The organism is Kribbella sp. NPDC104740 (assembly GCF_055583505.1).
The window spans coordinates 1-56,031 of sequence record NZ_JBVJNV010000006.1 but is presented as its reverse complement, the minus strand read 5'-3'; the positions used below and the strand labels follow the sequence as shown (position 1 = coordinate 56,031).

Sequence of the window (56,031 nt, the reverse complement as noted above, 5' to 3'; positions counted from 1 at the left end):
TCCTGGTCGCCGCGCTGACCGCGGCCTCGCGAGCAGCTTGGGCACTCGGCCAGCCGGACCCGGATGAGCACCTGCGGCGGCTGCGGGAGCTGACCGACGTGGTCGACGAGGCGGCCGGTTAGCGCTGCGCGGCGCCGGCCGGAGTACTGGACGGTCAGCCCAGCCCCGGGCCGACCAGGGTCCCCACGAAGTACGTGAGCGCCGCCGCGGCGCCGCCGAGGAGGAGTTGGCGGAGGCCGGAGTACCACCAGGAGCGGGTGGTGACGCGGCTGACGATCGCGCCGCAGGCGAAGAGGGCGGTGAGAGACATGACCAGCGCGGGGATCACGTTGGAGGCGCCGAGCAGGTACGGCAGGAGCGGGATGAGGGCGCCGACCGCGAAGCAGACGAACGACGACGCGGCGGCGACCACCGGAGACGGGAGGTCGTTGGGGTCGAGGCCGAGCTCCTCGCGGACGTGCTCTTCGAGGGCCTGCTCGGGGTTGGCGTGGAACTGCTTGGCGACCTGGTCGGCGAGCTCGGGGTCGAGGCCCTTGGCGCGGTAGGTCTCGGCGAGCTCGACCTCCTCGTCGCCGGGGTGGCGCTGGATCTCCAGCCGCTCGACCTCGATCTCCGCGCGGGCCAGCTCACGCTGCGAGGCGACCGAGGTGTACTCCCCCGCGGCCATCGAGAACGCTCCGGCGGCCAGACCCGCGAGCCCGGCGAGCACGATGAAGTGCGAACCGGACTCGGTGCCGCCGTCCATGCCGGCGATCAGCGCGAAGTTGCTGACCAGCCCGTCCATCGCCCCGAAGACGGCCGGCCGCAACCACCCACCGGTCACGTCCCGGTGGGTGTGGTCCCCGGAGTGCTCCGCAGAAACAGCAGAGCCTTCGTCAGTCACGTGACCCGTCGGCGGGCGGGGTGGTGGCCTCGACCTTGGGCTGTTCCTCGGAAGAGTCCTTCTCGGCCGGTACTTCGGCAGAGTCCTCAGACGGCTTGTCCGAGGCCTCCGCCGGTTCGCCGTTCTCCGGGGCCGGCTCGACAGTCCGGATGTCCTCCTGGCCCGGGTGCCGGCGAGCGCTGATCACGAAGAAGATCACCGCGGCGGCGAAGACGATGATCGACGTCCACACGTTCAGGCGCAGGCCCAGCACGTGGTCGGCGGTGTCGATGCGCAGGGCTTCGATCCAGCCGCGGCCGAGCGTGTAGCCGGCGACGTACAGGGCGAAGGCGCGGCCGTGGCCGAGCTTGAAGCGGCGGTCGGCGACGATGACCAGCGCGACCACGCCGAGGTTCCACAGGGCTTCGTACAGGAACGTCGGGTGGAAGGTCGCGAACTGCTCGAAGCCGGCGACGCGGTGCTGCGGGTCGATCTCCAGGCCGAACCAGTGCGTGGTCGGCCGCCCGTACAGCTCCTGGTTCCAGTAGTTGCCGAAGCGGCCGAGCACCTGGGCCAGCGCGATGCCCGGCGCCATCGCGTCCGCGACGGCCAGGAACGGCACCTTGTGCCGGCGGCAGGCGATCCAGGCGCCGAGCGCGCCGAACGCGATCGCGCCCCAGATGCCGAGGCCGCCGTGCCAGATCTTCAGCGCCTCGACCGGGTCGCCGTCCTTGCCGAAGTACCGGTTCCAGTCGGTGACGACGTGGTAGATCCGCGCCCCGACCAGGCCGAACGGCACCGCCCACATGATGATGTCGGCGAGCACCTCGGCCGAGCCGCCGCGGGCGACCCAGCGCTTGCGGCCGAGCCAGTAGCCGACGAAGATGCCGGCCAGGATGCACAGCGCGTACGCGCGCAGCGGCAGTCCGAAGAGGTGCCAGACACCCTGGCTGGGACTGGGGATGAAAGCCGGCACGATCACGGCGGTGAGCTGACTAGACATGGCAAGCACGAACGCTACCCGCCCGGCCCCACCGCGACCACCAACCCGCGGTCACGATGGGGACTCGGAGTGCGACCGGGATCAGCCCTTCGCTTCGGTGACGGCGGCGGTGATGCCTTCCGGCGTCAGCGCGTCGGCCGGCAGGACCTTGTCGTTCACGAAGACCGTCGGCGTGCCCTCGACCTTGCGGCCGTCGGCGGCCTGGCCGACCGACTGCAGCCAGCCGGCGTAGGTGTTGCCCTTCACCGCGGCCTCGAACTTGGCGTCGTCGACCTTGAGCTGCTTGCCGAGCTCGATCAACTGCTCCTCGGTCCACGACTTCGCGAAGTCGGCGTACAGCTCGTTGGCGTAGCTGCGGGCCTTGCCCTCGGCGGCGGCGGCCGCGAAGGCGTTGGCCAGCCGCGGCGAGTTGTCCGGGTTGACGAACATCATCGGCCAGTAGGTCAGCGTCGCGGTGCCGTCGTCGACCAGCTTGTCGATCGCGTCACCGGACTCGTCCTCGAAGTCCTTGCAGTGCGGGCAGCGGAAGTCCAGGTAGACGTCGATGTTGACCTTGGCGCTCGCCTGGCCGACCTTCACGCCCTGGCCGTTGGTGCCGGGACCGGTGATCACGGCCGGCTCCGCCCCGCCGTCGCTGCTGACCGAGACGCCGGAGTTGCTGCGCCAGTACTGGACCCCGACGCCGGCGCCGAGCGCGAGGACCAGGATCACCACCACGACGACGCCGGGCCCGATCCGGCGCTTCTTGCTCTCCAGCAGCGGGTTCACCGGGGTTTTGCTCTTGCTCACGACGCCGTGGCTCCTGTCGGTACGTGGGGATCGGATTCGAGGGCGAACTTGCTGAGCGGCCGGACGAACAGCCAGACCGCGAGGATCAGCAGGCCGGTGTCGCGCAGGATCTCCTGCAGGTACTTCGTCTGACCGGCCGCGACCTGACCGCCGCCGCCGAAGCAGCCGCAGTCGATCGAGAGGCCGCGGGCCCAGGCGGAGGAGACCGCGGCGATGAACACCACCATGAACACCCCGGCGGCCACTCCGGCCGGCCGGGTCCCGAAGCCGACGATCAGCAGCAGGCCGATCGCCATCTCGAGGAACGGCAGACCCCACCCCACCGGGGTCACCAGTGCGTCCGGCAACAACTCGTAGGCCCGGACGGCCTGCGCGGCCATCGCCGGGTCGGCGACCTTGAGGGCACCGGCCACCAGCATCACGACGCCGAGCGCGAGCCGGGCCGCCGTCGACACCCAGGGCATCCAGGCCCGCGGGCTCACCGGTTGTCCTCCACCAGCTTGCCGAAGTCGTGCGCCATGTCACCGATCGCGGCGTTGTCCAGCCACAGCACGGTGGCCTTCTCGTCCTTGCCGAAACCGAGCACCTGGGCGCCGTGCCCGACCTCGTACCCGCCCGACGGCAGCTTCTTCATGCCCTCCACCGGTACGCCGACCGCCTTCGCGATCTCCTTGATCGAGGTCAGCGTCCCGGTCAGCCCGACGAACGACGGGTCGAACCGGTCCAGGTACTTGCGGATCACCGGCCCGGTGTCGCGGGCCGGGTCGGTGGTGACGAACAGCATCTGGACGTCGTTGCGGACCGGCTCGTCGAGCTTGGTCAGCGCCGAGGCGACGTCGGCCATCACCGTCGAGCAGACGTCCGGGCAGTTGGTGTAGCCGAAGAAGACCAGCGTGACCGGTTTGCGGGTCGACGTCCGCAGGTTGAACTCGTTGCCCGCGGTGTCGGTCAGCGACTTGGCCGGCAGCGCGTACGGCCGGTCCAGCACCGCCCCGCGCAACCCGTTCGGGTCGCCGGAAGCGGTGCGGATCACTGCCCCACCGGGGTTGTCGGCCTGCTGCTTGTTCCCGCTGCTGCACCCGGCGAGGGCGAGCAGAGTCACCGCGGCGAAGAAGACGGCCGCGTTCCTGGTTCGACTCACGGGCGTTCTAACGAGCGGCGGGAGCCGTGGGTTCCCGCCGGACGCCTTCGGACAGACTTTCGGTCAGCGCCCGGACGTCGGCCGCACTGTTGCCCGCGGCCTTGACCAGCGCGGACCCGACGATCACCGCGTCCGCGAAGGTGGCGACCTCGGCGGCCTGGTCGGCGTCGGAGACGCCGAGCCCGACCCCGACCGGGAGCTGCGTGGTGGCCTTGGTCCGGGCGACCAGCGGCGCGGCCAGGTCGGAGGCCTGGTCGCGGGTGCCGGTGACACCCATCACAGCGGTCGCGTAGACGAAGCCGCGGCAGTTCGCCGTGGTCATCGCGATCCGGGCGTCGCTCGACGACGGCGAGACCAGGAACACCTTGTCCAGGTCGTGCTTGTCGGCGGCGGCGATCCACTCCGCGCCCTCGTCGGGGACCAGGTCGGGCGTGATCAGCCCGGCCCCGCCGGCGGCGGCGAAGTCGGCGGCGAACCGGTCGACGCCGTACCGCTCGATCGGGTTCCAGTAGGTCATGATCAGCACCGGCACGTCGGAGTACGCCGCCACCTGCTCGATCGTGGTCAGCACGTCGCGGATCCGCAGGCCGCCGGCCAGCGCGATCTCGGCGGCGCGCTGGATGGTCGGGCCGTCCATCACCGGGTCGCTGTACGGCAGGCCGATCTCGAGCACGTCGGCGCCGCCGTCGACCATCGCCTTGATCGCGTCGACACCGCCTTGCAGCGTCGGGTAGCCGGCCGGGAGGTACCCGACCAGCGCGGCCCGCCCGGCGTCGTTCGCGGCCCGGACCGCCCGCCCGGCGTTGCCCAGGGCAACCAGTTCCTCGCTCATGCCTGGGCCTGGCCCTTCTCGATCAGGCCGAACCACTCGCCGGCCGTGTCCATGTCCTTGTCGCCGCGGCCGGACAGGTTCACCAGCAGCACGGCCTCCGGGCCGAGCTCCTTGGCGATCTCCAGCGCGCCGGCGATCGCGTGCGCCGACTCGATCGCCGGGATGATGCCCTCGGTCCGGGCCAGCAGCTTCAGCGCGTCCATCGCGGCCGCGTCGGTCACCGGCCGGTACGCCGCCCGCCCGGTCTCGGCCAGCCACGCGTGCTCCGGGCCGACGCCCGGGTAGTCCAGCCCCGCGGAGATCGAGTGCGACTCGATGGTCTGGCCGTCCTCGTCCTGCAGCAGGTACGACCGCGCACCGTGCAGGACGCCGACCTGACCCGCGGTGATGGTCGCGGCGTGCCGGCCGGTCTCGTACCCGTCGCCGCCGGCCTCGATCCCGTACAGCTTCACGTCGGTGTCCGGCACGAACGCGGCGAACAGGCCGATCGCGTTCGAACCGCCGCCGACACAGGCGATCGCCGCGTCGGGCAGCCGCCCGAGCAGCTCCAGCGACTGGGCCCGCGCCTCGTCGCCGATCCCGCGGACGAAGTCACGCACCATCGCCGGGAACGGGTGGCCGCCGGCCGCCGTACCGAGCAGGTAGTGGGTGTTGTCGACGCTGGCGACCCAGTCGCGCAGGGCCTCGTTGATCGCGTCCTTGAGCGTCCGGGAGCCCGTCGTCACCGGGATCACCTCGGCGCCGAGCAGCTTCATCCGGGCCACGTTCAGCGCCTGGCGCTCGGTGTCGACCTCGCCCATGTAGACCACGCACTCGAGGTCCAGGTACGCGCAGGCGGTCGCCGTCGCGACACCGTGCTGGCCGGCGCCGGTCTCGGCGATCACGCGGGTCTTGCCCATCCGCTTGGTCAGCAGCGCCTGGCCGAGCACGTTGCGGACCTTGTGGGCGCCGGTGTGGTTGAGGTCCTCGCGCTTGAGCAGCATCCGGGCGCCGGCCACGTCGGACAGCCGGGTCGCGTCGTACAGCAGGCTGGGGGTGCCGGCGTACTCGCGCAGCATCCGCTCGAACTCGTCGGTGAAGGCCTTGTCGGCCATCGCCTCCTGCCAGGCCACGGTCAGCTCGTCCAGCGGGCCGATCAGGGCCTCCGGCATGAACCGGCCGCCGAAGCGGCCGAAGTGCCCGAGCTGGTCGGGGAGCACAGCAGTCATTTCCTTCGCCTTCCGACCCCGGCGCGGCCCGGGTCCGGAAACGGTCGCGGGCCCGGCCGAAGCCGAGCCCGCGGACAGTTCAGGACCCCTGACCAGGCAGGAGTTCTCCGTCTCAGTGACGCTGCTGGATGGCGGGGTGCGATCCGGCAGCGACCAGATCGGCGACCGAGCTGCGGGGATCGCTGCCGGTCACCAGGGTTTCACCGACGAGGACGACATCGGCCCCGGCGCGCGCGAACTCGATTACATCACGCGGGCCGCGGACACCGGACTCCGCCACCCGGACCAGGTTGGCCGGAATGCCGGGCGCGACCCGGGCGAAGGTGTCGCGGTCGATCTCGAGGGTCTTCAGGTTGCGGTTGTTCACGCCGATCAGCTGGGCCCCGGCGTCGACGGCGCGCCGGGTCTCCTCCTCGTCGTGCACCTCGACCAGCGGGCACAGGCCGATCGACTGGGCCCGCTCGATCAGCGAGACCAGCGCCTCCTGCTCCAGCGCCGCCACGATCAGCAGCACCATGTCCGCACCGGCCGCGCGGGCCTCCCACAGCTGGTAGGAGGACACCACGAAGTCCTTGCGCAGCACCGGTACGTCGACCTGGCCGCGGACCGCGCGCAGGTCGTCGAGGCTGCCGTTGAAGCGCCGCTTCTCGGTCAGCACCGAGATCGCCGCCGCGCCGCCCTGCTCGTACTCCCCGGCCAGCGCGGCCGGGTCGGTGATCTCGGCCAGCTCGCCCTTGGACGGGCTGGAGCGCTTCACCTCGGCGATCACCGCGATCCCGTCGCCGCGGAAGATCGGCATCGGGTCCTTGGCGTCGGGCATCCGCTGCGCCTCGAGCTTGAGGTCGTCCAGGCTGACCAGCGCCTGGCGCTCCGCGAGGTCCTCCCGAACCCCGGCGAGGATGTCGTCAAGCACAGTCATGTCGTGGTCCGTCCGTCAGTGGTGGTCGCTGGACTTGGCACCGAAGCCGAGCAACTGCATCACCTTGCCGACCAGGCCGCCGGCCACGGCGATCGCGGCGGAGATCCAGAACAGCACCCAGTTCGGTCCCATCACCATCGCGATGGCGCCCAGCGTGAACCCGACCAGCACGATCACCACGGCGGTCCAGGCCGCCGGGGTGCTGCCGTGCAGGCCGCCCGCGTGGCCGTCCTCGCTCTCGTACGTCGCCGGTACTTCCGTGCTGGTTTTTTCCGTCACCTGCGCCCACTCCCTGTCGTCGTCCCGTCCTATTGTGGCGGTACCCCGCCGCGATCAGATCGTCGGGTCCTCACCCGCGTCGATCGCCTTCCACTGATCCGCTGGCGCGGCGGCCGGATCACGCTCGTATCGCCGGGTCGGACGGCGCCACCGGTGCGCGGTCAGGACCCCGGTCAGCCCCGCGACGATCAACGCCACTCCCCCGGCCAGCGCCAGCCAGGGCGCCGGGCCGGTGGTCAGCCCGACGTGGTCGGTGACCGCCTGGCTCAGCTCGGGCCGCAGCCGGCCCAGTTCGGTCGTGCTCGGCCGCACCCGCAGCGCGACCAGGACCGCGGCCACGCCCATCAGCAGCACCAGGGCCGACAGGATGCGGCGGACCGCCGTACCGGCGAGTTTGACGACGACCACGGCGACGACGGCCGCCAGGCCGAGCGTCAGCGGTGCGCGCGTCACGGCGTACCCGTTGAAGTCGACGGTCGGGCGGCCGCTGCCGGGGTCCGCCGTCGACCAGGTCAGGTACGCCGACAGCGCCAGCAGCGCCAGCCCGACGAGGGCGGACAGGTCGACGACTCGTTGCGGGTTGCGCATCAGACCTCGGTGAACGTTCCGGCGACCGTGATCGCGTTGAGAACGGCCGCGGCCTTGGTGCGGCACTCGGCATCCTCGGCGGCCGGGTCGGAGTCGGCGACGATACCGGCGCCGGCCTGGACGTAGGCCGTCGAGCCGCGCAGGACGGCGGTCCGGATCGCGATCGCGGTGTCGACGTCACCGGCGAAGTCCAGGTAGCCGACCACACCGCCGTACACCCCGCGGCGCGTCACCTCGAGCTTGTCGATGATCTGCATCGCCCGCGGTTTGGGGGCCCCGGACAACGTTCCGGCCGGGAACGCGGCGGTCAGCGCGTCGAACGCGGTCTTGCCGGCCGCGAGCCGCCCGGTCACCGTCGACTCCAGGTGCATCACGTGGCTGTACCGGCGAACGTCCATGAAGTCGACCACCTCGACCGTGCCCGGCGCGCAGACCCGGCCGACGTCGTTGCGGCCGAGGTCGACCAGCATCAGGTGCTCGGCGCGCTCCTTGGCGTCGGCGAGCAGCTCCTCCTCCAGCGCGTGGTCCTCCTCCGGCGTCGCGCCGCGGCGGCGGGTGCCGGCGATCGGGTGCAGGATCACCTTGTTGTCGGTGACCTTGACCAGCGCCTCCGGGCTGGAGCCGACGATGTCGAACCCGTCGAGCCGGACCAGGTACATGTACGGGCTCGGGTTGGACCGGCGGAGCACCCGGTAGATGTCGAGCGCGCTCGCGGTGGTGTCCAGCTCGAAGCGCTGCGAGACGACGATCTGGAACGCCTCGCCGGCCCGGATCTCCTCCTTGGCGTGCTCGACGGCCTCCCGGTACTCCGCGCTGGAGCGCTGCCGGCGCGGGTCGGCCTCGACTTTCCGGTCGGCCCGGACGACGTACGACGGCGTCGGCTGCGCCAGGTCGCGCTCCATCGCGTCGAGCCGGCGGACGGCGTCGGCGTACGACTCGTCGACGCGCTCGTCGGAGTCGTCCCAGTTCACCGCGTTGGCGATCAGCCAGATCTCGCCGGTCTCGTGGTCGAGCGCGGCCAGGTCGGTGGCGAACAGGAACGTCAGCTCGGGCAGGCCCAGGTCGTCGACCGTTGTGTCCGGCAACTTCTCCAGCCGGCGGACGGCGTCGTACCCGAGGAAGCCGACCATGCCGCCGGTCAGCGGAGGTAGGTCGGGCAGCCGCGGGGTGTGCAGGATCTCGAGCGTCTCCCGCAGCGCCTGCAGCGGGTCACCGGTCTGCGGCAGACCGACCGGCGGGTTGCCCGTCCAGATCGCCTCGCCGTTGCGCTCGGTCAGCGTCGCGGCGCTGCGAACGCCGATGAACGAGTACCGCGCCCAGACACCGCCGTTCTCCGCCGACTCCAGCAGGAACGTGCCCTCGCGCTCGGCCGCGAGCTTGCCGTAGACGCCGATCGGCGTCTCGGCATCGGCCAGCAACCGGCGGGTGACCGGGATGACCCGGCGGTCCTTGGCGTACTCGCGGAAGGTCTCGAGCTCCGGGCTGTTCGCCGTCATCGGGTCTCCCGGCCGTACGAGGAGTGAACGAAGGTCATGGGGCCTCCCGGTCTGGACTGAGGAGGGAGGGAGCGCAGCGACCGACCGACGAGGGAAGACCGGGAGACAAAGCCCCATGACCCGCCGAGCGAAGCGAGGCCAATCATGCCGTGACCTCGATCTCGCCGTGCTCGAAGCAGCTGCGGGTGCCGGTGTGGCAGGCCGGGCCTTCCTGGTCGACCAGGACCAGCAGGGTGTCGGCGTCGCAGTCGACGAGGATCTGCTTCACGTGCTGGCGATGACCGCTGGTCTCGCCCTTGACCCAGTACTCCTGACGGCTGCGCGACCAGAACGTGCTCCGCCCGGTCGCGGCGGTCCGGCGGACGGCTTCGGCGTTCATCCAGCCGACCATCAGCACCTCGCGGGTGTCGTACTGCTGCACCACCGCCGGGATCAGCCCGGCCGCGTCGAAGGTCAGCTCCTCGATACTCACCGGCCCATTGTCCCTCAGCCCCGGTCGCCTCCTGACCAGCAGGTCAGGACTGGACCCCGAGTCCGGCCTGACAGGCGCGCGCGAGGCTGACAGGATGGCGGGATGACGACGAGTGTGGCGCGGGTGCAGACGCTGTTGCAGGACCATCCGCTGATCGACGGGCACAACGACCTGCCGATCGCCTTCTACGAGTTGTGCGGCTACGACCTGGACGCCTACGACCTGAGCGTCTCGGTACCGAAGCTGAACACGGACCTCCCGCGGCTGCGGGTCGGCCAGGTCGGCGCCCAGTTCTGGTCGCTGTGGGTCCCGCAGGACGACGACGCCGTACGCCGGACGTTCGAGCAGATCGACTTCGTGCACCGTCTCGTCGAGCGGTTCCCCGAGTCGATGGCGCTCACCCCGACCGCGCACGAGGTCGAGGCCGCGTTCAAGGAGCGCCGGATCGCGTCGCTGATGGGCATGGAGGGCGGCCACTCGATCGGTGAGTCGCTCGGCGTACTGCGGGTGATGCGCGCGCTCGGCGTCCGGTACATGACGCTCACCCACAACAACAACGTCTCCTGGGCCGACTCCGCGACCGACGAGCCGGTGCTCGGCGGGCTGAGCGCGTTCGGCGAGGAGGTCGTCGCCGAGATGAACCGGATCGGCATGCTCGTCGACCTGTCGCACGTGTCCGCCGACACGATGCGGCACGCGCTGCGGGTCACGTCGGCGCCGGTGATCTTCAGCCACTCGTCGGCGCGCGCGATCTGCGACGTTCCGCGCAACGTGCCCGACGACGTCCTCACGACGCTGGCCGGCAACGAGGGTGTCTGCATGGTCACCTTCGTGCCGTACTTCGTCTCGCAGCCGTTCGTCGACTGGGCCGACCAGGCCCGCGAGATCGCGACCGAGCACGACCTCGACCCGCTTCGCCCCGCCGACCAGAAGAAGCTCCGCGACCTGTACGACGTACCGCGGCCGAAGGTGACGCTGGAGGACGTGGTCGCGCACGTCGAGCACGTCCGCGAGGTGGCCGGCATCGACCACATCGGGCTCGGCGGCGACTACGACGGCTGCCCGCAGTTCCCGGTGGAGCTGCCGGACGTGGCGTCGTACCCGACGCTGTTCTACGCACTCGCCGACCGCGGCTGGTCCGACAGCGACCTGGTGAAGCTTGCCGGGGGCAACATTCTGCGGGTGCTCCGGGCCGCCGACGAGGTGTCGGGCTAGCTCGGGCGGTACTGGTCTCGGCGTACTTCCAGAGGTGTGAATCCCGCGCTCACGTAAGTTGCCACAGCTCCTTCGTTGAAGCAGGGCGTGATGACCTGCGCTCTGGAAGCACCAAGCTCACGCAGCGCTGCTGCGGCCGCGAGCGTCATCGCGCGGCCGTAGCCGTGCCCGCGATGGAGCCGGTGCACACCGAGCGGCTCGATCAGCCCCGGGCGGCCCTTGCCCGCCGACCAGACGGTGACAGCCGCCACCGGCTCGCCGGCGCCGTCGCGCCCGATCAGGCACCGCGCCCGCGCGTACGGCGTACCGTCGGCCATCGCCTGCCACCGCTCGTCGCTGAACGTCGACCCGTCGAACGAGGCCCGCTGCACCGCAACCCTCACCGCGGCGGTCTCCGGGGTGACCAGCTCGACTTGCAGTCCACCGTCTTCGACTGGCTCGCTCAACTCCCGCTCCAGCGGCTGCCACGGGTCGTCCAGCTCCCACTCGGCGCTGAACAACAAATCCCGCACCCGGCTGTCGGTCGGCGTCTCCAGGTAGACCTTCCCCGCCACCAACACCCCGCGCGCCGGATCAGCCACGTCCTCCGCGATCCGCCGCGCCAGCTCGTCATCCTGCTGCGCTGCCGGTGCGATGGCCACCCGCAGCAGATCGGCCTCGTCGAGCATGCCGACGGCAAGGATCTCCCCGTCCCGCGCCCACGTCCGCACCGCCGCCGCGGTCTGCTCGGGGCCGTACCGCCAGAACCACCCGAGATCCCCCGGATGCAACTGCACCGCCCCACCGTCCACCTGCCACTCGGCCAACCGCGCCGCCACCATCTCCAGCCCACCCACCACCGGAGTCGCCAACTCGATACCCATCCCCTGATCCCACACCACCAGCGCCGAAAACGCACACCGGGCCACCCCACGCCAGCGGACCACCCTCATCACCTTGCACATCTTTCAAGTGCCGGCCACCGATCGAGGGCCGGCACTTGAAAGATGTGGAGGTGACGAACTGGAGATGTTTGTGGTTTTCCCGATCGGGCACGGGGCGGGCTCACCGTGTTGATCGACAACGAGGAGTAGTTGTGCTGACCTTGACGGAGAACGCGACTCTGGTCATCAAGTCCATCACCGGCGTCGACGGCGCGCCGGAGGGTGCCGGCGTGCGGATCTCCCAGGAGAACCCGACCGACCCCTCCCTGGCGGTGACGACGACCGAGGGCCCGCAGCAGGGCGACCAGGTGGTCGAGGAGAGCGGCGCGCGGGTGTTCCTGGAGGAGAACGCGGCCAGCACGCTGGACGACAAGATCCTGGACGCCGCGGTGGACGACAAGGGTGGGGTCGAGTTCCTGCTCGTCCCGCAGCCCGGCGCCGGGCAGCAGAACGGCGCGGCTCCGACGCCGTCGTAACAACTGAAGCCGGGCGTGCTGCCTCAACAGCACGCCCCGAGTGACCGACGTGGCGGGCCGGAGCCCTTTTCCTCCCTTCTCCGGCCCGCCTCGTCGTGCAAAGACGAGAGGAAGCGGCCCGCCAAGGTGAGTTTCAGCCTGCGGAGCGCTGGGCGATCCAGCTGCTGTGCAAGCGCGAGTACACGCCACCCTGGCCGACAAGCTCGGCATGCGGACCCCGCTCGACCACACGGCCCTGATCGAACACCAGTACTTCGTCCGCCGCCTCCGCCGTCGACAACCGGTGCGCGATCGTCACCGACGTCCGCCCGGCCATCAGCCGCTCCAGCGCCGCGTTGACCCGCACCTCCGTCCCCGGGTCCACCGCCGATGTCGCCTCGTCGAGGACCAGCAGATCCGGGTCGGCGATGTTCGCCCGCACGAGCGCCACCAGCTGCCGCTCCCCCGCCGACAGCGACTCGCCGCGCTGCCCGACCGGCGAAGCGAGCCCGTCGGGCAGCGACTCCAGCCAGTCCGTCAGCCCCAGCGACTCGAACGCCGCCAGCAGCTCGGCGTCCGTCACCTCCGGCCGCCCGAACCGCACGTTCTCCGCCAGCGACGAGTCGAACAGGTACCCGTCCTGCGGCACCATCACCACGCGCTCCCGCAGCGAGCTGAACGCGATCGTCCGCGCGTCCGCGCCGTCCAGCAGCACGGCACCCGACGTCGGATCCATCAACCGCGTCAGCAGCTTCGCGAACGTCGTCTTGCCCGACCCGGTCTCCCCCACGACCGCGACCCGCCGGTGCGGTTCGAGCCGTACGTCGACGTCGCGCAGGACCAACTCCCCTTCCGGGTAAGCGAAGTTCACGTCCGCGAACTCGACCGTGATCGGCCCCCGCCCCTGCGTCACGCCGTCCTCGCCCGGGTCCACGACGTCAGCCGGCGTCGCGATCACGCCGAGCACCCGCCGCCATCCCGCGAACGCACTCTGCGCGTCGGTCAGCACCTGCGTCGCGATCTGCACCGGGTCGGAGAACAGCGCGACCAGGAACATGAACGCCAGGATCTCGCCGAGCGTCGCCTGACCGTCGACACCGAGCAGCACCCCCGCGGTCAGCACACCGGCGTTGGCCAGACCGGCGGCCAGACCACCGATCGAGAACGTGATCCCGGTGATCGCCTGCGCCCGCGTCGCCGTCTTCCGGTAGTCCTCGATCGACGCATCGATCCGCTGTTGGGTCCGGCGCTCGATCGCGTACGCCCGGACGACCTGCGCGCCGACGACCGGCTCCGCGATCGCCGACAGCATCTCGCCGACCTTCGCCCGCACCACGCCGTACGCCGCCGACATCAACCGCTGCAGCGACTTCAGGCTCGCGAACAGCGGGATGAAGCAGATCAGCACCACCAGCGCGAGCTGCCACGAGTACACGAACATGACCACGGTCGCGAGCAGCATCTGCCCGATGCTGACCAGGAAGATGAACCCGCCGAACTGCAGGAACTGCGACACCGTGTCGACGTCGGAGGTCACGCGACTGACCAGCGCACCGCGCCGCTCGGTCGACTGGGTCAGCACCGGCAGGTCGTGCACGTGCCGGAAGGCCTTGATCCGCATCGTGGCCAGGCCGCTCTCGGAGTTGATCGCGAGCCGCACGGTGGTCAGGTACGACGCGAACGCCGTGACCAGGATCCCGCCCGCACAGGCGACGCACATCCAGGCCACGAACGACATGTCCGGCCCGCCCGGCCCGGACAGCCCCTTGTCGATGGTCTGCTGCACCGCGATCGGTACGACGATCCGCCCGGCCGTCATGGTCAGCGCGAGCAGCCCGGTGATCCACCATCCGCGGGCCAGCTCCGGCGAGACCCGGATGCCCTGTCGCAGGGTGTCGAGCCCTCCGGCGTTGTCCCCGGCATCGAGCCGGGTCGCCTCCGCGGCACTCACGCGCTTGCTCCTTCGCTGTCCAGATCGTCCAGTTCGGCGGCCAGCTCGGCCTCTTCCTCACGCCGCGCGGCGTCCTTCTCGTACGCGTCGACCAGATCCCGGTACTCCGGGGACTTCTCCTGCAGCTCCAGGTGCGTGCCCTGCGCCGCGATCCGCCCGTCGTCGAGGAACAGCACCTCGTCGGCCAGCGAGATCGTCGCCTTCCGGTACGCGATCACCAGCACGGTGGTGTCCGACCGCCCACCCTGTACGGCGCTGCGCAGGCCGGCCAGGATCCGGGCCTCGACCTGCGGGTCGACCGCGCTGGTCGCGTCGTCGAGGATCAGCAGCCGGGGCCGCCGGACCAGCGCCCGGGCGAGCGCGATCCGCTGCCGCTGACCGCCGGACAACGTCGTACCGCGCTCGCCGACCTTGGTGTCGAGCCCGTCGGGCAGCGACCGGATGAACCCGTCGCCCTGCGCGATCCGCAGCGCGTCCCAGATGTCGTCGTCGGTGAAGTCGCCGCCGAGCGTGATGTTGCCGCGGACCGAGTCGTCGAACAGGAACGCGGTCTGCGCGACCAGCGCGACCGACCCGGCCAACTCGTCGCGGGCCAGCGTCCGCAGGTCGACGCCGTCGATCCGGACCGCGCCCTGCTCGGGGTCGACCAGCCGGGTCAGCATCGTGGTCAGCGTGGACTTGCCGGCGCCGGTCGGACCGACCACGGCGACCGTCCGGCCGGGCTCGATGGTGAAGTCGACGCCGGACAGCACGTCACGCTCGGGCAGGTACCCGAAGTGGAGGTCCTGGACGTCGAGCCGGGCCGCGGCGATCGAGGTGAGCTTCTGGTCGCCGTACTCCATGCCGCCCTCGGCGGTGAGCACGCGCTGGACGCGGTCCCAGCCGACGACCGAGCGCGGCAGCTCGCCGAGCACCCAGCCGAGCGCCCGGATCGGGAAGCCGATCAGCGTGAACAAGAACGCAACCTGGACCACGTCACCGGCGTCCGCCGCACCGGACTTCACCCGGCCGACCCCGACCAGCAGGACGAGCAGGACGCCGATCCGCGGCAGCCCTTCGATCACCGGATCGAACGCCCCGCGGGCCCGGTTCACCGCGATGTTGGCGTCGCGCAGCTCGTTGGTCGGGCCGGTGAAGCGCTCGGTCTCGGCGGCCTCGCGGCCCAGCGTCTTGACCACCAGCGCACCGTCGAACGACTCGTGGGCGACCTCGGAGACATCAGCGCGCAGCTCCTGCGCGCGGGTCGCGAGCGGCTGCAGGACCCGCTGGAAGATCACGTTGGCGACGAAGACGAGCGGGAAGACCAGACAGCCGACCAGCGCCAGCCAGACGTCGGCGGCGAACATCGCGGCGGTCGCGAAGGCGAGCATCGCGATCACGCCGACCGCCATCGGCAGCGGGGCGATCGGGTACCAGGTCGACTCGACGTCGGCGTTCGCGTTCGACAGCAGCTGGCCGGTCGGGTGCTTGTGGTGCCACTCCAGCGGGAGCTTCAGGTACTGCCGGGTGACCCGGCGCCGGTACGTCGCCTGCAGGCGGAACTGCATCACGCCGGCGCCGACCCGGCGGCCGACCACACCGATCGCGCGCAGGACCGCGATCCCGAGGAACAGCGAGACCAGCGACGCCAGCGCGCCGAAGGTGGTGTCCCCGCGCTCGAGCGCCGGGCGGATCACGTGGTCGGTGGCCCAGCCGAGCGCCCAGCCGTCGGCGACCGTCATCGCGCCGTACAGCATGCTGGCCGCGACCGAGAGCGCGAAGACCCAGGGCTCCTCGGCGATCGCGACACGCAGGACCGCGAACCCGCGCCGGGTCACGCTCCCCTTGGTGGGGACTTTCGGCAACGGCACGGGGCATCCTTCACGACGGCACTGTCAGGTGTGTAGGCAGCCAGTGAGACTGACAACGAATGACATTCTGCCATTGGGCACCGACAACTACGATCGAGTTGTGACCGACTACAGCCAGGTGGAACGACTCGCTCTGTGTGACCTCTTCGACCAGGTGGGGCCGGACCAGCCGACCCTGTGCGAGGGGTGGTCGACCCATGACCTGGCGGCGCACCTGTGGGTGCGCGAGTCCGACCCGGTGGCCGGGCCGGGGATCATGATCCCGGCGCTGGCCGACACCACCGAGCGGCGGATGACCGGGGCGAAGACGCGCTGGACCTTCACCGAGCTGGTCGACCGGGTCCGCAACGGGCCTCCGACGGTGTCGATCTTCAACCTGCCGGTGCTCGGCCCCCAGCTGAACGTGACCGAGTACTTCGTGCACCACGAGGACGTCCGCCGCGCGGTCGCCGACTTCCAGGTCCGGGCGCTGCCGGACGACCAGCAGGCCGGGCTGTGGAAGATGGCCAGCCTGCGGGCCCGCTCGATGCTGCGCAAGGCGAGCAGCGGCGTGGTGCTGCGGACGCCGGACGGCCGTGAGGCGGTCGCGAAGAAGCCGACCGCCGCCGGGTCGGTGACGATCACCGGCGAGCCGGCCGAGCTGGTGCTGTTCTGCTTCGGCCGTCAGTCGGTCGCGCAGGTCGACCTCGACGGCGACCCGGAGCTCACCGCCCAGCTGCAGAACCAGTCATTCGGCGTCTGAGATCGTCGCCTTCTTCTTCCGGTACCGCTGCACCAGGCTGCTGACCACCGTGGTCAGCAGCACCAGCACGATCGCCGCCACGACGCCTTGCCAGGGCTTGTCGAACAGCGCGTACCCGAGCAGCCCGATGGCCATGTAGACCGCCGCCCACAGCGACGACGCGGCCAGGTCGACCACTGCGAACCGGTGCCACCGGTACCCGGCCAGCCCGGCCGCGAGCAGCACCGGCACCCGCCCGCCGGGGATCAGCCGCGAGGTCAGCAGCACGCTGATCTCGTGGTTGGCCAGCCGGTCGCGGAGCGCGTCGAGCGACGCGTTGTCGCGCAGCCAGCCGATCCGCTTCGCGAGCCGCTCGCCGCCGGCGCGGCACCCGGCGTACACGATGAGGTCGCCGAGATAGGCGCCACCGGCCCCGGCGATCAGTACGCCGACCAGGCCGATCGGGTTGTTGTGCGAGGCGAGCACCGCCCCGGCCGACACCGCCGCACCGGTCGGCAGCACCGGGAGCACCGCGCCGAGCAGCACGGCACCGGCCAGCACGATCAGGTACCAGAGGTCGAAATGCGCGTCACCGCTCACGGCCGCACCACCTCCGTCGACTCCCCCGGCACCAGAACCTCCACCTTCACTCCCGCGTCCACCGCCGCCATCTCCGCCTTGAACCGGTCGCCCGGCGGCAGGAACAGCTCCGGCTTCAGCCAGTCGCAGCCGATCGGCCAGAACGTCCCGAAATGTACCGGTACGGCGTACCGCGCACCGACCCGCCGAACCGCTTCCGCGGCCCGAACCGGATCGAGGTGCCCTTCGCCGAGCGACGGCCCCCAGCCACCGACCGGGATCAGCGCCAGGTCGACCGGGCCGACCTCGGCGGTCAGGTCGTCGTACAGGTCGGTGTCGCCGGCGAACCAGACGCTCGGCGAGCTCTCGACGCGGAAGCCGAGCGCCTGGGCCCGGTACTGCGACCAGGGCAGCCGGCGGCTGTCGTGGTCGGCGGTGACCGCGGTGATGTCCAGCCCGCCGATCCGCACCTGGTTGCCCGGGGCAACCTCGATGCAGCGGTCGGAGTACGCCTTGCCGGCCTCGGCGTGGATCAGCCGGGCGGCGCCGCGCGGGACGACCAGCGCGGCGTCCGGCGAGACCAGCGGCAGCGAGGTCAGGTGCAGGTGGTCGGCGTGCAGGTGCGAGATCAGCACCGCGTCGCAGTCCCCCGCGTCCGGCAGCGGCAGCGGGCCGCGCCGGCGGCGCAGGTGCGCGATCCGGGCGGTCAGGACGGGGTCGGTGAGCAGCTTGGTGCCGCGGTCCTCGATGGTGGTGGTGGCGTGCCCCCACCAGGTGATTCGCACGCCTCAGGCCTCCACACTCGCGTCGCTGTCCACCGTGACGCCCTGACCCACGCGCCCGTCGCCGGACTCCGTGCGCTCCAGCTCGTCGTCGTCGACCGTCTCCGTGCCCGGCCGCTTGCGCTGGCCGAGCTGCTCCAGCCAGCTGATCAGCAGCGCGTGCACCGCATCGGAGCCGACCGGTGGCTCGTCGACGACCCAGCGCCGCGGGTGCACGAGCACCGCCTCGGTCTGCCAGCCGCCGATCCCGCCGTGGCAGCCGACCAGCTCCTCGAACGCCGCCACCTCGTGGGTGTACTCGTCGAGCCGGCTGACCACCACGAGGTCGCCGTTGTGCGGCATCTCGGCCTGCCGCAGCAGCGACGACGCGGCCAACGGCCCGTACGCCGCCAGCGGGTCCTCGCCCTCGACCCGGCCGGTCCGCAGCACGTGCACCCCGGCCCGGCCGATCGCGACCGGCCCCTCGGCCAGCGAGTCGATCACCACGAACCCGATCCCGGGATGTGTCGCCAGCCCGGGCACGAGCCGCGGGTGCAGCAGCTCGATCTCCTCCAGCGGAACCCGACCCGGCGTCGTCGCCAGGTAGATCAGCGCCAGGTTGCCCGAGGCGGTGACCACCATCTGCTCGTCGGCCGCGACCGGCGGCTCGCAGTCGGCCGGCCCGAGCTCGACCTCGCCGCGCGGAGCCTTCCCGTGCAGCGCCTTGCGGGTCACCGACCCGGCGACGCTGCGGCGCAGGCTCAGCTCGGTCAGGAACGCGTTCACCGGTCCCCAGCCCTCGGACCGGCCGGTCGCCGCGACCGGCTCCTTGGTGGTGTCGACCAGGTCGTCGACCACCTGGGTCAGCGTCCGTCCGTACCGCTGCAGGAAGGTCGAGCCCTGGCTCTGGCCGTGGTCGGACAGCACCACGATCTCGTACGAGTGCGGCAGCGTGTCGATGATCCGCTGCAGCGCGCCGAGCACCCGGTCCAGGCCCTCGAGGGTCTGCAGCGACTCCGGGCGGGTCGGGCCGGCGTGGTGCGCGACCTCGTCGTAGTCGACGAAGTCGCAGTAGATCACCGGGGTGCCCTTGACCAGCTCGTCGGTGATCAGCGAAACGTTCAGGTCGCGCAGCAGCACGTTCGAGACCGCCCGCAGGAAGATGTACGAACCGCCGCGGTTGACCCGCGGGACCAGCTTGCGCATCCGCTGCCGGCGCGCCTGGTGCAGCTCCTTGATCATCTCGCCGACGCTGAGCACCAGGCCGCGGGTGACGCCCTGCGGGCTGCTGAAGAACCGGACGTAGCCGCGGGCGCGGGCGCTGGGCAGCGCGGCCCGGCTGAAGACGAGCACCGAGTTCGGGGCGTCGCCGGACCAGTTGTTGCTGATGCTGACGCCGCCGTCGGCGAGCAGGCCGCGGCCGGTCGACATCCGGGCCTCGATCTCGGCGGCGTCGCGGGACCGGTTGGTGACCATCACCCGGCCGGTCTCCTTCTCGTACCAGCGGAACGCCGGGATCTGCCCGGAACCGCCGTGCAGGATGCCGGCCTGGCTGGCCGGAGTGGTCGCCGGTACGCCGGTGTGCCAGCCGAGCATCGAGTGGCTGCCGTCGCGGATCCAGCCGCCCAGGTGCGGCAGGTTGCCCGACATCACCATCCAGTTCAGCAGCGGCGCGGCCAGGCCGTCGATCTGGACGATCAGCAGCCCGGTCTTCGGCGCGGGCTGCAGCCGGCGGGCCTTGCGGCGGACGCCGCGCATCACCTCCGACACGTACGCGTCGTCGCTGCCGGCGTACGCGACCCAGCCGACGAAGGCGCTGACCGACGACATCACGATCGAGACCAGCAGCGGCGCCTCGACGCCGCCGTGCAGATTGACGCCCGGGTCGAGCGTGACGCCGACGTACACGACGCCGAACTGGGACAGCAGGCCGCCGATCAGGACGCCGACCGAGCCGATCAGGATCGCCAGGCCGGCCAGCAGCCAGCGCATCAGCAGCCCGATCACGGCCAGCAGCACGACCAGGCGGAAGACCGGCAGCGGACCGTCGCTGCTGATCTGCGGCAGCGTCCAGAAGGTGATGACGAGCGACACCAGCGACGCCAGGCCGCCCAGCAGCATCGCCTGCAGGCCACGCGTGGTCCGGCGGACGTCGAGCCAGACCGGACGCCGGCGCCGGTCGCCGGAGACCTGCTCAGGTGGTTTGGCCAACCTTCCGACTCCCCGTTCGAGTAGTTCACTACTGGAACGAGACTACGAGGCCGCCCCGCACACCCGTCCACTGCGCCACGCAACGGACGGGTGCTTCCCGGGTCGACCCTGAGCCGGCGACGGGGTGAACCCTCACTGGAGCTCGAAGTAGTCCACCTCCGCGTACGAGTTGCCCTTGGTCAGCCGGATGGTGTTCCAGCCCGCGTTCAGCGTCACGCCGACCGAGCTCTGGCGCCAGTTGTCCCAGCCGGCGGCCGGGTAGCTGACCGAGCCCTGGCTGTTGCCGTTGACAACGACACCGTGGCTGGCGGTGCTGCCGGTGCCGTTCGCGTAGCCGACCCACAGCGTGTAGCTGCCGGCTCGCGGTGCGTAGAACGTGTTCTCCACCCAGGAGTCCGCGAAGTCGATGTACGCCGCGACGGCGCCCTGCGACGCGCCGGCGGCGCCGGTGCGGACCCGGCAGTTGTTCAGCGTGCCGCGCTCGGCCTCGGTGCGGACCCGGCTGCCGCGGACGACCGGGAAGTCGCCGGCCCAGCCGAGGTCGGCGACGTACAGGTGCCGGGCGCCGTTGACCCAGCCGTGCAGGAAGACCTTGTCGTTGACGAAGTCGGCGCCACCGGGGCCGCAGACGTGGTTGTCGAAGCTCGCGCTCGTCATCAGTGGCCGGTAAGCCGTGGTCCACGGGCCGTTGAGGGTGGGCGCGACGGCGTACGAGGTGAGGTACTCGCAGCCGGTGTAGCTGCCGCCGGAGTAGAAGAGGACAAACTGGCTGCCGCGCTGGACCAGGTCGGGGGCCTCGATGACACCGCCGGAGGAGATCAGCGCGGTGTTGCCGCCGGTGAGGGCGGTGCCGTTGTTCGTCGTACGGGTGAGCCAGAGGGTGGAGTTGACCCCGATGGCGTTGCCGTCGTTCTTCCAGAGCAGGTAGCGGGTGCCGTCGTTGGCGACGAACGTGTTGGCGTCGATGGCGCCGCCGAGGTTGAGCGGGCAGATCAGCGGCTGATTGCCTACCGGGGTGAACGGGCCGAGCGGTGAACTGGCCGTGGCGGCGCCGATGCACTGGCGGCCGGAGGACTTGTGCCAGGCGGTGTAGGTGAGGGTGAAGCTGCCGTCCGGGTTCGGGTGGACGTCGGGAGCCCAGGTGCGGCCGGACTGGGCCCAGGCCGCGGACGGGCCGCCGGGCATCGCGTCGCCGCGGATCGTCCAGGGGCCGTTCGCGCTCGGGGCGGAGGCGGCCGGGACGTGACCGCGGCCGTTGTTGGTGGAGTAGGCGTACCAGGTGCTGCCGACCTGGACGACGTCCGGGTCGGGGAAGTCCTCGTTGATCACGGGGGCCGGGAAGACGGCCGCGGTGGTTCTCTGCTCGGCGGCTGTGGCCGGGGTGGTGCTGACCGGGCTCAGCGCTGCTGCGAGCGCGGTCAAGCCGGCCAGCGCGGTCAGGAGACGTCTGCGCATCATGTGCTCCTCAGGTGGGGCGGTACCTGCGAGGGCTACTTTTCCATCGATTCACCTGGATGACGAGAGGTCACCTCTGGACCCGGCGGAGTTGGCGGTGTTGACTCCGCTTAGTTGGTTTCCGCCTGAGGGGTTGGAGTTCTCGTGAAGTTCTTACCAAAGGTGTCCCCGCGGGGTGCCGTCGCCGTCGCCGCGGCCGTCGCGGCGACCGCCGGACTGGTGGCACAGACGGCCGGTTCGGCCGGCCAGGGCGCCACGGCGTCCGGGACGCAGGTCGCCGCGACCGGGCTCACCCAGCAGCTCGACACGCTGCTCGCCGACGCGCGCTTCCAGGGGTCGCAGGTCGGGCTGGTGGTGCGCGACGCGACCACCGGCGAGACGCTGTACGACCGCAACGGCTCGACCCGGCTGCTGCCCGCGTCGAACACGAAGCTGTTCTCGTCCACGGCCGCGATGCACACGCTCGGGCCGTCGTACCGGTTCCACACCGACGTGCTCGCGACCGCGCCGGTGCGCGGCGGCAAGCTGCGCGGCGACCTGTACCTGAAGGGCTACGGCGACCCGACGGCGCTGGAGTCGGACTACGTCGCGCTGGCCAAGCAGGTCGCGAAGTCCGGCGTACGGCGGATCGACGGCGACCTGGTCGCCGACGACACGTACTTCGACCACGTCCGCCTCGGCGACAGCTGGGCCTGGGACGACGAGCCGTTCTACTACAACGCGCAGATCTCGGCGCTGACGCTCGCGCCGAACACCGACTACGACTCGGGGACGGCGATCGTCGAGAGCCGGCCGGGATCGAAGGTGGGCGCGCCGGTCGGGTTGAAGCTCGTGCCGGCGAACGGCGTGATCAAGCTGGTCAGCACAGCGAAGACCGGAGCCGCGGGGTCGGACAACACGCTCACCATCGAGCGCGATCACGGGACGAACGTCGTACGGGTCTCCGGGTCGGTGCCTGCCGACGAGTCGGTCGGGCAGGAGTGGGTGACTGTTTGGGAGCCGGAGGTCTATGCGGCTGATGTGTTCCGGCGGGCGCTCGCCTCGTACGGCGTGCGGGTGGACGGCCGGATCAAGGTCGGCGCTACTCCGGCCGCAGGCTCGCGCCGGCTGGCGCGGGACGAGTCGATGACGGTCGGCGAGCTGATGAATCCGTTCCTGAAGCTGTCGAACAACATGCACGCCGAGACGCTGGTGAAGGCGATGGGCGCTGTGGCCGAAGCGTCCGGGAGTTGGTCGGCCGGGCTCGGCGTCGTCACGGACTACGCGTCGAGCGTCGGGGTCGACACCTCGACGATCCGGCTCTCGGACGGCTCGGGGCTCTCGCGGAAGGTCAACGTCACGGCTGACAGCGTGACCGACTTGCTGATCGCCGCGCAGAAGGAGCCGTGGTACCAGCAGTGGTACGACGCGCTGCCGATCGCGGGCAACTCTGATCGATTTGTCGGTGGGACGCTGCGGTCGCGGATGGCCGGGACGCCGGCCGCCAACAACCTGCACGGGAAGACCGGGTCGCTGACGGGCGTGACCGCGTTGTCGGGCTACGTCACGGACGCCGACGGGCGGAAACTGGTGTTCTCGATGATCAGCAACAACTACCTGACGACGCCGCGACCGGTCGAGGACGCGGTGGGTGTGACGCTGGCGTCGTGGTCGGAGGCGAATCCCCCGGCGGCGGTCGCGCCGTCGACCCTCCGCACGGCGTCGGGTGACGACGCGTGTGGGGAGTGGACGAAGGCCTGCTGATCCACCTCTGCGCGACCGCCTCGGGGTGACCCGAGGCGGTCGCGCGGCGCGCGGCGCGCGGCGCGCGGCGCGCGGCGCGCGGCGCGCGGCGGGCGGCGCGCGGCGGGCGGCGGGCGATCAGATGCTCAACCGATCTGCCGCTCCCAGATGTCCGTGATCACCGTCGGCCGCATCCCGACGCCGAGGTACAGGCCGACCGCCGGCGTCGGGTTCGAGCTGTCCACGTGCAGCATCGTCCCGCTCAACCCGGCCGCCTGGTCCCGCGCGAACTGCTCCCGCAGCAGGTACTTCGCGATCCCCCGCCCGCGCCCCGACTCCAGCACACCGAGCCGCCCGATGTAGTTGCAGTCGTAGCTGCTCACGAACTCCCCGTTGCACTCCCGCATCCCGACCGCCACACCGTCCAGCTCGGCGATCGTCATCTGCGACCAGTCGAAGGTCGAGCGCGACTCGTGCGAGGCCAGCCACTCGTCGTACGGGCGTGGTCCCGAACTCGGCTGCGTCGCGAAGGCGTCGACGATCAACCCGTGCACGACCCGCCGCGTCGCGTCGTCGTACGCGCCGACCCGCAGCTTCACCCCGGTCGGCGGCTCGGGCATCACCACCGGCGCAGTGTGATCGATCCGCATCAGCTGCACCGAGGTCTCCCGCGCGAACCCGCGCTCGACCAGCAGCCCCTCGAACACCTCGTCCTCCCGAAGCTGCCCGACATGCAGCTCCGACACCGGCCACCCGGCTGCGCGCGCCAGCTCGATCCCCCGAGCCGACGCGGTGTCGAGCAACCACGCCGCCACCGCCACGTCCGCCGCGAACACGTCCAGACCGACGTACGGCCGCGCGCCGGTCAGCACAGCCGTCGCACTCCCCACCAGCTGATCACCGTCGAACACCAGCCAGCTCCCCGTCGCCAGCTCCATCGACGGATCCTGCAGGTAGTCCGCGACGTTCTCCAGACTGTGCTTCGGAAACCCGAGCAGCCCCGAGGTGTACGCCCCCATCTGCGCGGTGATCACCTCGGCGTCCCCGAGCTCGGCAGGACGGACGGTCAGCCCAGCGGGCAACGCAGCAGTCATCCCCACATGCTCGGCACCACCACCGAGCCTGTCCAACCGATTAACAGCTCGTCGCCGTCCGTGCCCGCCGCCTGCCCTTTCCTTGTTGAGTTTACAAGCGGACCACCGCAGCACCGGGTGGTTGTCCACAGGACCCGAACGCAGGCGTTGGGCGTTCGGGGGCGACGGCCTCGCCGGGGCGGTCGCGGTCCGTCCCGGCGAGGGCGTCAGTTCAGCAGCACCCGGTCGCCGGTGGTGCCGGCGATGATGCGGCGCGTTCCGATCGCGGTCCGTAGGTCGAGCTGGACGCGGACCGGGCCGGTCTGGGCCTTCAGGCACTCTCCGCCGCTCGGCTCGTCGGGCGCCACCACGTAGCGGTACGCCGCGATCCGGGCCGTGGTCGCGTCCTGATCGAGGATGCGGACCATCGTGTGCGGGTTGCACCCCTCCCCGGGCCAGCCGGCCCGGGGTGCCTCGACCACCAGTACCGAAGGGGAACCGGGCACCGGCCGCACAGCCGTCACCGGGATCTCCTTCTGCAGCAGCATCAGGGTGTTGCCGAACTTGAACTTGGCCGGCGGCGGCCCGTCGTCCAGTACGCCGAGTGTCGGCGTACTGGCCGGGGCGGACGGCTCGGCGCCGCGCTGGACGTCCTGGGTGACGACCGTGGCGACCGTCGCGACTGCCACCACAGTCGCGACGGCCAGCAGGTTGCGCTGCCGCTTGCGCCGGCGGGCTCCCCGCTCCACGCCGGTGAAGGGCGGGGCCTGCTCGGGAGTCTGCTCGTCGACGTACTCGACCAGCAGCTCGGTCCTCAGCTCAGCCATGGGGCACCTCCTCCTGGACGGCGAGCAGCGGGGCCAGGGCCTGCCGGGCCCTGGCCAGCCGGGACTTCACGGTGCCCGGCGGGACCTGCAGTTCGTCGGCGATCTGGTCGACCGGAAGATCCATCACGTGGTGCAGCACCACCACCGCGCGCTGCGCGGGTGGGATCCTGGCCAGCGCCGCCGCCACGTCGAGCGCGTCCCCGTCCGGTTCACGGACCTCTCCTGTTCTGCCGAGCAACTTGGCGGAGGCCTTCTGCGCGACCTGCTGGCGACGCAGCCGGCTGATCAGCGTCCGGACGGCGACCGCCCGCACCCACGCCTCCGGGTCGTCGTAGCGGCGGATGCTGTCCCAGCGGCCGAGCAGTTTCACGTAGGCGTCCTGCGCGACCTCCTCTGCGTCCGCGCGGGAGCCGCCGATCGACACCAGGACACCGATCAGCCGCGGCCAGGTCCGGGCGTAGAGCGCCGCGACCTCCGCGTTCGGATCGGTTTCGGTGTGCCTCACACCGCTAACACGCGCTGCCACCGGACCAGGTTCCATCCTTTTTCGGACTCTTGCACCACCGAGATGTGAGAGATTACTCTCGAAACATGTCTCTCAGAAATCCGTACGGCGACTTCGAGGTCACCGACCCACAGGCGATGCGGGCTCTGGCGCACCCCGTCCGACTGGCCGCGCTCAGCTACCTGCAACGCCACGGCCCGGCGACCGCGACCCAGCTGTCGGAGCACGTCGGCGCCTCGCCGTCGGTGACGAGCTGGCACCTGCGGCACCTGGCCGGCTTCGGCCTGGTCACCGACGGGCCTCCCCCGGACGGCACCGCCGACAAGCGGCAGCGCTGGTGGCAGGCGGTCGCGCGCGGCTTTCGGTACGAGATGCCGGACACCCCCGAGGGCACCGAGGCCGGCCGGTTACTGCGCGCCGAGATGATGAACCAGGCGCTGGAGTCCGCCCAGCAGTGGCTGGCCGAGACCGAACCGTCCCTCGACCCGGAGTGGACCCGCGCGGTCGGCTCGTCGAACACGCTGCTGTTCGTCACGCAGGACGAGCTCGAGAGTCTGGAGAACGCGATCCAGGACCTGCTCGCGCCGTTCGTGCTGCGCGGCCCGGACGGCGCCCCCGCCGCGGCCCGCCCGGTCCGGCACCTCCGCATGTCGTTGCCCGAAGCAACTGAGTGAGGCTCTGATGAGGAAGTTGTCCGCCACCAGCCTGCTCCGCGACCGGCAGTTCCGGACGCTCTGGTCGGCGCAGGCCGTCTCCGAGTTCGGCGACCGGGTCAGCGAGCTCGCGCTGCCGCTGATCGCGGTCACGCTGCTCGACGCGAGCGCCTTCGAGACCGGGTTGCTGACCGCCGCGGTCTGGCTGCCGAACCTGCTGTCGCTGTTCATCGGGACCTGGGTCGACCAGCACCGCGACAAGCGGCCGCTGATGATCGCGGCCGACCTGACCCGGACCGTCGTGCTGCTGACGCTGCCGGCGGCGTACTGGATGGACATGCTGACGCTCGTCCAGCTGTACGCGATCGCGATCCTGGCCGGTACGGCGCACGTCGTGTTCAACACCGCCAACGCCGCGTTCTTCGTCCGGGTGGTGCCGCGGCCGCAGTTCCTGGAGGCGAACAGCAAGCTCTCGGCGACGCGGTCGTTCTCGTTCATGGCCGGGCCTGCGGTCGGTGGTGTGCTCGTGCAGTGGCTGACCGCGCCGGTGGCGATCGTCGTCGACGCGTGCTCGTTCCTGTTCTCGGCCGTGCAGGTGTCGCGGCTGAAGGTGGAGCCGGGGGCCGCGGACGAGACGAGCGAGTCGCTGTGGCGGCGGGCGCGGGAAGGCATGGGCTACCTGATGCGGCACCCGTACCTGCGCCGCAGCCTGGGGTGCGCGACGACCGTGAACTTCTTCAACATGATCGGGATGGCGCTGCTCGTACTGTTCGCCAGCCGGAACCTCGGGCTGTCCGCGGGAGTGATCGGTGTCGCGTTCGGCATCGGGGCGACGGGCGGTCTGGTGGGCGCGATCGCTGCGGCGCCGCTGACGCGGATGCTGGGCGCGGGGCGGTTGATCGCGATCAGCGCGGTGGTCTTCCCGGCGTCGATCGGCATCCTCGCGCTCGGTGGCGGCCCGGTGTGGGCCCGCGCGACCGCGCTGGCGGTCGCCGAGTTCGTCGGTTCGTTCGCGGTGATGTGCTTCGACGTCCCGCTGAACTCGCTGCAGGCCGCGGTGATGCACGACCACATGCGCAGCCGGGTGGTCGGCGCGTTCGCGAGCATCAACTACGGCGTACGGCCGCTGGGTGCCGTCATCGGTGGCCTGCTCGGCACCTGGATCGGCGTACGCGGGACGCTGCTGATCTCCGCGGCCGGTGGAGCGCTGTCGGTGCTCTGGCTGCTCCGCTCCCCGATCATCAGCACGAAGAGCCTGGACGACCTGCAGCCACCAGAAGGAGTTCTGGTGGCTGCAGGTGAGGTCCGTACGACGAACTAGTCGAGCTCGATCGGCTCCTCGATCTTCGCGACGGTGGTCCGCAGCGGGACCTCCTTGATGAACAGGACCGCGATCAGGCTGACCAGCGCGCACGCGGCGGCGATCAGGAAGATCCGACCGGTCGCGTCGCCGTACGACTGACGGACGAGCTCGGCCAGCTGCGGGGGCAGGTGGTTGACGTCGAGCAGGCTGGTGCCGCCGCCGTCCTGGAGCTTGCCGGCCGCGGCGGCTCCGCCGGGACCGCGCAGGACGCCCTCGATCAGCAGGTCCTTGACCCGGGTCGCGAGGACCGCGCCGAGGACCGAGACGCCGACCGCGCCGCCGAGGCTGCGGAAGAACGCGACCGACGCGCTCGACGCGCCGATCTGCGAGACGTCGACGGTGTTCTGCACCGCGAGCACCAGGTTCTGCATCATCATGCCCATCCCGACGCCCATCGACAGCATGCCGAGTCCGACGTACCAGTACGGGCTGGTGTGGTCGATGGTGCCGAGGATGACCAGGCCGATCACCAGCAGGATGCCGCCGGCGATCAGGTACCGCTTCCACTTGCCGAAGCGGGTGATCATCTGGCCCGAACCCACCGAGCCGATGAACGAGCCGAGCATCATCGGGATCGTCAGCAGGCCGGCCTCGGTCGGGCTGTAGCCGCGGGCGATCTGGAAGTACTGGCCGAGGAACAGCGCCGAGCCGAACATCGCGACACCGACCGACAGGCTGGCCACGATCGCCAGCGCTGTGGTCCGCTCCCGGACGACCTTCAGCGGGACCAGCGGCTCGGCCGCGCGGTTCTCGACGACGACCGCCAGTACGCCGAACAGGACCGTGCCGCCGACGAACAGCGCCGACTGCCAGGAGACCCAGGCGAAGTCGTGCCCGGCGAAGGTGACCCAGATCAGCGGCAGGCTCGCGGCCGCGCTGATCAGGACGGCACCCAGGTAGTCCATCCGCACGCGGCGCTTCACGACCGGCAGGTGCAGGTACTTCTGCAGCACCACCAGGCTGACCACGGCGAGCGGGACGCACACGTAGAAGCACCAGCGCCAGCCGAGCCAGCTGGTGTCGACGATGACGCCACCGATGAGCGGGCCGCTGACGGTCGCGACCGCCATCACGGCGCCCATGTAGCCGGAGTACCGGCCGCGGGAGCGGGGCGGGATCGCCGCGCCGATGATCGCCTGCGCGAGCGCCATCAGGCCGCCCATCGCGAGGCCCTGCAGGACGCGGGCGCCGATCAGGAACGGCACGTTGTGGGCCATCCCGGCCAGCGCGGAGCCGACCACGAACAGCGAGATCGCCAGCTGGACGAGCAGCTTCTTGCTCATCAGGTCGGACAGCTTGCCCCAGATCGGGGTGGACACGGTGGTGGCGAGCAGGCTCGCGGTCAGGACCCAGGTGTACTGCGTCTGGCTGCCCTGGAGGTCGGCGATGATCGTCGGCAGGGCGTTGCTGACGATCGTCGAGCTGAGCATCGCCGTGAACAGCGCGGCGAGCAGCCCGACCAGGATCTCGAGGATCTCGCGGTGGGTGAGTTCCGGCGCGGCAGGGGCCGGCCGGGTCTCGGTGACAGTCATCTCTCTCCAGTCGAAGTGGTGGGACGCCTCACGGACGTGGCAGCCTCGGTGACAGCGCCGGCGACTCTGCGCAAGGTCTCGGCGGCGGCTGCCATGTCGTCGTCGTTCCAGTCGGCCAGCGCGGATCGCAGGTGCCGGGTGTAGCTGGCGTACAGGGCCTCCAGGCGCTCACGGCCGGTCGGCGAGAGCGCGACCAGGGAGACCCTGGCGTCGGCAGGATCGGGCCGGCGGCTCACCAGGCCGTCGGACTCCAGGGCGGTCAGCTGACGGCTCACCACGGAGGCGTCGACGCCGAGCTTCCCGGCGATCTCTCCCCCACGCTGCTCGCCGTCCTTGGCCAGGACCTTCAGCACACTGGCGTCGGCCCGCCGCAGCCCGGTGTCGGGCCACAGGTGCCGGTGCTCGATACACCGCACGGCGCGAATCAGGGAACTGACCCCTTCGAGCACATCCTGCGCCGGCGTGTCCCGTTCGACCCCCGGGACGGAGGGTTGCTGGGCTAGTTGCATAACCCAACTATATACCTGGATAGTTGGTTTCCACAACCATTTGTGTGTTCTGCGGTGGATCGGTGACTGAGGGTGACCTCGGCTAGCTCAGGTCGGTGTTGAGGCGGCCGAGCAGACGGGCCAGGTCGGTCAGGTCGTCGCTGTCCCAGCGGTCCAGGATGGCGCGGAACTCGGCCTGGCGCTGAGCGCGCATCGCGTCGTACCGCTCGGCTCCGGCGGTGGTCATCCGGAGCAGGCGGGCGCGACCGTCGTCGGGATCGCCGATCCGCTCGATCAGGCCGAGCGACTCGAGCTGGCTGAGGCCGCGGCTGACGGTCGACTTGTCGAGGCCGAGCGCCTGGGCGACGTCGGAGGCCCGTACGCCGGCGCCGCCCGCGGCGGTACCGAGGTCGATCTGGGAGATCAGGGCGTAGCCGGCGGCGTCCATTTCCGGGTGCACACGACGGGCAAGCAGCATCTGAGCCGAACGGGCCCGGCGCAGCAGGATGGAAAGTTCCTGTTCGACGTCAGCGATGAGTTCCGGAGGTCTTCCGGTGGAACGACCTGCTGTGGGACCGGCCTTCGGCTCGGGGCGCTGGGCGACCATCTCGTTCACCGGACCACGATGCCGGCGTCGCGGAGGGCCTTCTTCACGTCGGCGATCCGGAAGTCGCCGAAGTGGAACACGCTCGCGGCGAGCAGCGCGTCGGCGCCCGCCTCCACCGCGGGCGGGAAGTGCTCGGGCGCGCCCGCTCCCCCGCTGGCGATCAGCGGTACGTCGACGACCGCGCGCACGGCCCGGATCAGCTCCAGGTCGAACCCCTGTTTGGTGCCGTCGGCATCCATCGAGTTGAGCAGGATCTCGCCCGCGCCGAGCTCGGCGCCCTTACGCGCCCACTCGATCGCGTCCAGCCCGGCCGGCTTCCGCCCGCCGTGCGTCGTCACCTCGAACCCGCTCGGCTGCTCCGCCGACCGCCGTACGTCGAGCGACAGCACCAGCACCTGGTTCCCGAACCGGTGCGCGATCTCCTCGATCACCGCCGGCCGGTGGATCGCGCCGGTGTTGATCCCGACCTTGTCCGCGCCGGCCCGCAACAGCCGGTCCACGTCCGCGGCCTCACGCACGCCGCCACCGACGGTGAGCGGGATGAACACCTGCTCGGCCGTCCGCCCGACCACGTCGTACGTCGTCTCCCGCGACCCCGAGGACGCGGTGATGTCCAGAAACGTCAGCTCGTCGGCGCTCTCGGCGTCGTACAACTTGGCCATCTCGACCGGATCCCCGGCGTCGCGCAGGTTCACGAAGTTGACACCCTTGACCACCCGCCCGGCATCGACGTCCAGACAGGGAATCACACGCACGGCAAGGCTCACGGGGACAAGGCTAGGGCATCGGCCCCAACGACGAGAGCCGCAGGCAACAGCCTGCGGCTCTCGGTGCACGAAGGACTACTTCCAGGCGCGGCGGTTGACCGGGGTCTACTTCCTGGCCTTCTCGACCACCCCTCGCGAGATGATCAACCCGAGTCAACCCTTACCGCCAGGTTGGCCGCTGCGTGTTCGGCTACTTCCAGGCGCGGCGCTTGCTGGTCGGCGGCTTGATCGGGGTCGTGGACTCCCACACCCGGCGCCAGCGAGCAGCGTCCGGGCCCGACTGCGACGGCGACGCACCGGTGGCGACCCGGCGGCGGGCCTCGTACCAGGTCGTCGACTCCTCGTCGAGCAGGGCCGAGACCGCGGCGGAGATCTTCGGGGCGAACTCGCGGGCGCTCTCGCCCTCGGCCGGGCGCAGCGGGTCGCCGTACCGGACGGCGACGGTCGGGCGGCCGGGGACCGGCCAGCCGCGGCCGCGGGGCATCGCGGCGAACGAGCCCTTGATGCCGACCGGGATGATCGGCACGTTGTGCTCGACCGCCAGGTACGCCGCACCCATCCGGAAGCGCTCCATCCAGCCATCGGGCGAACGCGTGCCCTCGGGGAAGACGACCACGTTCCAGCCGTCCGCGAGCAGGTCGCCGGGGGTCGCGCTGAGCTTGCCGCCGCGGCGCTCGATCGGGAACGTGTTGAACACGATCGCCGACGCGGTCGCCCGCCACCAGGTGTCGAAGAAGTAGTCCGCGGCCGCCGCGACCGCCGTCTTGCGGCGCATCGCGTCGGGCAGCGTGCAGAGCACCAGCGGGGTGTCCAGGTGCGACGAGTGGTTGGCCACGATCAGCGCCGGGCCGTCCAGCTTGCGCAGCGAGTCCAGGCCGCTGACCTGCGGGTTCACCTCGAACCGCAGGACCGAGTTCAGCGCGCCCTTCTGCAGCACCTCACGGACCGCGATCGCGGCCGGCGTCCGGGCCCACTTGGTCGGGAAGACCGAGGTCTCCTTGGGGATCACGTACGGCTCGGCCGAGCGCGGGACCTGCGTACGCCGGCCCCACCGCCAGCCGCGCGCGACCTGCTTGACGTCGCGCGCGGTGTCGCGGCCGAACCGGACCAGGTTCGTCCCCATCAGCGAACGTCCGCGAGCAGGTGCGGCGGGTTGTGCAGGTAGGTGATCGACGGCGACCGGCCGACCGAGTGGCTGACCATCTCCAGCGCGTCCTGCAGCGTCGAGGCTGACCGGAAGCCCATCCGCTCGACGGTCTTGCGGTTCGCGCCGACCCAGACGATGTCGCCGCAGTGGTCCAGGGCGTGGCTGATCCAGTACCACATGTAGAACGGGTGCACGCCGTGGTAGGCGTACGACGTCCGGTACAGGTGGATGTACCACGGGTCCTCGGCGTACTGCTTCTCGAACTTCGCCTCGATGGTGGCCGGGTCGGTCGACTCCGACAGCACCTCCTCGAAGAAGTCCACGTACGACGGGTGGTGCAGCTGGCTGAACTCGTAGTCGACCGGGTGGTACAGGATCACCGCGCCGTCCTTGCGGACGATCGGGTTGCCCCGGTAGGAGTTGAAGTAGTAGCCCAGCCCCATGCAGGCGGCCAGGATCGGGTTCATCACCGAGTTCACGTTGTACGGGCCGACGAACGGCACGCCCATGATCGCGACGTCGGACTGGCCCTGCACCTCGACCATGTGCTGCTTGTGCACGTTCTCGATGGTCTTGTCGTGCACCGGCTCGATCTTGCCGGCGTGGATCCCGGTCAGCCCGTAGTTGGCCCGGACGTCGGTGAAGATCTTGCGCCGGGCCTTGGCCGGGGCCAGCGCCAGCCCGCGCTTGGCGCCGAGCATCGCGGCCTGGTCCTTGATCGACCACTCCCACTCGCGCTTCTGCAGGAACTCCAGCGGCCCGCCGAAGATGTCGTTGTTCAGCGTGGTCTCGATCTGGAAGACCTTCACGTGCTCGGTGAGGATCTCGCCCATCCGCCAGGCCGAGTGGTGCATCTTGGAGGCCTTGTGGTCCATGAAGGACCGCGAGTGGATCATCGTGTGGCTGTTGTGGTGGTGCTTCAGCGACTTGTACGACGCCAGCCCGATCGACGTCGACTTGTGGCCGCCGTCCATCGCCACCAGGTTCACGTTCACGTAGACCAGCAGGTCGGACTCGGCCGCCCGCTTGGAGATCTCGACGTCCTCGCCGTGCCGGGTCTGGCCCAGGTGGGTCAGGTTCTCGGTGTCCTCGGCGTCGAAGTTGTACAGCTTGCCGTCGGGGAAGAAGGAGCGGAAGACCCGCTCGCCGACGATCTCGCGCAGCTCGTTCGGGGTCAGCCGGCGGTGCAGCGCGTTGGCCGAGATCAGCTCGACGTCGTCGACGCCGGCGTCGGCGGCCATCGTCAGCACGGCCTCGATGATGCGCTGCCGGATGTCCGGCTTCTTCATCGGCGGCAGCGGCAGCGAGATGTCGTCGAACGCGATCGTCAGCCGCATCCCGGCGCGCAGCAGCTCCGGCAGCGGCTCGGACTCCAGCGGGTGCAGCAGCGCGTTCTGGATCGCCTCCTCGACGTCCCGTACCGGCGGCAGCGCCTCCGGCGGGTACACCACCCGGGTGCCGAGCGGGAACCGCTCCAGCAGGAAGCCCTCGCCGTTGTGCACGAGCAGCGGCGGCGTCCGGTCGTCCACCTCGAGTACAAACCCTGGCCGGGACATGTCAGAACCTCTCTCGTCGTACGGTCGTCAACGGCCCCATCAGGAAGCCCTCACATCGAATGCGACCTTCACGGTGCCCAGCCGGCCGGCCGACTGTGCGTGGTCCAGCGCTTCGCGCCAGCGGTACAGCGGGTAACGCGCCCCGACGACGCCGTCGAGCGGCGCCTTCGCGGCCAGCTCCAGCGCGGTCTCGAACGCGGGCCGGTCGTTCGGCTCGCCGAGCGCGGACGCGTAGGTCCCGGTCAGCTCGAGCTCGCGGAACCAGACCGGCGACAGGTCGGCGCCGGTGGACGGCATCCCGGCCAGGACCACCCGGCCGCCGGCCTTGGTGACCCGCAGCACGGTGTCGATCGAGTCCTTGCTGCCGACCGCGTCGACGGCGATGTCGACGCCGCCGAGCAGGAACTCCTTGGCGTTCAGCTCCGGCTTCAGCCGGAACGCGCCGGTCGCGCGCCGGACGCCGCGGAAGACCTCGTCGGGCGCGACCACGTCGCTGGCGCCGAACGCCTTGGCCAGCTCGCGCTGCTTGGCGTGCTTGGCCACGACCGTGATCCGGCCGGCCTGGGTCAGCTCGCGCAGCGCGAGCGTCGCGAACAGCCCGACCGCTCCGGCGCCGCTGACCAGCACCGACTGGCCCGGCTCGACCTTGGCGCGCAGCGCGGTGTGCACCGCACCCGCCAGCGGCTCGGTCAGGACGGCGCGCTCGTCGGAGATGCCGTCCGGTACGGCGTACAGCTGGCTGCGGTGGGCGACCATCACGTTGCCCCAGCCGCCACCGGTGTCCTGGCAGAAGCCGGTCTGCAGCCCAGGCGCGACGTGGCCGACGGTGATCCGGTCGCAGCGGTTGGTGCGGCCGGTCACGCAGCTCTCGCACGGCTCGACGCCGCGGGCGGCGCAGGTCAGCACCGAGTCCATCACCACGCGGGTGCCCTTGGGCAGGTCCTCGCAGTCCTCGAGCAGCTCGCCGACGACCTCGTGGCCGGGCACGAACGGCATCGACACCAGCGCCGAGAAGTACAGCTTGGTGTGGCCGGTGACCATGCCGAGGTCGGAGCCGCAGATCCCGGACAGGATCGGCCGGATCCGCGCCCAGCCGTCCCGGTCGGCCTTCGGCTCGTTGATCGTGACGAGCCGCAGCGGCGCGGCCGGGCCGGTGAGCACACCGGGGATCCGGCTGCCGACCGCCTTGGCGGCCAGGAACTTGGCCGGTGAGCGGTACATCTCCAGGGCCAGCATCATCGGGCGTTCACTCCCGGGATCTCCAGACGCGAGGAAGTGGTGGGGGTCTTCCAGTCCACGATCTGCCAGCGCGCGGCCCGGGCGGCCCGGAACAGCGACACGTCCGGCGAGACCGCGACCGGGTTGCCGACCGCGGCCAGCATCGGCAGGTCCGAGTGACTGTCGGCGTAGGCGTAGGACTTGGACAGGTCGATGTTCGTGCCGCGGGCACGGCGCTTGATCCAGGCCGCCCGGGACTCGCCGACCAGCGGCGGGCCGGACAGGTACCCGGTGCAGCGGCCGCGGTCGTCGACGGCCAGCTCGGCCGCGACGATCTCGTCGAACAGCGGCTCCAGCGGCCGGGTCAGCGGCCGGATCGCGCCGGTGATCAGGATCGTCTTGTGCCCGGCCGCGCGGTGCTCGCGGATCCGGCGTACGGCGTCACCGCTGAGCCGCTCCAGCACGTGCTCGGCGAGCACCTCGTCGACGATCTGGTTCAGCTGGTCGAGGTCCGCGCCCTCGTAGCGGCGGTAGATGGTGCGCAGGAAGGTGCCGCGGTCCTTGCGCTCGGCCGAGATCAGCTTCGGCAGCTTGCGCAGCATCGCGCCGATCTCGCCGACCCGCTGGTGGCTGTCCAGCTCGGGCAGCCGCATCCACAGGTAGGTCTCGATCACGTTCGAGGACAGCAGCGTGCCGTCCATGTCGAAGGCCGCGATGATCTCGGCGTCCTCCGACGGCTGCACCTTCTTGAGCACGCCGGCGTTCTCGGCCAGCGCCTTGTTGCGCTTCTTCCGGACGACGTCCAGCCGGCGCATCGACTCCGTCACGCTCGGGCAGTGCAGCTCCTGCAGGTAGTACTGCCAGTCGACGACGGCGGTGTCGCAGGCGAACTTCTCCCGGTCGTCACCCTCGAGCGCGTTGTGCAGCGCGAGCACGTTGTCGTCGACGAACTGCAGCTCGGCCTGCGCGTACTCGGCGTACAGGTCCATGTAGCGGCGCAGGAAGTCGAGGCGGCGCTTCTGCACGTCCAGCTCGCGGGCGTACTTGCGGACCCGCTCGCTGCGCGGAGCCGTGGTGATGATCCGGTCGGCGATCTTGTGCGCCTTCTCGCCGTAGCGCAGCATCGACTCGACCGAGTCGCCGCCGGGGAACTTCCAGACCGGCAGCCGGACCGCGCCGCGCTCGCCCAGGTCGAACGGGTGCTTGGAGAAGTACTCGCGGACCCCGGCGTACAGCTGCTCGAAGGTCAGCGGGTTCCGGGCGCCGGAACCGATGTGGTAGTACTCCGGCTTGCTCAGCTCGGGCTCGCGGGCCATCACCGCGCAGATCGCGCCGACGACGTGGTCGACCGGGATGATCTCGATCACCGAGTCCGGCGACGCCGGGAACTCCGGCAGCTCGCCGCGGCCGTAGGCCAGGATCAGCGGCTCGGCCATCTTGAAGCCCTCGATCCAGCCCGGGTGCGGGCTCTGCACCGCGGACTCGATGATGGCCGGCCGGACGATCGAGGTCGGCAGCTTGGCCGCGAACTCCTCGACGACGCGCTCGCCGAGCGCCTTGGTGAAGGTGTAGCAGTCGGTCCAGCCGAGGCTGCGGGCCCGCTCGGTGCCGGTCTCGACCAGCTTCTTCGCGACCCACTCGTTGCGGCGGCGCTCGGTGTCGGCGGCCGCGGTCAGGTGACCGGCCCGCCGGTGCAGCTTCTCCGACTCCTTGCGGAACTTGGCCAGCATCGCCGCCGAGCGGGACATCCCCTCGACGCGGGACTTCATCGCCATCCCGGCCTCGGCCTCGGTGCGCCAGTCGACGTTGTGCTCGACCGGGGCCTCCGGGATCGCGCCGCGGCGGCGACCGGCGGTGTACGCCGTGGAGATGTGCACGTAGTGGATCGAGTGGCCGTCGACGGCGCGGCTCTCGTCGATCCGCTCCAGCAGGCTCTTGGTGCCGAGCACGTTGGTGGTGAACGCCTCGTGGATCGGCGGGTCGAAGCTGACGTCGCCCGCGCAGTGCACGACGATGTCGAGATCGGTCGGGAGCTCCGGGACGTCGGACAGGTCGCCCTCGACGACCTGCACCCGGGCCGCGGACAGCGCCTCGGCGTCGGCGTACGGGGTGCCCTCGCCGTAGAACGGCTTGAAGATGTCCTTGCGGAGCAGCTGCGCCATCCGGTCGGTGCCCTTGAGGGAACCCTTCGGGCGGATGATCGCGACCACCGTCGTGCCCGGCAGCTCACCGATGATCCGGTGCAGCAGGGCCTCACCGACGAAGCCGGTCACGCCCGTGACCAGTACCTTCTTGCCGTCCAGCTTGTCGGCAAGCCTCACTTGTCGCCTCCACGGGTGAGTTCGAGTGCCTCGGTCAGGGTGAACGCGCCGGCGTACAGGGCCTTGCCGACGATGACGCCCTCGACGCCGTCCTTGACCAGCGTGCTGAGGGCCTTGAGGTCGTCCAGGCTGGAGACGCCGCCGGAGGCGACGATCGGCTTGTCGGTGCGGGCGCACAGGTCGCGGTAGAGGTCCAGGTTCGGGCCCTGGAGCATGCCGTCCTTGGTCACGTCGGTGACCACGTAGCGCTCGCAGCCGGCCTTCTCCAGGCGGTCGAGCACCTCGTAGAGGTCGCCGCCCTCCTTGGTCCAGCCCCGCGCGGCCAGCGTCCGGCCGCGGACGTCCAGGCCGATCGCGACCCGGTCGCCGTACTGCGCGATGATCCGGTCGCACCACTCCGGGTCCTCCAGCGCGGCGGTGCCGATGTTGACCCGGCGCGCGCCGGTCGCGAGAGCGGCCTCAAGCGAGGCGTCGTCGCGGATCCCGCCGGACAGCTCCACCTGGACGTCGAGCTGGGCGGTGACCTCGGCGAGCAGCTCACGGTTGCTGCCGCGACCGAACGCGGCGTCGAGATCGACCAGGTGGATCCAGTCGGCCCCGGCCTCCTGCCAGGCCATCGCGGCGGCCAGCGGGTCGCCGTACGAGGTCTCGCTGCCGGCCGCACCCTGCACCAGCCGAACCGCCTGCCCGTCCGCCACGTCGACGGCAGGCAGCAGCACCAGGTTCTCAGACATGGCCCACACCCTAGATGCCCAAGGTTCGTGGAACGTAACCAGATGCCCCGCTGAGTCGTTGGGATCCGATCTGTCTCAGCAATACCAGTACGGCGTGTGGTCTGCCTCGTAGCATCGGTGCCATGGTGAGCCTCGCGGACCTCGAAACCGATCCGCACCCGCTGCTCGCGGCCGTCCGGCCGGTGGGCTGGGTGGACGCGCTGGGCGGGTGGGTGGTGAGCAGCCGGGAGCTCGCGGTGCGGGTGCTGCGGGATCCTGCTGTGTTCACGGTCGACGATCCGAGGTTCTCGACGGCGCAGGTGGTGGGAGCGTCGATGCTGTCGCTGGACGGGGCGGCGCACTCGGCGCACCGGGCGCCTTTCGAGCACGCGTTCGGGCTGGCGGAGACTCGGTCGCGGTTCACCGAGCCTGTCTCGTCGACTGTTTCGGAGCTGATCTCGGCCATCGCTGCCGACGGCGCCGCGGATTTACGGCGTACTCTCGCCGGTCCGTTGTCGGTGGCCGTCGTGGCGTACTCGCTCGGGCTGCCACCGGCCTCGGCCGACACGGTGCTGGGCTGGTACGAGGCGATCTCGGACTCGGTGACGGGAGTCGCTGCCGGGCGGCCGGTGACCGCGGCGGGGGCCGAGGCGTTCGGGCGGCTGCACGCGCATGTTGCCTCGGGCATCGAATCCTCTGCGGACGCGTTGGTCGCGGAGGCCGCGGCTGCCGGGCTCGGGGTGGACGAGGTGGTGGCGAACGCGGCGGTGCTGATGTTCGGCGGAATCGAGACGACCGAGGGGATGATCACGAATTGCCTGTGGCACCTGCTGACGTCTCCGTCGCAGCTCCAACTCGTCCTCGCAGATCCCTCGCTGCTCGCCAATGCTCTCGAAGAGTCCTTGCGGTTGGAGCCCGCCGCCGCGGTAGTCGATCGCTACGCGACCGAGGACGTCTCACTGGCAGGCCAGTCCATCCGCCGAGGTGACCTCGTCACCGTCTCCCTCGCTGGAGCAGGTCGCGACCCTGCCGTCTTCGCCTTCCCCGACACCTTCGACGTACGGCGCCCGAACGCCCGCCGCCACCTGGCCTGGGCCAGCGGGCCGCACATCTGCCTCGGGATGCATCTGGCTCGCCTCGAAGCACTCACCGCCCTGCGAGCGGCCCTTGCGCTACCGGGGCTACGGCTCGCTCCATCCTCGCCTCCCCCACGCGGCCTCGTCTTCCGCAAACCATCGGCCGTCAAGGTGCACTGGGACGTCTAGTGCTCCTGGTGCCAGTACGACGCGGTCGCCGAGGTCTGCTTGCGGATCACGTCCGGCGCCGGCTCGGCGGGCCAGAGCTGCAGCAGGTACCGGTCGACGACCGGCTCGTCGTCGCAGACCACGTCGACCTCCTTGCCCTTGTCCATGTCGGTCGCGCAGTACCGCGCCCGGTAGCTGACGACGGGTAGCTCGGTCTTCACGAACGGCCCGGAGTCGAGCCCGTGCAGCGTCAGCGTCGTACCGGCGGGCTCGAAGGAGACCTCGACGATCTCCTCCCACCGGTCGTCGAGCTCCGGCTCGGCGTCCAGCCGCTCGACCCGCAGCCCGACCTCGCCGGTGTGCAGCCCGGTGGTGAGCAGCAACCGGCCCGGCTCGGCGGCACCGCACAGCCCGTTGACCTGACCCCGGCGCGAGTCGTCGAAGTCGGGCCAGTCCACCCCACCGGTCATCAGGTAGATCTGGCCGAAGGTCAGTCCCATCCGGCCGTCGAAGATCGTCGTCATGCCGCGACCCTAGGTCCGCCGGCGGATTTCGAGTGCAGGATCTGCACGAACGGGCAGATCAGCCCTGACGCCTGAGCACCATCAGGGACGCGCCGACCACCGGCGTCGGTTGCTCCGGGTCGGCCTCGGCGTCCCGCCGGAACTCCGCGAACCCGGCCTCGATCTCGTCCGCCGGCAGGTGCTCGAACGTCGACAGCGCGCGTGCGTTGATCCGCTCGTACAGGGTCTGGAGACTCCGCGGCCGCTCTGCCTCGATCACGCGCAGCTCGTCCTCGGGGATCAGTTGTGCTGCGACGGCCATGCGCCGGGTTTCCTCGACCGTCCGGTACATGGCCGCGTCGACGGCGCGCGCCGACGGGAAGTACCGGTACCAGAGCAGCTCCGGCATCCGATCGGCGAACTGGCTGCGCAGCAACACCACTCCCCCGGGCTTGAGCACCCGGTGCAACTCGTGCAACGCCTGCTGCTGATCTCCGAAGTGGTGAAAGGAAAGAAACAGCAACGCCACGTCGATCGCGCCGTCCGGCAGCGGGATCGCCTCAGCCGCCCCGTCGAGGTAGGTGACGTTGGGATGCTCCGGCGCCTGCTCCCGCATCCTCGCCGACGGCTCCACCCCGTACGCCGGCCCGCCGAACGTGTCCGCCAGCGCCGGCGTGAACCGCCCGATCCCGGACCCGAGATCCAGCACGGTCAGCGGCCTGTGCCGCGGCGCGACCTCGGCGTACGCCCGCATCCAGCCGTCGATCGTCTCCTGATCGACGGCGCGGCCCGCGGCGTACACCTTGTGCAGCCGCTCGTCGTAGTCGACCACGCTCTCAGTCCTTCCAGGCCTGGTGCCAGTACTTCGCCATCTCCGAGGTCTGCTGCACGATCACATCCGGCTCGGCCTTCCCGGGCCAGAACTGCAGCAGATACCGATCGAGCGGCGGCTCGTCGTCTCCCACGGTGTCGGCATCCGCCGCCGCATCCATCCCGCTCGCGCAGTACCGCACGCGATAGTCCCCACCCGGCAACTCGAGCAGATGCACCGCCTCCCCCGCCCACTCCACCAGCGCGACCTCGTCCTCCACCGGCCGGAACGAGACCTCCACGACTTCTTCCCAGCTGCTGTCCACCGGCGGTCGGTCGTCGTGCAGCTCGACGGTGAAGCTGGTGTGCCCGAAGTGCAGCCCGGTGGTCAGGAACAACGTCCCCGGCAGCGCCGCCCCGCAGAGCCCGTTGACCTGCCCGTGGTTGGACTCGGCGGGATCACTGGCGAACGTCCCACCCGACATCACGTACAGCTGGAAGTAGGAGACCCGCACCGGGCCGTCGTACAGGACCTTCATCCCCGAGACGCTAGACCATCCGGGGTCAGCACGACGGTCGCCCCGGAGTCCGCGGCCACCTGCACCAATCTGAGCGTGGCCAGCGCCGGGTGATCGTCGAGCACCTTCGCCGAGTTGGCCAGCGACCGCAACGCCGCGGCTTCACCCCGAGCCCGCTCCAGAGCAGCCCGCCCGCGCTGGCGTTCCAGCGCGGTCTCGGCCAGTGCGGTCCGGAGCTCACCCACCACCCCGAGATCCCGAACCGCGACCTCCAGCACGGTGATCCCGAGCTCGGTCGCCGCTGCTCTCAGGTTGCTGCTCGCCTGCCCGAGCGCTGCCGCAACAGCCGCGCGCCCTTCGGGCCGAAGCAACTCGTCCATCTCCCGGTGACCGATCGCGTCCCTGACCTCCAGCTGGAGCGCCACGTGCAGCAGGTCCTCCGGGTTCTCGGCCTTCTCCACGAACGCCCGGGCATCGGCGACCCTCCACCGGGCGACCGCCGTCACCCGGACGGTCACACCGTCGGCGGTGAAGATCTCCTGACCGGACACGGCCAGCTGCCGGATCCGCAGGTCGACGCGTTCACGCCGCGTCCGGCGGGCCTGGCGTACGGCGTACCGTCCGGGCTCGAGCTGGGACTCGAACACGCCGTCGCGGTACACCAGCACCTGCTCGTGCGCCTGCACGGTGATCTTCGCCATCGCCGCTCTCCGTCGTCCTCGCGTGGGCTGCCCCGGGACGCACCCCGATCTCCGGCGGAGGCTCCAGCTCGTCACGAGCAGCCGGGCCCGCAAAGCCGGCGACCGGGACCCGTGCGACCCCGGGACAAACCACTGATCCGCTCCACCCGCGGGGTGAAGACTGCAGAACCACCGCACCGGGTACGACACGCAGGACGACCCCGGAAACCTCCGGGCCCACTGCTGATCCGGCCGTGCCCGCCCAGTGTGGGGCCGACCGGGGGCCAACAGCAACCGAATTGGCTCGCGCTCCGGGTCCGCCGTACCTTGCCTCAGGCAATCAACTTCTCAGCCGAAGATGTCGTACGCCAGCCGCAGGATCAGCGCGCTGACCACGACCAGGAAGATCACCCGGACGAACTTGCTCCCCTTCGCGACCGCCGTCCGGGCACCCAGCAGTCCGCCGACCATGTTCGCGGCGCCCATCGTCAGCCCGAGCCCCCACAGCGGCGCGCCGTGCGCGGCGAACACGGCGATCGCGCCGAGGTTCGTGGCGACGTTCGCGATCTTCGCCTTCGCGCTCGCCTGCAGGAAGTTGTAGCCGAGCAGTCCGACCAGCGCGAAGATCAGGAACGACCCGGTCCCCGGCCCGACCGCGCCGTCGTAGAACCCGATCAGCAACCCGACCGCGCCGGCGGCGACGTAGTGGTTGCGCCCGTCCCACCGCAGCGCGGTCCGGGCGCCGAGCGACGGCTTCAGCGCGGTGTAGATCGCGACGCCGATCAGCAGCACCAGCACGATCGGCTTGAACCAGCTCATCGGGATCTTCGTCGCCACCAGCGCCCCCGCGGCCGCGCCGAGTCCGGCGAGGATCGTCAGCGGCAGCACGGTCCGCTTGTCCGGGCGCACCTTGACGCCGAACGTGACCGCGCTGGTCGCCGTACCGCAGAGCGAGGAGATCTTGTTGGTCGACAGGATCTGCGCCGGCGAGGCGTTCGGCAACCCGAGCAGCATCGCGGGCAGCTGGATCAGGCCGCCGCCCCCGACGACCGCATCGATCCACCCCGCCGAGAAGGCCGCGACCACCAGGAACACCACGGTCCACAGCGAAATGTCAGGCACAGCTCCCCATGATCAGGTAAGGACGTAGTACCGATAAACCCTTACCGGCCCCGACGTGACCGACCCCACTCGCGCGGTTCCCGTGCGACAGTCGGATCAGAGAGAGGGGTTGCCCACATGAGCTCATCGATCCTCCCGCCCGAAGACGAGCACCTGGCCACCGGCTGGGAACCCGACCTTCCCGCCGCCGACTCACTGGTCCGCCAGGCCGTCCTCGCCCACGCCTCCTGGGCGATCGCGGCCGCCCGCCGCGCCGGCCGCCCCTGGTACGACGACGCCACGTGGTCCGGCGGAATCCTCGGCGACCGCGGCCCGATCACCAACTGGATCATCCCGAAACAACCCGTCCCCGCCCAGGACGTCGTCACCGCCGTCGACCGCGAACTCCCCCGCGACGTCCCATACCTCTTCGTCAGCCCGTGGCCCACCCCCGACCTCACGCCGTACGGGCTTGCGCTGGCCGGCCACCCACCGCTGATGATGCACCTCCCCAACACCCCCACCACCCCACCGGCCACCACCCTCGACATCCGCCAGGTCACCACTCCCCAGGAGCTAGCCGACGCCGAACAGGTCCTCATCAACGGCTATCCCCTCCCCGAACTCCAGCCCTACCACTCCGGCGACCTCTACTCCCCCACGTTCCTCGCCGACGACACCACCGCCTGGGTCGCCTACGACGGCTCAACCCCCGTCGCCACCTCGGTAGCCCACCACGCCCACCACACAACGGTCGTCGAGAACGTAGCCGTCCTCCCCGACTCCCGAGGCCAAGGCGCCGGCGCCGCCGTCACCTGGGCCGCCACCACTCACCACCCCACCCACCCCGCCACCCTGATCGCCAGCGACGCGGGCCAGCCGATCTACCAGCGCCTCGACTACTACCGGTTGGAACGCTGGACGGTTTGGGTCCGCCCCTGACTCCCCACTCCGGCCCCACGGACCCAGCGCTCTCCCATCTCGGGCCCCCGCACCCAGCCGGCCCCGCATCCGCCCACCTCCACACCCACACATGTTGGGACGTTCACGGTGCGCCCCCCGAAGGGCAACTTCGGGGGTGTGGGACAACGCGCTCAACGGCTGGCGCGCCAGCGACCTAGCCGACACCAGCGCAGCCGAGCAGGTGAAGGCCGATCTCGACCTTCAGTTCGACGCTCACGGCCCCCACCCGGCTGCCGACGTGCAGCTGGCCGAACCCGCACAAACGGTGGAGTACCGCGAGCTAGGCGAACTCGACGCCTGGATCCGCGAAGGCGGCCAATTACTCGGCTGAGTCCGCGGCCGCGACGGCCAGGTCGCCTGGATGCCCGCCGGCGATCTTCGCCCCGTCGACCAGGAGAACCTATGAACGTGAGCTTCGGGATGAACTACTCGGCGGGCCCGGCGAGTGGCAGCGCTTCTACGAGAAAGATTTCCTTGAGCGGATCCGCGCCGCCCAAAACATGGATCGCACCGGCCCGGTCGGCGACCCCGCTGCCTGGGCCTTCGGGTATCAGCGCACCACCGCCGGCGATTGGCAGTGGATGGGCAGAAATTGCCACAGCCTGGCGTCCGCCGCCTAACGACGATGTGAAACGTCGGAGACCGCCAAACCGATACAGCGGTGGGGAGGGGTCGATGGGGACATGTCAGGTTGCGCAGCGCTTGATCGTGCTGCTGCGAATCGTCGAGTGCGCGCCAGCACCATACGGCGTCGGCCCAGCCGTCGACGACGCTGTACTCGATGCCTGGTTCGGCATCCGTTCCGGCATGCTGCCGATCGACCGGTATGGCGATGAGCAAATCGACGCAACTAGTTCAAGCGTGATTCCAACCGCTGGTCATCGGTTGGATGAGTACGGAAGTATCACCGCGTGAGCGACGATAGAGAGATGGCGGCTCAGCCTGCTGCCGACGGGGAGGGCAGTGCTCCGACCCAACTCAGTCACCGCGGCCGAATCTTTGCTGCGGTCTTTGGCGGAGGTGTCTCTGCCGTCGGCATCGCGGGAGTGTTCGTCCCCGAGACCAACAGCGGTGGCGCGCCTGTTCTGCTCGTCTTGGGATCGGTTTTGTTTACCTTGCGATCTCTGGCCAGAAGCTCGTTCGCCTGAAGATCGGAGACAACGAGGCTGAGCTCGTCGGCAGAGCATTCGCTGAGGTTGCCGAGTCGGTCCTGTCGAACTCGGAGGTGCCTGGGGCCATCAAAGGCGAGGTCGCCGAAGCACTGGAACAGGTCGTCCGGAACTTCCCGCAAAGGCACGCCGAGCTGTATCGGGCCCCTCAACGATCGGTTAGGCACAGGTCGGTACCACGCAGCCGTCGGCCGGGCTCTTCAACAGGTGTTCCCGGAAGAGTTCATCGGCGACTTGGCCATTGGCGAGTCGGACATCATGCTGTCGACGCAGGGCCGGCTGCTTGCCTCAGGCCGATGTTTAGCGGGCACGGCTCCTTCTCGAGGTCGGAGATCAACGACTTCGTTGTAAAAACATCTACCTTCGCGAGAGCTGCGGTCGGAGGGCTCGTCGTGGTGAACACCTTGCCGATCGGTCTAGGGTGGCAGCACGATGCGTGGCCGCCGCACACCGTCCTTCAAAGTGGCGACCTGCTATTCATGCTCGTTGTGTGGAGTGGCCCTTCCGACGATGACGATCTCCGCAACGCAGATGGCGCGCTGCTCGGCGACTCACCTGTAGACCCCAGCGGCAAGTAGGTCTCTGCCGTAACAGGCGCCGCGGCTCGAGAGGCTTACAGGTTCATGCTCGAAGGCTCCGACACACGTCTCTGGTGGGTCAGCCCCGTCGGCATCGTGCCCTACCTAATCCCGCTGCCGGCGGATCACTAGGCCTCGGTCCATTGGGCATCTGCCGCGCGTGCCGCTAGGCCCTGAACGCAGTGCTGGCCGAACCTGAGCCGTATCGATTCGCCGGGAGGATCATCAGGCCTTACCGATCAGCTAGGGCCCTAGCGCTGGATCGACGCCAGTTCTTGCCCTGCAGCTCGAACGTAAACTCCGCGGTCGCCAGCAACTTCTCGCGCAGCTCTGATTCGCCCATCGCGTCTTCCATCCACGGTGCGTCTGGGTGCTCCAGCGACACGTGGTAACTGCGATTGCCCACCCTCGCGGACTGTGGTTCGGCGCTGAGTTCCATGATCGGCCGAAACAGGAATTGCCCGACGTCGGTCACGTGGATCCGCACGTTGGAGATCGGGTGGGTCGACAAGTTGCAGACTTTGATCTTGAAGACGTGGTACCTGTCGTTGGACTTCACCATCGCACCTGAGATCTCGACCTTCTCGGCTTCGCTCCGCTGACTCTGGAGCGCTTCGTTTCGCGAGTCGGCCCATTCGTCGCGCTCAGCTCGGAACGTGCGCGCAGCGATCAGCACCGCAGCGATCGTGCCCAACCGCACCGACCCCACGTACCGAACGCTTCGATGACGTCTGGGCTCATCGAGCAACGGGCCTTGCCCAAGCATGCCGTTGTAGCGATGTCGATCCAGCCACCGGCGGCTGCGCCAATAATTAGGCCGCCTGAGCCTGCGGCGGCGAATGCCTGGTACTCGCTGAGGTTGCGAAGCCTGTCCGGCTGGTGAGGCTTCGGACCCTGCTTGGTCCTCTCTTGATAACCACAGGTCCTATCATCGCGGTACCACTGCTGGCGGCATGCCAGCGAGGCGCCCTCCAACGCTACTGTCGTTGGTTAGCCGGCACTCGCCAACTCGAGCGCGTGACCTCTAGGCCGCATCAGTCGGGGGGTGTGCCGATCCGCTATCTAACAGGCAATAGTCATCATCGACCATGGGAGCCGACAGCCCTGTCCTGGGCAGCTCGCAGATGATCCAAGCCGGGTCGGCAGCGACGTTGATCAAAGATGAGGGTTCCTGATGACAGGGGTCGCGTGCTAACCTACATAGGTAGCGATATATGTAGCTCATCACGGAGGTTGCGATGCTCGGTCCCAAGGTTCCGAGGCTGCGGCGCCGATCGAGCCAACCCTCCGCGCCCCAGATGATTGACCTAAAGACCTTGTCGTCTCCAGAACGAGCCGATTGGCGGGGAGAGCGTGATGCGGCCGTCAAGGAAGCGATTGCGGCGCTTGCAATGACTCCGCCGGCGGACTTGGAACCAGTCTGGTACGCAAACTCGGACTACGCAGACGCCGTCCTGTTCGGCGGCCGGAAACTGACGCTGTGGCGAAGAACGAGTCAGGCCCTCGCACTCCGTGTGATCGACGGCGCAGCAAGGATGCTGCCGTCGTCAGAGCGAGCTGAACTGCACGAGGAGCGGCTGGGAGAGCTCGCCGCGATCGCCGACAAAAGGCATGCCAAGGGGCCTCTGGAGGCCTTGGAGACCCTCCGCTATGCCCTGGGTCAACGCAGCACCGCCGTGTTCATCCGCGATACCCGCGGCCAGGGCTGGCGGCCGTCTGCTCTGACTTCTGAGAGTGTGCTCTACCTGGTCACAATGGGGCCCTTCGTGATACTGCCTCTTTGTATCCTCGGTGTGAGCATGATCGATCCCTCTGTGAATGGACCGTTCGTTGCGTGCCTCCTGCTGACCTTCGCTGTGGTGGCATGCCTGACCAGGCAACTCTTTCGTATAGCGCGACGCAGTGTCGCTCACGAAGTGGCCGTTGCTCATCGAGTGGATGGCAACTTTGAGTACGACCACCTGAAGAGCATCACCGGGTCGATCTCGCGCCTGCTAGGCGCCGCGGCGGTCTTCTCGGGCCTCCTGGTTGAGCTGGGCTATATCGGCGTGGTGAGAGGCCACGAGTCGCTCGCAAGTCTGGTGACCGGCAATGCGGGGCTGTTGTACGGCAGCAGTGAGACGGCGAACCTAATCGCCAACCTTGTCGCGCTGACAGGCTTCGGCGCGATCGCGATGTATACGCGAAGGCTTCACCGAGTCGTAGTAATGATGGGCGAAGTGAGACAGCTGTCCACGAGCGTCAGAAGAACCTGAGCTCATGGCACACGAAAGCTGTCCCGTCCATCGCAAGTCGATATATGTAGAGGAGCAGTGTTCATGAAGGTCACCAACGCACTTGAGAAGGTGCTTCGGATCCTCGCCAACGACCCTCAGGGCAAGCACTGGGGATACGACCTGATGCAGGCTGCTGGCTTGAAGAGTGGCACCCTCTACCCGATGCTTTCCCGGCTACAGGACGAGGGATACGTCACGTCGGAGTGGGAAGAACCCGCCGACGATCGCGGTGGACCCCGCCGGAAGTACTACCTCCTGACCGAGACCGGCGAGAAGTTTTGCCGAGTCACGTTGGGTGCCATCGATGCAAAGGCCGCGCTCAACGAGTTTGCTCGGCCGAGGGTCGACCCCGCCATGCGATGGCGTGACCAGACCTCCTAATCGTGCTGACGCAGGATGCTCGTTTAGGGTCAGCGCTCCGCCGTGCCGCCCTCGGTTCAGCGAGGCACGTCATTCGATGGAACTGTCGCGTACTGCGAGAGTTGCCGGCGGGCCGTCGTGCCGACGTTCAGGAGGAACTGCTGGCCGAATTGGAGGGCGTGGCTGCAGCCAACCCAACGAGCTGGCGCTCGATCCACGAGCCACTCTCGTTCGCCCATGGGCAGCGCAAAACCTGCAGGATCCAACGGGATGTCGCCAATGCGCGTCTAGGCAGCCACCCGGCGAGAAGCTATCAACGCTCGTCTCTGGGGATGACCGCAGCGACCATCATCCTCGCTCCGATATACGTCGCCACAGCAGGCACGATCGCGGTATGGTTCGCGATGGCTCTCGTAGTCGCCGGTCTGGGACTGCACGTTCCTAACGCTGGTCTCGCGGCGGACCACACGCTCTTCGTGGCTGAAGATCACTCGCTCAGTACAGCGGTGGCTTTCGCTTACGCGATGATTGCGTCTCCCGCCGCCATCCTCAGCGCCCTCCTAGGGCGCTGGGTGCTGTCAGCCGCACGCAGGGCTGCTGTCGCGCGACCACCGTTTATCAACAAGACATACCTCGCCGCGGCCCTATCGCAGTGGATGTATTCAGCATTAGCGGGTTTGGTTCTCCTCCGCACACTCGCTGCGGCTACAGCAGCTGTTCGAGATGGCTCCGGCATGAGCGGGTTGCTCTTCGACTACGGCCTGAAACGATGGGTGCCCCTGGCCGGCTGCTTTCTCATCGCAGCTCTCTACGCCTGGACGGTTCGCCGCGATGTCGCGCTCGTAAAAATCTACAGGCTGCCGGTGCCAGCCAAGCAAACAACGAAATGAGGGTTCGCGCAGTCTGAACTTGGCTCGGGATAGGTGGCTAGCTAGCTCGCGAGGATCTAGCCGCGGTGCATGCTACCTACCTAAGTCATTGTTGTTACTCCGAATCGGGTGGCGTCGGTAAGACGACCACCACTGTGTTGATCGCCATTAGTGCCGCCGCACGGGCTTTAGGACGCTGCTGATTGACCTTGACCCCCTCGCCACGCCGTCACCAAGTGGGTCAACGTCTCCCCAAGGAAACTGACCTCGATGTGGCGTGATCTCTGCGGATGTGGACCCGCGCGGCTGGGCGGGTCAGCTCGCCGTTCTGTCCGACCCCGAGAAGCGGCATCCGAACCTCGACCTACTGCCAGCCAACAGCGGCCAGCGCGAGCTGGATGCCAGCAACGTCGCCCAACTCGCCGTATCGCTCGACAAAGCGGAGCCGTACCGGATCGTGATCGTCGACTTCCCGGTAGGCCCGGCGGCTTCCTGATCTTGAACGCAGCCAAGCAAAGTGCTGACAGGTAGGTAGCGTAGAGAGCGGCTCTCCTGCTCGCGGAGGGCATCTTCTGATGACCAGGCTCTCAGGATCTCACTGTTGCAGAAATGATGGCCACGACCAGAGTCGCTGCGCTCGTGACGACGAGCGCCCTACGTGGCCAGCCGGTTTGGTGGTTTCGCGTGGCGGCAGCTGCTTGCAGTGACTCAAGTTTCTCGACGCGCCACCGCGCGGCCCCGCAGCTGCTTTGGTGAAGCCGTGACTCTCCCCTGGATGAATGCCTGGTCCTCCGATGCAGTGTGGCGGAAGATGCCGCCGCACGGGGGTGAATGCGTTAGCTAGATTCTGTTCCGTATCGGCGCGTTGTCGTGAGCATCCGGTCGATAGCCGCCGCCCGCGAGGCGATCGCCGCCGAGCTCGTGCGAGGCACTTCGCCGAGCTCGGAAGGCGGGGTGGAGAGAGGCCTTTCCCGGTCCTCTGGCTCCGGTCCTCGTCCGCGAATGACTGCGCGGTTCATTATTAGACAGATGACCGCGCTGAGGGGCGCCGTCATCAGGGCACGCGTTGTCACGATCAGGACCAGGGCGGGCCGGTCAACCGCCTCTACTCGGGGTAGAAGCTTGGAGGAAGCGAAGTTTCTTGCCACGCCGCTGCGCGGCTTCGCTGCAGTTGTCGTCATTGCTTAGACCCCTGATGCGTAGCCCGAATGCAAGCTTCCGCGGGCTCATTGGCGGATCTGGTACCCGTCACCCAGAGTGGAGGCTTCACGCACCCGGCGTGCCGCCAGCGCGGTGGGCTCGACCTCTAAGCGGCGATCATGGCGGGTGACAGCATTGCGCTGAGCCTCGACGCGGGCAGGAGACACCCCCGCAGCCCAGCAGGTCGGCGACCTGGCGCTGTAGGACCTCGTCACGACGATGCCGCGGCTCCAGGAAGAGGGCTTCAGGGACATCGACGGGCGCTGCCTGCTTGTCGTTGACGAGTTCTCCGCCCTCGGCGGTTCAGGACTACTGAACTGCTATGCCTGCGCTTGCAGCGCCGGCGTGATCACCGTTCTGGCGATCCAGTCGACCGCCGACTTCCGCGCGCTCTCCGACGAGTTCGAGCGTCGGTGCGGATCAACGGTGTTGGTTCTTACCGGCAGACGAACGAGGACGCCGACGAGTGAGCGCGGGCGATCGGCACTGTCCAGGGTTACCAGGAGTCGCTGAGGTCATCGGGACGCGGACGCGCTGGGCACGACCACCGCACCTGCGGGGTCGGCAGCCTGCGGGTGGTGGACAAGTTCATCATCCACCCGAACGAGCTGAAGAACCTCGGACAGGGCGAAGCGGTGATCCTGGCCGGATGGCCTCAGGCCACCGAGCGCGGCGGCCAGGCCGCCCGGACTCCAGGGCTGCCACCAGTGCCGCCGCCGGTGCGGCTGCCACGGGCGCCGGTGGCAGCCACTCCCCCCGCCGCAGGTCGTCGAAGCAGACCGCGACGAGCAGTGAATCTACGGGCCAAGGAGTAGGCGAACAGCAGCGACCGGGGTGGCCGAGCCGCAGAGCGGACGGCACCCCGGTCGGGTGGAGGGAGGCGTTGTTCTCCAGGATCAACGCCTCTTGATGAGGGTGTGGGCCAGCGCGAGGGTGCCGCCGAAGGCTCCTCCGCCGAATAGGACAGCGGCAGCCCAATGACTGCCACTCAGGTAGGACAGGATGCCGGCGAGAAGGCCGACGATCAGCGCGAGCAGCAACAGGACCATCAGCCGCAGGTCGATGGCGCCGTTGTCCTCGCCGTTGTTCCCGTTCCCGCTGCCGTCAGATCCGGCAGGGGTGTTGGGGGTGGTGGTGTTTGCCACGAGGACCTCCTAGAAGAGCAACTACCTATGTAGAGTAGCAGGATTATGCCTACATATCAAATGCCCTCGGAGCCGCAGCGACAGATCAGTCCTCGGTCGCCCAGGACAACGTCGCGACCTTGCGGACCTCGGCGATCTCGCACCGCATCCGCCATGGCAACGCGACCGCGAGCGCCATGGCGACGGTCATCGAGATGTTCGCGATGAGCGACATCGAGTGGTCCGGGTAGATCGCGGTGGGCCCGAAGAAGTAGTCCAGTGCGGAGGCGTCCCCGCGAGCCGCGAGGAGCCCGAGTGTGCACTCGATCAAGACGGCGAAGCCGAAGGTGGCGGTGTAGGTGGCCACCTGCAGCAAGGTGGCAACCCGGAGGACGGTGGCGTAGATGCCCTTGGAGCCGGCGATGCCGCGGGCGAGTTCCAGGGAGACGTCCCAGCACACCGCCGCGCCGATCAGGCCCACACCGGCGGCGATGACGTAGCTGCGATCTCCGTTCCCGGAGAAGATGCTGACCGCGAAGCCGGCGCCAGCGATCATGAAGAAGACCAGTGCGGGGAGCAGGAGAAGCGCCCCGATGGAGCCCACGAAGTCCGCGCGGCCCATTCGCTGCCCGAGTGCGACATCGTGGCGGATCTGACAATCCTTGCGCGTGCCTCTGGCGAAGCTGACGCGAGCCCGCACCGCTTTCGGGCCCCGGGGGTTGGCCAGGCCGATGTACCAGAGCTCGTGCAGCCACTCCTGTCGAGCTTCTACCCGCTTCTCCTTCGGGAGCAGCCGACAGCCGAACCACACGATGAGGACCGCAATGCGGTGGGCGGCAGAAGCCGCGAACGAAACTCCCGGCGGACCTGGCGAAACGCGCCGGTGTGGATCCTGGTGGCCCGCCATCTCACCCTCCCGCAGCAGATACCTGACATTGCGGCTACTTATGTAGACCATACAGGAGTATGGCGGGCTCTTTGACGTCGGTGGCAGTACCACTTAGCAAGTGGTACTGAGGCGGGTCACAGCGTACTGATGTGGGTGAGGAACATGATCCGTCAGTCTGCTCCTCGTACCGTAGTTGCCCGCCTGCCTACGTGCCCGCAGCCACATCGGACGATGATGTCGCTACTGGGCGCGTTGTGAGGAGGGACGTCTGCCAAGTCGCGGTGAAGGTGTACGGGTTGGAGCAGAGGAGTGCATCGCGTCCCGCCAGAGGGCCGCCACGTCAGTGTCGGTGCTCACGACACCCGCCCTGCCGGCGCCCCCAAGATCCTGTGGACCGCCGCGAGCCGCGCGGCTGGCGAACCCCGGCTGGTTCACGCCGCTCCCGATGCGGTGAACGACCTGACTGAATTCGGCGAACAGCTACGAACGGCGCACGGTTGCGGCAGCTGACACCACACTGCCACCGAAGTGGTCGGCGCACTCGGGCGGGGATCCGCGCGACCGCCGACTCACCGACCGATCCCGTTGACGCAAGTCTCGTCGATCCTGACGCTGCTCAGCTACTGCACACACCGGACAGCTGCCAGCCTGCTCACGTCGGGTGCGGCGTGGTTGACGAGACTGGCAATCACCGGGCCCTGGCGTCGTAGTTCCGCCCCCGCCCGCGGTCTCGGGCTGCACCCTCGAACGGCAGTAGCTACAAGCTCCCGGCCGAGAGGTGGTTGCAGGGCGGCGAGCCACTGTCTCCACTCGTCGTCGTAGATTCTCCGGAATCGAAATCTGCGGCAACTTGGTGGCGCGATGGTGAACTGGGTGCAGCCGAGGTTGCGACTTGGGCGTGGGCTAGGTGGCGAGTTCGGCACGGGTCGGGGTGGCCAGTTGAGCTGTGGACGGACACCGACTCGGTGGCGCGGTGGTGAATTTGGGCGCCGGCCAGGTCGCGAGCTGAGCACGGGATCAGGTGGATCCGGGCGCGGGTCATATCGCGACTCGCACGTGGGGTGGCAGTTGGCACGGGCGAGAGCGCGACCTGGCGTGGATCAGGTAGTGAGTCGCGCGTGGATGGCGTCGAGCGGTTCGGCGGGGTCTGGGGTCCAGTCGGTGAGCGGCCGGTCCCCCTCGTGGCGTGGGATCAGGTGGAAGTGGAGGTGGAAGACTTCCTGGCCTGCCTCGGGGCCGTTGGCTTGGAGGAGGCTGACGGCGGGAGCTGGGAGGCGGGACTGGAGGAGTTGGGTGGTGTGGTGGAGGGCGGACGCCACCGCGGTGACGGCTTCGGGGGCGTTGGGGGCTGACAGGTCTGGGACGTGGAGGCGAGGGACGACGAGGGCGTGGCCCGGGCGGAGGGGGTGGATGTCGAGGAAGGCGACTGCGGTGGCGTCCTGGTGGAGGAAGCGGGCGGGGAGGGTGCCTTGGGTGATGGCGCAGAAGGTGCAGTTGTCGTTCATGGGTCGCCTCTTGGATGTGCGGAAGCCCCCCGCCGGGATGGCGAGGGGCTTCGGCGGAACAGCGGTTGACTAGCTGCGGACGGCGGCGACCAGGTGGGCGACGACCTCGGCGACCGGGACGTCGGTGCGGTTGCCGGAGCGGCGGTCCTTGACCTCGATGGTGCCTTCGGCGAGGCCCTTGCCGACGACGGCGATGGTGGGGACGCCGAGCAGTTCTGCGTCCTTGAACTTGACGCCGGGGCTGACCTTCTCGCGGTCGTCGTAGAGGACGGTGAGGCCCTGCGCCTCGAGCTCGGTGGCGATCTCGGCGGCCTTGGTGAAGACCTCGGCGTCTTTGCCGGTGGCGACCAGGTGGACGTCGGCGGGCGCGATCTCGCGGGGCCAGACCAGGCCGAGGTCGTCGTGGTTGCCTTCGGCGATCGCGGCGACGGCGCGGGTGACGCCGACGCCGTACGAGCCCATGGTGACCGTGACGAGCTTGCCGTTCTGGTCGAGGACCTTGAGGTCGAGCGCCTCGGCGTACTTCTGGCCGAGCTGGAAGATGTGGCCCATCTCGATACCGCGGGCGGTCGACAGCGCACCGGAGCCGTCCGGCGCGTCGTCGCCGTCGCGGACCTCGGCGGCCTGGATCGTGCCGTCGGCGGTGAAGTCGCGGCCGTGCACCAGGTTGATCACGTGGTACCCGGACTTGTCCGCACCCGTCACCCAGGCCGTGCCCTCGCCGACCCGCGGGTCGAGCAGGTACCGGATGCCGGACGCGTTCTCCTTGCCGAGCACGCCCGGACCGATGTACCCCTTGGCCAGCGCGGGGTTCTTCACGAAGTCGGCGTCCTCGAACGCGACCACCTCGGCCGGCTCGACCTGCGCGCCGAGGCGCTTCTCGTCGATCGCCCGGTCACCCGGTACGCCGATCGCCAGCGGCTCGCGCGTCCCGTCGGGGTGCACCAGCATCACCAGGACGTTCTTCAGTGTGTCGGCGGCCGTCCACTCGCGGCCGTCGGTGCGCGCGTGCTTCGCGTTCAGCGCGTCGACCAGCGTCTCGATGGTCGGCGTGTCCGGGGTGTCGACCACCTCGGACGCGGGCACGCCGGCGAAGTCGACCGGCGCGGCCTGCGGCACGACGACGGCCTCGACGTTGGCGGCGTACCCGCCCGGGGAACGCACGAAGGTGTCCTCGCCGTTCTCCGCGATCGCCAGGAACTCCTCCGACGCCGAGCCGCCCATCGCACCGGACATCGCCTGCACGATCACGTAGTCGAAGCCGAGCCGGTCGAAGATCGCGATGTAGGCCTTGCGGTGCAGCTCGTACGACGCCTGCAGGCCGGCCTGGTCGATGTCGAAGGAGTAGCTGTCCTTCATCACGAACTCACGCCCGCGCAGCACGCCGGCCCGCGGCCGCGCCTCGTCGCGGTACTTGTTCTGGATCTGGTAGATCGACAGCGGCAGGTCCTTGTACGACGAGTAGAGGTCCTTCACCACCAGGGTGAACATCTCCTCGTGGGTCGGCCCGAGCAGCATGTCGGCGCCCTTGCGGTCCTTCAGCCGGAACAGGTTCGGCCCGTACTCGGTCCAGCGGCCGGTCGCCTCGTAGGGCTCGCGGGGCAGCAGCGCCGGGAAGACCAGCTCCTGGGCACCGATCGCGTTCATCTCGTCGCGGACGATCTTCTCGACGTTGCGCAGCACCCGCAGGCCGAGCGGCAGCCAGGTGTAGATCCCGGGCGCGGTCCGGCGGATGTAGCCGGCGCGGACGAGCAGCTTGTGGCTCGGGACCTCCGCGTCCGCCGGGTCCTCGCGAAGGGTGCGGAGGAACAACGACGACATACGCAGAATCACGGGAATCTCCAGGCAAGAACCAGTAGGACAGAAACTTCGGACACCAAGGAGGATATCCGTCTCCGGGATTCCGTCCGACCAGTTATCCCCAACCCCACCACCAGCACCCGCCGTGGGGGGGGGGGGGGGGGGGGGGGGGGGGGGGGGGGGGGGGGGGGGGGGGGGGGGGGGGGGGGGGGGGGGGGGGGGGGGGGGGGGGGGGGGGGG

At 69.6% G+C, this 56,031-nt stretch carries 56 protein-coding genes (1 of these 56 only partly in view); 15 read left to right on the top strand and 41 right to left on the bottom strand.

Going from position 1 to position 56,031, the window contains the following annotated elements; all coding sequences use genetic code 11:
- Positions 1–122: the final stretch of a phosphotransferase gene (locus ACZ6Z4_RS28385; protein WP_465570322.1), read on the top strand. It extends 679 nt beyond the left edge of the window; 122 of the gene's 801 nt are visible here — the last part of the coding sequence; its start codon lies beyond the left edge, outside the window; it ends in the stop codon at positions 120–122.
- Positions 123–154: 32 nt separating this feature from the next.
- Here ACZ6Z4_RS28385 and ACZ6Z4_RS28380 read toward each other — a convergent pair whose 3' ends face one another.
- The 12 genes from ACZ6Z4_RS28380 to hisI all read right to left on the bottom strand — a co-directional run bounded on the left by ACZ6Z4_RS28380 (position 155) and on the right by hisI (position 9,589).
- A complete protein-coding gene (locus ACZ6Z4_RS28380) occupies positions 155–883 on the bottom strand; it encodes a VIT1/CCC1 transporter family protein (protein ID WP_465570318.1) in 729 nt (242 codons plus the stop codon).
- Entirely contained in the window at positions 876–1,865 is a 990-nt protein-coding gene (gene lgt / locus ACZ6Z4_RS28375) for a prolipoprotein diacylglyceryl transferase (protein ID WP_465570316.1), read from the bottom strand. The genes ACZ6Z4_RS28380 and lgt overlap by 8 nt, the downstream gene beginning before the upstream one ends.
- An 81-nt stretch (positions 1,866–1,946) precedes the next feature.
- Entirely contained in the window at positions 1,947–2,654 is a 708-nt protein-coding gene (locus ACZ6Z4_RS28370) for a DsbA family protein (RefSeq protein ID WP_465570313.1), read from the bottom strand.
- Positions 2,651–3,136 (bottom strand): DoxX family protein, encoded by a 486-nt coding sequence (locus ACZ6Z4_RS28365; protein WP_465570311.1) that lies wholly within the window; start codon positions 3,134–3,136, stop codon positions 2,651–2,653. Before ACZ6Z4_RS28365 ends, ACZ6Z4_RS28370 begins: the two co-directional genes overlap by 4 nt.
- Positions 3,133–3,795, bottom strand: coding sequence for an SCO family protein (locus tag ACZ6Z4_RS28360; RefSeq protein ID WP_465570308.1), 663 nt, complete (start codon positions 3,793–3,795; stop codon positions 3,133–3,135). The genes ACZ6Z4_RS28365 and ACZ6Z4_RS28360 overlap by 4 nt, the downstream gene beginning before the upstream one ends.
- A 7-nt stretch (positions 3,796–3,802) precedes the next feature.
- On the bottom strand, positions 3,803–4,627 hold the full coding sequence (trpA, locus tag ACZ6Z4_RS28355) for a tryptophan synthase subunit alpha (protein ID WP_465570306.1): 825 nt from the start codon (positions 4,625–4,627) through the stop codon (positions 3,803–3,805).
- The gene (gene trpB / locus ACZ6Z4_RS28350; RefSeq protein WP_465570303.1) at positions 4,624–5,835 is read right to left on the bottom strand and encodes a tryptophan synthase subunit beta; all 1,212 of its coding nucleotides are present in this window, start codon (positions 5,833–5,835) and stop codon (positions 4,624–4,626) included. Before trpB ends, trpA begins: the two co-directional genes overlap by 4 nt.
- A 112-nt stretch (positions 5,836–5,947) precedes the next feature.
- Entirely contained in the window at positions 5,948–6,754 is an 807-nt protein-coding gene (gene trpC / locus ACZ6Z4_RS28345; RefSeq protein WP_465570301.1) for an indole-3-glycerol phosphate synthase TrpC, read from the bottom strand.
- A gap of 15 nt (positions 6,755–6,769) precedes the next feature.
- On the bottom strand, positions 6,770–7,033 hold the full coding sequence (locus tag ACZ6Z4_RS28340) for an HGxxPAAW family protein (RefSeq protein ID WP_363675475.1): 264 nt from the start codon (positions 7,031–7,033) through the stop codon (positions 6,770–6,772).
- 54 nt (positions 7,034–7,087) lie between these two features.
- Complete coding sequence (locus tag ACZ6Z4_RS28335) at positions 7,088–7,621, bottom strand: Trp biosynthesis-associated membrane protein (protein ID WP_465570299.1); 534 nt, start codon at positions 7,619–7,621, stop codon at positions 7,088–7,090.
- Positions 7,621–9,117, bottom strand: a complete 1,497-nt coding sequence (locus tag ACZ6Z4_RS28330; protein ID WP_465570297.1) for an anthranilate synthase component I — start codon at positions 9,115–9,117, stop codon at positions 7,621–7,623. Before ACZ6Z4_RS28330 ends, ACZ6Z4_RS28335 begins: the two co-directional genes overlap by 1 nt.
- Positions 9,118–9,259: 142 nt before the next feature.
- Complete coding sequence (gene hisI, locus ACZ6Z4_RS28325; protein ID WP_344170081.1) at positions 9,260–9,589, bottom strand: phosphoribosyl-AMP cyclohydrolase; 330 nt, start codon at positions 9,587–9,589, stop codon at positions 9,260–9,262.
- Positions 9,590–9,691: 102 nt separating this feature from the next.
- On the opposite strand from hisI, the gene ACZ6Z4_RS28320 reads away from it, so the two are divergent.
- The gene (locus tag ACZ6Z4_RS28320) at positions 9,692–10,804 is read left to right on the top strand and encodes a dipeptidase (protein WP_465570294.1); all 1,113 of its coding nucleotides are present in this window, start codon (positions 9,692–9,694) and stop codon (positions 10,802–10,804) included.
- Here ACZ6Z4_RS28320 and ACZ6Z4_RS28315 read toward each other — a convergent pair.
- Positions 10,801–11,667, bottom strand: coding sequence for a GNAT family N-acetyltransferase (locus ACZ6Z4_RS28315; protein WP_465570292.1), 867 nt, complete (start codon positions 11,665–11,667; stop codon positions 10,801–10,803). The genes ACZ6Z4_RS28320 and ACZ6Z4_RS28315 overlap by 4 nt on opposite strands.
- Before the next feature lie 212 nt (positions 11,668–11,879).
- Between ACZ6Z4_RS28315 and ACZ6Z4_RS28310 the strand changes: the two genes are divergently transcribed.
- Positions 11,880–12,203, top strand: coding sequence for a Fe-S cluster assembly protein HesB (locus tag ACZ6Z4_RS28310; RefSeq protein WP_363675486.1), 324 nt, complete (start codon positions 11,880–11,882; stop codon positions 12,201–12,203).
- A 133-nt stretch (positions 12,204–12,336) separates the two neighbouring features.
- Here ACZ6Z4_RS28310 and ACZ6Z4_RS28305 read toward each other — a convergent pair whose 3' ends face one another.
- Complete coding sequence (locus tag ACZ6Z4_RS28305; protein WP_465570287.1) at positions 12,337–14,133, bottom strand: ABC transporter ATP-binding protein; 1,797 nt, start codon at positions 14,131–14,133, stop codon at positions 12,337–12,339.
- Positions 14,130–15,983 (bottom strand): ABC transporter ATP-binding protein, encoded by a 1,854-nt coding sequence (locus ACZ6Z4_RS28300; RefSeq protein WP_465570285.1) that lies wholly within the window; start codon positions 15,981–15,983, stop codon positions 14,130–14,132. Before ACZ6Z4_RS28300 ends, ACZ6Z4_RS28305 begins: the two co-directional genes overlap by 4 nt.
- A 100-nt stretch (positions 15,984–16,083) precedes the next feature.
- Here ACZ6Z4_RS28300 and ACZ6Z4_RS28295 point away from each other — a divergent pair, with 100 nt between their 5' ends.
- Positions 16,084–16,725 (top strand): TIGR03085 family metal-binding protein, encoded by a 642-nt coding sequence (locus ACZ6Z4_RS28295; protein ID WP_465570283.1) that lies wholly within the window; start codon positions 16,084–16,086, stop codon positions 16,723–16,725.
- Here the strand turns inward: ACZ6Z4_RS28295 and ACZ6Z4_RS28290 are convergent.
- The 4 genes from ACZ6Z4_RS28290 to ACZ6Z4_RS28275 all read right to left on the bottom strand — a co-directional run bounded on the left by ACZ6Z4_RS28290 (position 16,711) and on the right by ACZ6Z4_RS28275 (position 21,710).
- The gene (locus tag ACZ6Z4_RS28290) at positions 16,711–17,304 is read right to left on the bottom strand and encodes a DedA family protein (RefSeq protein WP_363675494.1); all 594 of its coding nucleotides are present in this window, start codon (positions 17,302–17,304) and stop codon (positions 16,711–16,713) included. The two genes, ACZ6Z4_RS28295 and ACZ6Z4_RS28290, sit on opposite strands and share 15 nt — an antisense overlap.
- A complete protein-coding gene (locus tag ACZ6Z4_RS28285; RefSeq protein WP_465570280.1) occupies positions 17,301–18,068 on the bottom strand; it encodes an MBL fold metallo-hydrolase in 768 nt (255 codons plus the stop codon). The genes ACZ6Z4_RS28290 and ACZ6Z4_RS28285 overlap by 4 nt, the downstream gene beginning before the upstream one ends.
- Before the next feature lie 3 nt (positions 18,069–18,071).
- Positions 18,072–20,255, bottom strand: a complete 2,184-nt coding sequence (locus ACZ6Z4_RS28280; RefSeq protein WP_465570278.1) for an alkaline phosphatase family protein — start codon at positions 20,253–20,255, stop codon at positions 18,072–18,074.
- A 132-nt stretch (positions 20,256–20,387) separates the two neighbouring features.
- Positions 20,388–21,710: a family 43 glycosylhydrolase gene (locus tag ACZ6Z4_RS28275; protein WP_465570276.1), complete on the bottom strand. Its 1,323-nt coding sequence runs from the start codon at positions 21,708–21,710 to the stop codon at positions 20,388–20,390.
- A 144-nt stretch (positions 21,711–21,854) separates the two neighbouring features.
- On the opposite strand from ACZ6Z4_RS28275, the gene dacB reads away from it, so the two are divergent.
- Positions 21,855–23,453 carry a D-alanyl-D-alanine carboxypeptidase/D-alanyl-D-alanine endopeptidase gene (dacB, locus tag ACZ6Z4_RS28270; protein ID WP_465570274.1) on the top strand — a complete coding sequence of 533 codons (1,599 nt, stop codon included), beginning with the start codon at positions 21,855–21,857 and terminating at the stop codon, positions 23,451–23,453.
- A 125-nt stretch (positions 23,454–23,578) separates the two neighbouring features.
- On the opposite strand, the gene ACZ6Z4_RS28265 is transcribed toward dacB, so the two are convergent.
- The 3 genes from ACZ6Z4_RS28265 to ACZ6Z4_RS28255 form a co-directional block, all read right to left on the bottom strand.
- A complete protein-coding gene (locus tag ACZ6Z4_RS28265) occupies positions 23,579–24,526 on the bottom strand; it encodes a GNAT family N-acetyltransferase (RefSeq protein ID WP_465570272.1) in 948 nt (315 codons plus the stop codon).
- 206 nt (positions 24,527–24,732) lie between these two features.
- The gene (locus tag ACZ6Z4_RS28260; RefSeq protein WP_465570270.1) at positions 24,733–25,332 is read right to left on the bottom strand and encodes a hypothetical protein; all 600 of its coding nucleotides are present in this window, start codon (positions 25,330–25,332) and stop codon (positions 24,733–24,735) included.
- Positions 25,325–25,837, bottom strand: coding sequence for an RNA polymerase sigma factor (locus ACZ6Z4_RS28255; RefSeq protein ID WP_363677875.1), 513 nt, complete (start codon positions 25,835–25,837; stop codon positions 25,325–25,327). Before ACZ6Z4_RS28255 ends, ACZ6Z4_RS28260 begins: the two co-directional genes overlap by 8 nt.
- A gap of 86 nt (positions 25,838–25,923) precedes the next feature.
- Here ACZ6Z4_RS28255 and ACZ6Z4_RS28250 point away from each other — a divergent pair, with 86 nt between their 5' ends.
- Both ACZ6Z4_RS28250 and ACZ6Z4_RS28245 read left to right on the top strand, forming a co-directional pair.
- The gene (locus tag ACZ6Z4_RS28250) at positions 25,924–26,511 is read left to right on the top strand and encodes an ArsR family transcriptional regulator (RefSeq protein ID WP_363677873.1); all 588 of its coding nucleotides are present in this window, start codon (positions 25,924–25,926) and stop codon (positions 26,509–26,511) included.
- A 7-nt stretch (positions 26,512–26,518) separates the two neighbouring features.
- The gene (locus tag ACZ6Z4_RS28245; RefSeq protein WP_465570267.1) at positions 26,519–27,811 is read left to right on the top strand and encodes an MFS transporter; all 1,293 of its coding nucleotides are present in this window, start codon (positions 26,519–26,521) and stop codon (positions 27,809–27,811) included.
- Here ACZ6Z4_RS28245 and ACZ6Z4_RS28240 read toward each other — a convergent pair.
- From ACZ6Z4_RS28240 to priA, 9 genes are all read right to left on the bottom strand, one after another.
- Entirely contained in the window at positions 27,808–29,385 is a 1,578-nt protein-coding gene (locus ACZ6Z4_RS28240; protein ID WP_465570265.1) for an MFS transporter, read from the bottom strand. The genes ACZ6Z4_RS28245 and ACZ6Z4_RS28240 overlap by 4 nt on opposite strands.
- Positions 29,382–29,894 carry a MarR family winged helix-turn-helix transcriptional regulator gene (locus ACZ6Z4_RS28235; RefSeq protein ID WP_465570262.1) on the bottom strand — a complete coding sequence of 171 codons (513 nt, stop codon included), beginning with the start codon at positions 29,892–29,894 and terminating at the stop codon, positions 29,382–29,384. Before ACZ6Z4_RS28235 ends, ACZ6Z4_RS28240 begins: the two co-directional genes overlap by 4 nt.
- A gap of 82 nt (positions 29,895–29,976) precedes the next feature.
- Positions 29,977–30,480, bottom strand: a complete 504-nt coding sequence (locus ACZ6Z4_RS28230) for a MarR family winged helix-turn-helix transcriptional regulator (RefSeq protein WP_465571831.1) — start codon at positions 30,478–30,480, stop codon at positions 29,977–29,979.
- A gap of 5 nt (positions 30,481–30,485) precedes the next feature.
- On the bottom strand, positions 30,486–31,247 hold the full coding sequence (gene hisF / locus ACZ6Z4_RS28225; protein WP_465570260.1) for an imidazole glycerol phosphate synthase subunit HisF: 762 nt from the start codon (positions 31,245–31,247) through the stop codon (positions 30,486–30,488).
- A 190-nt stretch (positions 31,248–31,437) separates the two neighbouring features.
- Positions 31,438–32,370 (bottom strand): lysophospholipid acyltransferase family protein, encoded by a 933-nt coding sequence (locus ACZ6Z4_RS28220; protein ID WP_465570258.1) that lies wholly within the window; start codon positions 32,368–32,370, stop codon positions 31,438–31,440.
- Positions 32,370–33,950, bottom strand: a complete 1,581-nt coding sequence (gene larAH, locus ACZ6Z4_RS28215; RefSeq protein WP_465570255.1) for an NPN-dependent hydroxyacid isomerase, LarAH14/15/16 family — start codon at positions 33,948–33,950, stop codon at positions 32,370–32,372. The genes ACZ6Z4_RS28220 and larAH overlap by 1 nt, the downstream gene beginning before the upstream one ends.
- A gap of 39 nt (positions 33,951–33,989) precedes the next feature.
- Positions 33,990–35,189, bottom strand: a complete 1,200-nt coding sequence (locus ACZ6Z4_RS28210) for a zinc-dependent alcohol dehydrogenase (protein ID WP_465570252.1) — start codon at positions 35,187–35,189, stop codon at positions 33,990–33,992.
- Complete coding sequence (locus ACZ6Z4_RS28205; protein WP_465570249.1) at positions 35,186–37,489, bottom strand: HAD-IB family hydrolase; 2,304 nt, start codon at positions 37,487–37,489, stop codon at positions 35,186–35,188. The genes ACZ6Z4_RS28210 and ACZ6Z4_RS28205 overlap by 4 nt, the downstream gene beginning before the upstream one ends.
- On the bottom strand, positions 37,486–38,223 hold the full coding sequence (priA, locus tag ACZ6Z4_RS28200; RefSeq protein ID WP_465570247.1) for a bifunctional 1-(5-phosphoribosyl)-5-((5-phosphoribosylamino)methylideneamino)imidazole-4-carboxamide isomerase/phosphoribosylanthranilate isomerase PriA: 738 nt from the start codon (positions 38,221–38,223) through the stop codon (positions 37,486–37,488). The genes ACZ6Z4_RS28205 and priA overlap by 4 nt, the downstream gene beginning before the upstream one ends.
- A gap of 122 nt (positions 38,224–38,345) precedes the next feature.
- On the opposite strand from priA, the gene ACZ6Z4_RS28195 reads away from it, so the two are divergent.
- Positions 38,346–39,467: a cytochrome P450 gene (locus tag ACZ6Z4_RS28195; protein ID WP_465570244.1), complete on the top strand. Its 1,122-nt coding sequence runs from the start codon at positions 38,346–38,348 to the stop codon at positions 39,465–39,467.
- On the opposite strand, the gene ACZ6Z4_RS28190 is transcribed toward ACZ6Z4_RS28195, so the two are convergent.
- The 5 genes from ACZ6Z4_RS28190 to ACZ6Z4_RS28170 all read right to left on the bottom strand — a co-directional run bounded on the left by ACZ6Z4_RS28190 (position 39,464) and on the right by ACZ6Z4_RS28170 (position 43,079).
- The gene (locus ACZ6Z4_RS28190) at positions 39,464–39,970 is read right to left on the bottom strand and encodes a hypothetical protein (RefSeq protein ID WP_363677856.1); all 507 of its coding nucleotides are present in this window, start codon (positions 39,968–39,970) and stop codon (positions 39,464–39,466) included. The two genes, ACZ6Z4_RS28195 and ACZ6Z4_RS28190, sit on opposite strands and share 4 nt — an antisense overlap.
- Positions 39,971–40,028: 58 nt before the next feature.
- Positions 40,029–40,781 (bottom strand): class I SAM-dependent methyltransferase, encoded by a 753-nt coding sequence (locus ACZ6Z4_RS28185; RefSeq protein WP_465570241.1) that lies wholly within the window; start codon positions 40,779–40,781, stop codon positions 40,029–40,031.
- A 4-nt stretch (positions 40,782–40,785) separates the two neighbouring features.
- Entirely contained in the window at positions 40,786–41,298 is a 513-nt protein-coding gene (locus ACZ6Z4_RS28180; RefSeq protein ID WP_465570239.1) for a hypothetical protein, read from the bottom strand.
- On the bottom strand, positions 41,295–41,978 hold the full coding sequence (locus ACZ6Z4_RS28175; RefSeq protein ID WP_465570237.1) for a slipin family protein: 684 nt from the start codon (positions 41,976–41,978) through the stop codon (positions 41,295–41,297). Before ACZ6Z4_RS28175 ends, ACZ6Z4_RS28180 begins: the two co-directional genes overlap by 4 nt.
- A 327-nt stretch (positions 41,979–42,305) precedes the next feature.
- The gene (locus ACZ6Z4_RS28170) at positions 42,306–43,079 is read right to left on the bottom strand and encodes a sulfite exporter TauE/SafE family protein (RefSeq protein WP_363677849.1); all 774 of its coding nucleotides are present in this window, start codon (positions 43,077–43,079) and stop codon (positions 42,306–42,308) included.
- Between the two features lie 117 nt (positions 43,080–43,196).
- Here ACZ6Z4_RS28170 and ACZ6Z4_RS28165 point away from each other — a divergent pair, with 117 nt between their 5' ends.
- The 3 genes from ACZ6Z4_RS28165 to ACZ6Z4_RS28155 all read left to right on the top strand — a co-directional run bounded on the left by ACZ6Z4_RS28165 (position 43,197) and on the right by ACZ6Z4_RS28155 (position 44,936).
- Entirely contained in the window at positions 43,197–44,000 is an 804-nt protein-coding gene (locus tag ACZ6Z4_RS28165; RefSeq protein ID WP_465570235.1) for a GNAT family N-acetyltransferase, read from the top strand.
- Positions 44,001–44,136: 136 nt separating this feature from the next.
- Positions 44,137–44,352: a hypothetical protein gene (locus ACZ6Z4_RS28160; RefSeq protein WP_465570234.1), complete on the top strand. Its 216-nt coding sequence runs from the start codon at positions 44,137–44,139 to the stop codon at positions 44,350–44,352.
- A gap of 371 nt (positions 44,353–44,723) precedes the next feature.
- Positions 44,724–44,936 (top strand): hypothetical protein, encoded by a 213-nt coding sequence (locus tag ACZ6Z4_RS28155; RefSeq protein WP_465570232.1) that lies wholly within the window; start codon positions 44,724–44,726, stop codon positions 44,934–44,936.
- Positions 44,937–46,000: 1,064 nt separating this feature from the next.
- On the opposite strand, the gene ACZ6Z4_RS28150 is transcribed toward ACZ6Z4_RS28155, so the two are convergent.
- Positions 46,001–46,444: a hypothetical protein gene (locus ACZ6Z4_RS28150; protein WP_465570230.1), complete on the bottom strand. Its 444-nt coding sequence runs from the start codon at positions 46,442–46,444 to the stop codon at positions 46,001–46,003.
- A 562-nt stretch (positions 46,445–47,006) separates the two neighbouring features.
- On the opposite strand from ACZ6Z4_RS28150, the gene ACZ6Z4_RS28145 reads away from it, so the two are divergent.
- The 4 genes from ACZ6Z4_RS28145 (at position 47,007) to ACZ6Z4_RS28130 (ending at position 49,769) form a co-directional block, all read left to right on the top strand.
- A complete protein-coding gene (locus tag ACZ6Z4_RS28145) occupies positions 47,007–48,023 on the top strand; it encodes a hypothetical protein (protein WP_465570228.1) in 1,017 nt (338 codons plus the stop codon).
- Between the two features lie 63 nt (positions 48,024–48,086).
- The gene (locus ACZ6Z4_RS28140; protein WP_465570225.1) at positions 48,087–48,425 is read left to right on the top strand and encodes a PadR family transcriptional regulator; all 339 of its coding nucleotides are present in this window, start codon (positions 48,087–48,089) and stop codon (positions 48,423–48,425) included.
- Between the two features lie 311 nt (positions 48,426–48,736).
- Positions 48,737–49,294 (top strand): hypothetical protein, encoded by a 558-nt coding sequence (locus ACZ6Z4_RS28135; protein WP_465570223.1) that lies wholly within the window; start codon positions 48,737–48,739, stop codon positions 49,292–49,294.
- Between the two features lie 256 nt (positions 49,295–49,550).
- A complete protein-coding gene (locus ACZ6Z4_RS28130) occupies positions 49,551–49,769 on the top strand; it encodes a hypothetical protein (RefSeq protein ID WP_465570221.1) in 219 nt (72 codons plus the stop codon).
- 1,600 nt (positions 49,770–51,369) lie between these two features.
- Here the strand turns inward: ACZ6Z4_RS28130 and ACZ6Z4_RS28125 are convergent.
- The 4 genes from ACZ6Z4_RS28125 to ACZ6Z4_RS28110 all read right to left on the bottom strand — a co-directional run bounded on the left by ACZ6Z4_RS28125 (position 51,370) and on the right by ACZ6Z4_RS28110 (position 55,824).
- Positions 51,370–51,618, bottom strand: coding sequence for a hypothetical protein (locus tag ACZ6Z4_RS28125; RefSeq protein WP_465570218.1), 249 nt, complete (start codon positions 51,616–51,618; stop codon positions 51,370–51,372).
- 85 nt (positions 51,619–51,703) lie between these two features.
- Positions 51,704–52,504, bottom strand: a complete 801-nt coding sequence (locus ACZ6Z4_RS28120; RefSeq protein ID WP_465570216.1) for a hypothetical protein — start codon at positions 52,502–52,504, stop codon at positions 51,704–51,706.
- 1,082 nt (positions 52,505–53,586) lie between these two features.
- Complete coding sequence (locus ACZ6Z4_RS28115; RefSeq protein WP_465570214.1) at positions 53,587–53,991, bottom strand: HIT family protein; 405 nt, start codon at positions 53,989–53,991, stop codon at positions 53,587–53,589.
- Between the two features lie 69 nt (positions 53,992–54,060).
- Positions 54,061–55,824: a proline--tRNA ligase gene (locus ACZ6Z4_RS28110; RefSeq protein WP_465570212.1), complete on the bottom strand. Its 1,764-nt coding sequence runs from the start codon at positions 55,822–55,824 to the stop codon at positions 54,061–54,063.
- Positions 55,825–56,031: the final 207 nt, after the last annotated feature.

Bases quoted from the DNA above. Each gene is read 5' to 3' on its own strand.
- ACZ6Z4_RS28265 (WP_465570272.1), bottom strand. From the start codon at position 24,526: ATGACTGCTGCGTTGCCCGCTGGGCTGACCGTCCGTCCTGCCGAGCTC.
- ACZ6Z4_RS28235 (WP_465570262.1), bottom strand. From the start codon at position 29,894: ATGCAACTAGCCCAGCAACCCTCCGTCCCGGGGGTCGAACGGGACACG.
- priA (WP_465570247.1), bottom strand. From the start codon at position 38,223: ATGTCTGAGAACCTGGTGCTGCTGCCTGCCGTCGACGTGGCGGACGGG.
- ACZ6Z4_RS28275 (WP_465570276.1), bottom strand. From the start codon at position 21,710: ATGCGCAGACGTCTCCTGACCGCGCTGGCCGGCTTGACCGCGCTCGCA.
- ACZ6Z4_RS28115 (WP_465570214.1), bottom strand. From the start codon at position 53,991: ATGAACGACAACTGCACCTTCTGCGCCATCACCCAAGGCACCCTCCCC.
- ACZ6Z4_RS28135 (WP_465570223.1), top strand. From the start codon at position 48,737: ATGACCGCAGCGACCATCATCCTCGCTCCGATATACGTCGCCACAGCA.
- ACZ6Z4_RS28165 (WP_465570235.1), top strand. From the start codon at position 43,197: ATGAGCTCATCGATCCTCCCGCCCGAAGACGAGCACCTGGCCACCGGC.
- ACZ6Z4_RS28210 (WP_465570252.1), bottom strand. From the start codon at position 35,189: ATGATGCTGGCCCTGGAGATGTACCGCTCACCGGCCAAGTTCCTGGCC.
- ACZ6Z4_RS28120 (WP_465570216.1), bottom strand. From the start codon at position 52,504: ATGGCGGGCCACCAGGATCCACACCGGCGCGTTTCGCCAGGTCCGCCG.
- ACZ6Z4_RS28315 (WP_465570292.1), bottom strand. From the start codon at position 11,667: ATGGGTATCGAGTTGGCGACTCCGGTGGTGGGTGGGCTGGAGATGGTG.
- ACZ6Z4_RS28195 (WP_465570244.1), top strand. From the start codon at position 38,346: ATGGTGAGCCTCGCGGACCTCGAAACCGATCCGCACCCGCTGCTCGCG.
- ACZ6Z4_RS28330 (WP_465570297.1), bottom strand. From the start codon at position 9,117: ATGACGGCGAACAGCCCGGAGCTCGAGACCTTCCGCGAGTACGCCAAG.
- ACZ6Z4_RS28230 (WP_465571831.1), bottom strand. From the start codon at position 30,480: ATGGTCGCCCAGCGCCCCGAGCCGAAGGCCGGTCCCACAGCAGGTCGT.
- ACZ6Z4_RS28180 (WP_465570239.1), bottom strand. From the start codon at position 41,298: ATGAAGGTCCTGTACGACGGCCCGGTGCGGGTCTCCTACTTCCAGCTG.
- ACZ6Z4_RS28260 (WP_465570270.1), bottom strand. From the start codon at position 25,332: ATGGCTGAGCTGAGGACCGAGCTGCTGGTCGAGTACGTCGACGAGCAG.
- trpB (WP_465570303.1), bottom strand. From the start codon at position 5,835: ATGACTGCTGTGCTCCCCGACCAGCTCGGGCACTTCGGCCGCTTCGGC.
- ACZ6Z4_RS28320 (WP_465570294.1), top strand. From the start codon at position 9,692: ATGACGACGAGTGTGGCGCGGGTGCAGACGCTGTTGCAGGACCATCCG.
- ACZ6Z4_RS28240 (WP_465570265.1), bottom strand. From the start codon at position 29,385: ATGACTGTCACCGAGACCCGGCCGGCCCCTGCCGCGCCGGAACTCACC.
- ACZ6Z4_RS28190 (WP_363677856.1), bottom strand. From the start codon at position 39,970: ATGACGACGATCTTCGACGGCCGGATGGGACTGACCTTCGGCCAGATC.
- ACZ6Z4_RS28250 (WP_363677873.1), top strand. From the start codon at position 25,924: ATGTCTCTCAGAAATCCGTACGGCGACTTCGAGGTCACCGACCCACAG.
- ACZ6Z4_RS28175 (WP_465570237.1), bottom strand. From the start codon at position 41,978: ATGGCGAAGATCACCGTGCAGGCGCACGAGCAGGTGCTGGTGTACCGC.
- larAH (WP_465570255.1), bottom strand. From the start codon at position 33,950: ATGTCCCGGCCAGGGTTTGTACTCGAGGTGGACGACCGGACGCCGCCG.
- trpA (WP_465570306.1), bottom strand. From the start codon at position 4,627: ATGAGCGAGGAACTGGTTGCCCTGGGCAACGCCGGGCGGGCGGTCCGG.
- ACZ6Z4_RS28140 (WP_465570225.1), top strand. From the start codon at position 48,087: ATGAAGGTCACCAACGCACTTGAGAAGGTGCTTCGGATCCTCGCCAAC.
- ACZ6Z4_RS28335 (WP_465570299.1), bottom strand. From the start codon at position 7,621: ATGCGCAACCCGCAACGAGTCGTCGACCTGTCCGCCCTCGTCGGGCTG.
- ACZ6Z4_RS28145 (WP_465570228.1), top strand. From the start codon at position 47,007: ATGCTCGGTCCCAAGGTTCCGAGGCTGCGGCGCCGATCGAGCCAACCC.
- lgt (WP_465570316.1), bottom strand. From the start codon at position 1,865: ATGTCTAGTCAGCTCACCGCCGTGATCGTGCCGGCTTTCATCCCCAGT.
- ACZ6Z4_RS28220 (WP_465570258.1), bottom strand. From the start codon at position 32,370: ATGGGGACGAACCTGGTCCGGTTCGGCCGCGACACCGCGCGCGACGTC.
- ACZ6Z4_RS28245 (WP_465570267.1), top strand. From the start codon at position 26,519: ATGAGGAAGTTGTCCGCCACCAGCCTGCTCCGCGACCGGCAGTTCCGG.
- trpC (WP_465570301.1), bottom strand. From the start codon at position 6,754: ATGACTGTGCTTGACGACATCCTCGCCGGGGTTCGGGAGGACCTCGCG.